The organism is Pseudomonas sp. PH1b (assembly GCF_000633395.1).
In the GTDB taxonomy this organism is placed as follows: Bacteria; Pseudomonadota; Gammaproteobacteria; order Pseudomonadales; family Pseudomonadaceae; genus Aquipseudomonas.
This window is the reverse complement of record NZ_AYMU01000037.1, coordinates 56,816-114,486: the sequence shown is the minus strand read 5'-3', so window position 1 is coordinate 114,486 and position 57,671 is coordinate 56,816. Positions and strand designations below refer to the sequence as shown.

General features: G+C 60.1%; 48 protein-coding genes (1 of these 48 cut by a window edge). 6 read left to right on the top strand and 42 right to left on the bottom strand.

The features are described from left to right. The 41 genes from U873_RS0132790 to U873_RS0132590 all read right to left on the bottom strand — a co-directional run. On the bottom strand, nucleotides 1-1,197 hold the 5' portion of the coding sequence (locus U873_RS0132790; RefSeq protein WP_025132285.1) for a fused response regulator/phosphatase. The gene continues 510 nt to the left of window position 1, outside the view; the window shows 1,197 of its 1,707 coding nt (coding positions 1-1,197); its start codon is at nucleotides 1,195-1,197; its stop codon lies off the left edge, out of view. 5 nt (nucleotides 1,198-1,202) lie between these two features. Continuing rightward, complete coding sequence (locus U873_RS0132785; protein WP_011059979.1) at nucleotides 1,203-1,508, bottom strand: STAS domain-containing protein; 306 nt, start codon at nucleotides 1,506-1,508, stop codon at nucleotides 1,203-1,205. Nucleotides 1,509-1,595: 87 nt separating this feature from the next. Beyond that, nucleotides 1,596-2,045, bottom strand: a complete 450-nt coding sequence (gene fliJ / locus U873_RS0132780) for a flagellar export protein FliJ (RefSeq protein WP_025132284.1) — start codon at nucleotides 2,043-2,045, stop codon at nucleotides 1,596-1,598. A gap of 6 nt (nucleotides 2,046-2,051) precedes the next feature. Then, entirely contained in the window at nucleotides 2,052-3,410 is a 1,359-nt protein-coding gene (gene fliI, locus U873_RS0132775; protein ID WP_025132283.1) for a flagellar protein export ATPase FliI, read from the bottom strand. Further along, nucleotides 3,400-4,242 (bottom strand): flagellar assembly protein FliH, encoded by an 843-nt coding sequence (gene fliH, locus U873_RS0132770; protein WP_025132282.1) that lies wholly within the window; start codon nucleotides 4,240-4,242, stop codon nucleotides 3,400-3,402. The genes fliI and fliH overlap by 11 nt, the downstream gene beginning before the upstream one ends. 9 nt (nucleotides 4,243-4,251) lie before the next feature. Then, the gene (gene fliG, locus U873_RS0132765; protein WP_011059975.1) at nucleotides 4,252-5,271 is read right to left on the bottom strand and encodes a flagellar motor switch protein FliG; all 1,020 of its coding nucleotides are present in this window, start codon (nucleotides 5,269-5,271) and stop codon (nucleotides 4,252-4,254) included. Then, the gene (gene fliF, locus U873_RS0132760) at nucleotides 5,264-7,051 is read right to left on the bottom strand and encodes a flagellar basal-body MS-ring/collar protein FliF (RefSeq protein ID WP_025132281.1); all 1,788 of its coding nucleotides are present in this window, start codon (nucleotides 7,049-7,051) and stop codon (nucleotides 5,264-5,266) included. The genes fliG and fliF overlap by 8 nt, the downstream gene beginning before the upstream one ends. Nucleotides 7,052-7,066: 15 nt before the next feature. Continuing rightward, nucleotides 7,067-7,393 carry a flagellar hook-basal body complex protein FliE gene (fliE, locus tag U873_RS0132755; RefSeq protein WP_025132280.1) on the bottom strand — a complete coding sequence of 109 codons (327 nt, stop codon included), beginning with the start codon at nucleotides 7,391-7,393 and terminating at the stop codon, nucleotides 7,067-7,069. Nucleotides 7,394-7,521: 128 nt separating this feature from the next. Next, nucleotides 7,522-8,931, bottom strand: a complete 1,410-nt coding sequence (locus U873_RS0132750; RefSeq protein ID WP_025132279.1) for a sigma-54 dependent transcriptional regulator — start codon at nucleotides 8,929-8,931, stop codon at nucleotides 7,522-7,524. A gap of 5 nt (nucleotides 8,932-8,936) precedes the next feature. After that, nucleotides 8,937-10,130, bottom strand: coding sequence for a PAS domain-containing sensor histidine kinase (locus tag U873_RS0132745; protein WP_177330341.1), 1,194 nt, complete (start codon nucleotides 10,128-10,130; stop codon nucleotides 8,937-8,939). A gap of 127 nt (nucleotides 10,131-10,257) precedes the next feature. Next, nucleotides 10,258-11,733, bottom strand: coding sequence for a sigma-54 dependent transcriptional regulator (locus U873_RS0132740; RefSeq protein WP_025132277.1), 1,476 nt, complete (start codon nucleotides 11,731-11,733; stop codon nucleotides 10,258-10,260). 170 nt (nucleotides 11,734-11,903) lie between these two features. After that, on the bottom strand, nucleotides 11,904-12,200 hold the full coding sequence (locus tag U873_RS0132735) for a hypothetical protein (protein ID WP_025132276.1): 297 nt from the start codon (nucleotides 12,198-12,200) through the stop codon (nucleotides 11,904-11,906). Nucleotides 12,201-12,211: 11 nt separating this feature from the next. After that, nucleotides 12,212-12,607: a flagellar export chaperone FliS gene (gene fliS / locus U873_RS0132730; protein WP_025132275.1), complete on the bottom strand. Its 396-nt coding sequence runs from the start codon at nucleotides 12,605-12,607 to the stop codon at nucleotides 12,212-12,214. 130 nt (nucleotides 12,608-12,737) lie between these two features. Further along, a complete protein-coding gene (gene fliD, locus U873_RS0132725; protein WP_025132274.1) occupies nucleotides 12,738-14,156 on the bottom strand; it encodes a flagellar filament capping protein FliD in 1,419 nt (472 codons plus the stop codon). Between the two features lie 82 nt (nucleotides 14,157-14,238). Further along, nucleotides 14,239-14,613, bottom strand: coding sequence for a flagellar protein FlaG (locus tag U873_RS0132720; RefSeq protein ID WP_025132273.1), 375 nt, complete (start codon nucleotides 14,611-14,613; stop codon nucleotides 14,239-14,241). Nucleotides 14,614-14,686: 73 nt separating this feature from the next. Beyond that, nucleotides 14,687-15,535: a flagellin domain-containing protein gene (locus U873_RS0132715; protein ID WP_025132272.1), complete on the bottom strand. Its 849-nt coding sequence runs from the start codon at nucleotides 15,533-15,535 to the stop codon at nucleotides 14,687-14,689. A 272-nt stretch (nucleotides 15,536-15,807) separates the two neighbouring features. Continuing rightward, nucleotides 15,808-16,734 (bottom strand): ketoacyl-ACP synthase III, encoded by a 927-nt coding sequence (locus U873_RS0132710; RefSeq protein ID WP_025132271.1) that lies wholly within the window; start codon nucleotides 16,732-16,734, stop codon nucleotides 15,808-15,810. A 225-nt stretch (nucleotides 16,735-16,959) separates the two neighbouring features. After that, complete coding sequence (locus tag U873_RS0132705) at nucleotides 16,960-20,451, bottom strand: glycosyltransferase (RefSeq protein ID WP_157838135.1); 3,492 nt, start codon at nucleotides 20,449-20,451, stop codon at nucleotides 16,960-16,962. Between the two features lie 45 nt (nucleotides 20,452-20,496). Then, nucleotides 20,497-21,552, bottom strand: coding sequence for an NAD(P)-dependent oxidoreductase (locus U873_RS0132700; protein WP_025132269.1), 1,056 nt, complete (start codon nucleotides 21,550-21,552; stop codon nucleotides 20,497-20,499). Beyond that, on the bottom strand, nucleotides 21,549-22,421 hold the full coding sequence (locus U873_RS0132695; protein ID WP_025132268.1) for a class I SAM-dependent methyltransferase: 873 nt from the start codon (nucleotides 22,419-22,421) through the stop codon (nucleotides 21,549-21,551). Before U873_RS0132695 ends, U873_RS0132700 begins: the two co-directional genes overlap by 4 nt. Before the next feature lie 69 nt (nucleotides 22,422-22,490). Next, nucleotides 22,491-23,330 carry an SDR family oxidoreductase gene (locus tag U873_RS0132690; RefSeq protein WP_256245296.1) on the bottom strand — a complete coding sequence of 280 codons (840 nt, stop codon included), beginning with the start codon at nucleotides 23,328-23,330 and terminating at the stop codon, nucleotides 22,491-22,493. Then, on the bottom strand, nucleotides 23,323-24,423 hold the full coding sequence (locus U873_RS0132685; RefSeq protein WP_218188942.1) for a Gfo/Idh/MocA family protein: 1,101 nt from the start codon (nucleotides 24,421-24,423) through the stop codon (nucleotides 23,323-23,325). The genes U873_RS0132690 and U873_RS0132685 overlap by 8 nt, the downstream gene beginning before the upstream one ends. Continuing rightward, nucleotides 24,396-25,265 carry a sugar phosphate isomerase/epimerase gene (locus U873_RS0132680; protein ID WP_029978817.1) on the bottom strand — a complete coding sequence of 290 codons (870 nt, stop codon included), beginning with the start codon at nucleotides 25,263-25,265 and terminating at the stop codon, nucleotides 24,396-24,398. The genes U873_RS0132685 and U873_RS0132680 overlap by 28 nt, the downstream gene beginning before the upstream one ends. Nucleotides 25,266-25,267: 2 nt before the next feature. Next, nucleotides 25,268-27,058 (bottom strand): thiamine pyrophosphate-binding protein, encoded by a 1,791-nt coding sequence (locus tag U873_RS0132675; RefSeq protein WP_025132264.1) that lies wholly within the window; start codon nucleotides 27,056-27,058, stop codon nucleotides 25,268-25,270. Nucleotide 27,059: 1 nt separating this feature from the next. Continuing rightward, nucleotides 27,060-28,268: an FkbM family methyltransferase gene (locus U873_RS0132670; protein ID WP_025132263.1), complete on the bottom strand. Its 1,209-nt coding sequence runs from the start codon at nucleotides 28,266-28,268 to the stop codon at nucleotides 27,060-27,062. Further along, nucleotides 28,261-30,180: an N-acetylneuraminate synthase family protein gene (locus U873_RS0132665; protein ID WP_025132262.1), complete on the bottom strand. Its 1,920-nt coding sequence runs from the start codon at nucleotides 30,178-30,180 to the stop codon at nucleotides 28,261-28,263. Before U873_RS0132665 ends, U873_RS0132670 begins: the two co-directional genes overlap by 8 nt. After that, complete coding sequence (locus tag U873_RS0132660; protein ID WP_025132261.1) at nucleotides 30,177-31,544, bottom strand: CBS domain-containing protein; 1,368 nt, start codon at nucleotides 31,542-31,544, stop codon at nucleotides 30,177-30,179. The genes U873_RS0132665 and U873_RS0132660 overlap by 4 nt, the downstream gene beginning before the upstream one ends. Beyond that, nucleotides 31,541-32,236, bottom strand: coding sequence for a sugar phosphate nucleotidyltransferase (locus U873_RS0132655; RefSeq protein ID WP_025132260.1), 696 nt, complete (start codon nucleotides 32,234-32,236; stop codon nucleotides 31,541-31,543). Before U873_RS0132655 ends, U873_RS0132660 begins: the two co-directional genes overlap by 4 nt. Beyond that, a complete protein-coding gene (gene rfbH, locus U873_RS0132650; protein WP_025132259.1) occupies nucleotides 32,236-33,558 on the bottom strand; it encodes a lipopolysaccharide biosynthesis protein RfbH in 1,323 nt (440 codons plus the stop codon). The genes U873_RS0132655 and rfbH overlap by 1 nt, the downstream gene beginning before the upstream one ends. Then, the gene (gene rfbG / locus U873_RS0132645) at nucleotides 33,551-34,624 is read right to left on the bottom strand and encodes a CDP-glucose 4,6-dehydratase (RefSeq protein ID WP_029978816.1); all 1,074 of its coding nucleotides are present in this window, start codon (nucleotides 34,622-34,624) and stop codon (nucleotides 33,551-33,553) included. The genes rfbH and rfbG overlap by 8 nt, the downstream gene beginning before the upstream one ends. After that, nucleotides 34,606-35,376 (bottom strand): glucose-1-phosphate cytidylyltransferase, encoded by a 771-nt coding sequence (gene rfbF, locus U873_RS0132640; RefSeq protein WP_025132257.1) that lies wholly within the window; start codon nucleotides 35,374-35,376, stop codon nucleotides 34,606-34,608. Before rfbF ends, rfbG begins: the two co-directional genes overlap by 19 nt. Nucleotides 35,377-35,624: 248 nt before the next feature. Continuing rightward, the gene (locus tag U873_RS0132635) at nucleotides 35,625-38,555 is read right to left on the bottom strand and encodes a TIGR00180 family glycosyltransferase (RefSeq protein WP_025132256.1); all 2,931 of its coding nucleotides are present in this window, start codon (nucleotides 38,553-38,555) and stop codon (nucleotides 35,625-35,627) included. A 60-nt stretch (nucleotides 38,556-38,615) separates the two neighbouring features. Continuing rightward, nucleotides 38,616-42,197, bottom strand: coding sequence for a glycosyltransferase (locus U873_RS0132630; RefSeq protein ID WP_025132255.1), 3,582 nt, complete (start codon nucleotides 42,195-42,197; stop codon nucleotides 38,616-38,618). A 109-nt stretch (nucleotides 42,198-42,306) separates the two neighbouring features. Continuing rightward, nucleotides 42,307-43,872 (bottom strand): flagellar hook-associated protein 3, encoded by a 1,566-nt coding sequence (locus tag U873_RS0132625; protein WP_025132254.1) that lies wholly within the window; start codon nucleotides 43,870-43,872, stop codon nucleotides 42,307-42,309. Between the two features lie 13 nt (nucleotides 43,873-43,885). Next, complete coding sequence (gene flgK / locus U873_RS0132620) at nucleotides 43,886-45,937, bottom strand: flagellar hook-associated protein FlgK (protein WP_025132253.1); 2,052 nt, start codon at nucleotides 45,935-45,937, stop codon at nucleotides 43,886-43,888. Nucleotides 45,938-45,947: 10 nt separating this feature from the next. Then, nucleotides 45,948-47,213: a flagellar assembly peptidoglycan hydrolase FlgJ gene (gene flgJ / locus U873_RS0132615; protein ID WP_025132252.1), complete on the bottom strand. Its 1,266-nt coding sequence runs from the start codon at nucleotides 47,211-47,213 to the stop codon at nucleotides 45,948-45,950. Between the two features lie 10 nt (nucleotides 47,214-47,223). Beyond that, entirely contained in the window at nucleotides 47,224-48,333 is a 1,110-nt protein-coding gene (locus U873_RS0132610) for a flagellar basal body P-ring protein FlgI (protein WP_025132251.1), read from the bottom strand. Between the two features lie 15 nt (nucleotides 48,334-48,348). Then, entirely contained in the window at nucleotides 48,349-49,044 is a 696-nt protein-coding gene (flgH, locus tag U873_RS0132605) for a flagellar basal body L-ring protein FlgH (RefSeq protein WP_025132250.1), read from the bottom strand. A 61-nt stretch (nucleotides 49,045-49,105) separates the two neighbouring features. Next, nucleotides 49,106-49,891, bottom strand: a complete 786-nt coding sequence (gene flgG, locus U873_RS0132600) for a flagellar basal-body rod protein FlgG (RefSeq protein ID WP_025132249.1) — start codon at nucleotides 49,889-49,891, stop codon at nucleotides 49,106-49,108. Nucleotides 49,892-49,936: 45 nt separating this feature from the next. Next, nucleotides 49,937-50,677, bottom strand: a complete 741-nt coding sequence (gene flgF, locus U873_RS0132595) for a flagellar basal-body rod protein FlgF (protein WP_025132248.1) — start codon at nucleotides 50,675-50,677, stop codon at nucleotides 49,937-49,939. Between the two features lie 300 nt (nucleotides 50,678-50,977). Further along, on the bottom strand, nucleotides 50,978-52,546 hold the full coding sequence (locus tag U873_RS0132590) for a sigma-54-dependent phenylalanine hydroxylase transcriptional regulator PhhR (RefSeq protein WP_025132247.1): 1,569 nt from the start codon (nucleotides 52,544-52,546) through the stop codon (nucleotides 50,978-50,980). A 306-nt stretch (nucleotides 52,547-52,852) separates the two neighbouring features. Between U873_RS0132590 and phhA the strand changes: the two genes are divergently transcribed. The 6 genes from phhA (at nucleotide 52,853) to U873_RS0132560 (ending at nucleotide 57,181) form a co-directional block, all read left to right on the top strand. Next, complete coding sequence (phhA, locus tag U873_RS0132585; protein ID WP_011059947.1) at nucleotides 52,853-53,644, top strand: phenylalanine 4-monooxygenase; 792 nt, start codon at nucleotides 52,853-52,855, stop codon at nucleotides 53,642-53,644. A 70-nt stretch (nucleotides 53,645-53,714) separates the two neighbouring features. After that, the gene (locus tag U873_RS0132580; RefSeq protein WP_007930096.1) at nucleotides 53,715-54,071 is read left to right on the top strand and encodes a 4a-hydroxytetrahydrobiopterin dehydratase; all 357 of its coding nucleotides are present in this window, start codon (nucleotides 53,715-53,717) and stop codon (nucleotides 54,069-54,071) included. Continuing rightward, nucleotides 54,071-55,261 (top strand): amino acid aminotransferase, encoded by a 1,191-nt coding sequence (locus U873_RS0132575; protein WP_025132246.1) that lies wholly within the window; start codon nucleotides 54,071-54,073, stop codon nucleotides 55,259-55,261. Before U873_RS0132580 ends, U873_RS0132575 begins: the two co-directional genes overlap by 1 nt. 206 nt (nucleotides 55,262-55,467) lie before the next feature. Beyond that, a complete protein-coding gene (locus U873_RS37325; RefSeq protein ID WP_256245280.1) occupies nucleotides 55,468-55,599 on the top strand; it encodes a hypothetical protein in 132 nt (43 codons plus the stop codon). An 84-nt stretch (nucleotides 55,600-55,683) separates the two neighbouring features. Next, on the top strand, nucleotides 55,684-55,866 hold the full coding sequence (locus tag U873_RS0132565; protein WP_025132245.1) for a hypothetical protein: 183 nt from the start codon (nucleotides 55,684-55,686) through the stop codon (nucleotides 55,864-55,866). A 115-nt stretch (nucleotides 55,867-55,981) separates the two neighbouring features. Beyond that, nucleotides 55,982-57,181, top strand: coding sequence for an MFS transporter (locus U873_RS0132560; RefSeq protein WP_025132244.1), 1,200 nt, complete (start codon nucleotides 55,982-55,984; stop codon nucleotides 57,179-57,181). Here U873_RS0132560 and arfB read toward each other — a convergent pair. Continuing rightward, nucleotides 57,178-57,591 (bottom strand): alternative ribosome rescue aminoacyl-tRNA hydrolase ArfB, encoded by a 414-nt coding sequence (gene arfB / locus U873_RS0132555; RefSeq protein WP_025132243.1) that lies wholly within the window; start codon nucleotides 57,589-57,591, stop codon nucleotides 57,178-57,180. The two genes, U873_RS0132560 and arfB, sit on opposite strands and share 4 nt — an antisense overlap. Nucleotides 57,592-57,671 lie beyond the last annotated feature (80 nt).

The following is a 57,671-nucleotide window of genomic DNA, read 5'->3' as shown; positions in this document are numbered from 1 at the left end:
GCTGTCGGAGTACACCAGGGCCGGCGGCGCCAGCCTGGGCAACTCGGGCAGACTGACCTCGACCATGCTCACATCATCCCTGGCGCGCCCGCCAAACGCCTCCAGGGCCTGTTGAACCTCTTCGAACAGCCGGTCTTCCTCGCGGTTGTCGGCAAATACCTGCTGCAAACGCTCGACACCAAACAGCTCCTCCTCGGCATTACAGGTATCGATGACACCGTCCGACAGAAGGAACACTCGATCTCCCGGAGCCATGGGAAACACTTCAGTGCTGTCCTCGAAGGACTCGCCCGTCAACACCCCGAGCGGCAAGTGACGAGCCACCAGGGGTGTTCGCACACCGCTGGCCTGGCGATACAGATAGCCTTCGGGCATGCCACCGTTCCACACCTCTACCGCCCGGCGCTGAAAGCTCAGGCACAGCAGGGTGGCGCAGCAGAACATGTCCACCGGCAGGATGCGCTTGAGCTTGGCATTCATCTCCCGCAGGGTTTCCGGCAGGCCGTAACCCTTGGCGGTCATGCCGTAGAACACCTCCGCCAGGGGCATGGCCCCCACCGCCGCCGGCAGGCCGTGGCCGGTGAAGTCTCCCAGCAGCACATGCATGTCGCCCGCCGGGGTGTAGGCCGCCAGCAACAGATCGCCATTGAACAGCGCATAGGGCGATTGCAGGTAGCGGATATTCGGCGCATCCAGGCAACCGGAGTGGGCGACCTTGTCGAAGACCGCCTTGGCCACCCGCTGCTCGTTGAGCAGGTAATCATGGTGGCGGGTGATCTGGTCACGCTGCTGCAGCACCGTTTCCTGCAGGCGCCGCAAGCGGTCCATGGCATTGATCTTGGCCCCAAGGACCACCGGATTGTAGGGCTTGGCCAAAAAGTCGTCGCCGCCGGCCTCGAGGCAGCGGGCCAGGGCCTCTTCTCCACTCAAGGACGTCAGGAAGATGATCGGCACCAGGGTTTCACCCGCCAGAACCTTGATCTGCCGAGCAGCCTCGAACCCGTCCATCACCGGCATCATCGCGTCCATCAAGACGATATGCGGACGCTGGCTGGCAAACAGCGCCAAGGCCTCGGCCCCATTGCTGGCCACCAGCACCTGATGCCCCTGGCGGCGGATAATGCTGGACAGCAGCAAACGGTCTGCCGCGCCGTCTTCGGCAATCAGCACACACAGGGACTCGGCCATCGAGCGCATACCGCTCAACTGATGTCGAAAAGCTTGTCGAAGTTGGAGATGGCGAGGATCTTGCGCACATCCGAATTGCTGTTGATCACCCGTACGTCGGCATTGTCGCCACCGGCGTGATCCCGCAACAGCAACAGCATGCCCAGGGCCGAGCTATCGAGGTAGGTGGCTTCCTTGAGGTCGACGACGATGGACTCCGGCGTCCGATTGAGCCGCTCATAGGATTCGCGAAACTCCTGGTGGCGCCCGAAATCAAAACGCCCCCTGATGGAAATGGTGAGCTTCTGCCCGTCCGGGGATATTTCTGTTACGACCGACATGAGACTGCTTCCTTGTCATTGGCGACTTCTAGAAGGTTTAGCACCCACTCGCCAGCCGGACAACCTGCACAGGGAAAATGAGCGGGATCAGTAAGGACTCTGACGAGGCAGGCGCTGGGAAAGTTCATCCAGCAGCTTCTGCTCGCGCTTGTCCTCCAGCACCCGGGCCTCGTCGATATAACGCTGGACCAGCTTGCGCAGCCCTTCCACCCGCGCATAGGCCTGCTGCCAGGTTTCCCGCGCACGATCGAGGTTGTTCTGATGCCAGGCCAGGCTTTGCCGTTGCTGGCCTACCGCAGTATCCAGCTGGCTGAGAAAGTACTGATAGTTCAACAGCCAATGGCCGGATACCCCGAGCTTGCCGCGCTCGACCCACTGCTCCTGGTAGTCGCCGCGATAGCGCTCCAGATCCCCCAGCTTGCTCTCGGCCAAACGCACCTGGCCATGGAAGTACTCCAGGCGCTGGGCGGCGGTGCGCTCGGCGCTTTCGGCCATGTCCACCACCGGCGCCAGGCGCGCCGCACGGCTGTCGGCCATGGCCCGTTACCCGCCCGCAGCCGGAGAGAAGAGCATGTCCAGGTGGGTCTGGCTGTGACCGAGGCTGACATTGTCGTTCAGCCCCTGACGCAGGTAGCCCACCATCGCCGGATGCAGGGCAATGGCGGTATCGGTATCCCGGTCGCCGCCGGCGACATAGGCGCCGACGCTGATCAGGTCGCGAGCCTGCTGGTAGCGAGACCAGAGCTGCTTGAAATACTGCGCCCGCGCCATGTCTTCGGGGCTGATCACCGCCGGCATGACCCGGCTGATGGAGGCCTCGATGTCGATCGCCGGGTAATGCCCCTCCTCCGCCAGGCGTCGGGACAGCACGATGTGCCCGTCGAGCACACCCCGCGCCGAGTCGGCGATCGGGTCCTGCTGGTCATCGCCTTCGGACAGCACGGTATAGAACGCCGTGATCGAGCCACCACCGGCCTCGGCATTGCCGGCGCGCTCCACCAGCTTGGGCAGCTTGGCGAACACCGAAGGCGGATAGCCCTTGGTCGCCGGCGGCTCGCCGATGGCCAGGGCGATTTCCCGCTGGGCCTGGGCGAAACGGGTCAGGGAGTCCATCAGCAACAGGACATTCTTGCCCTTGTCGCGAAAGTATTCGGCGATCCGCGTGCAGTACATCGCTGCGCGCAATCGCATCAGCGGTGCATCGTCCGCGGGCGAGGCCACCACCACCGAGCGCTTGAGCCCTTCCTCGCCAAGGATATGCTCGATGAACTCCTTGACCTCACGACCCCGCTCACCGATCAGCCCGACCACAATGATGTCGGCCTCGGTGAAGCGGGTCATCATGCCCAAAAGCACACTTTTGCCCACCCCGGTACCGGCGAACAGGCCGAGTCGCTGGCCGCGCCCCACCGTCAACAAACCGTTGATGCTACGAATCCCCACATCCAGCGGCTGGCTGATGGGATCGCGCTTGAGGGGGTTGATGGTTGGGCCGTCCATCGGCACCCAGTCTTCGGCGCGCATCCCGCCCTTGCCATCCAGCGCCCTTCCCGCGCCGTCGAGCACCCGCCCCAGCATGCCCATGCCCATGGGCAGGCGCCCGGTGTCGGCCAGGGGCACCACGCGAGCCCCGGGAGCGATCCCGGTGACGCTGCCTACGGGCATCAGGAACACCTTGCTCCCGGAAAAGCCCATGACTTCCGCCTCGACCTTGACCGGGTGGTAGCTGTCATCATTGATTACCAGACAGCGGGTGCCCATGGCAGCGCGCAGGCCCTCGGCCTCCAGGGTCAGGCCGACCATGCGCAGCAAGCGGCCTTCCAGGATTGGCTGGCCCGGCAGTTCGATCGCCTCGGCGTAACCGCCCAGGCGCTTGCCGAAGCTGGTGCGGTCAAGGCGCATCGGAATGGTCCGGCTCGGTCGCGGCCTCAGGCTCTGCCGGCGGATCTGCAGCGCCCACATCCGCCACTGGCGGTGTGCGCGGACCGAGGTCCAGGCTCAGGTCGGCCGCAGCCGGGTGCAATGACTGTTCGTGCAATTGATCGAACAGCTGATCCATGGCCTGGGTAATTCGGGTTTCGATGCTGGCATCGATCCGGCTGTGCTCGGTCTCGACCCGGCAGCCGCCCGGCAACAGCGCCTCGTCCTCGACGATGCGCCAGCTTTCCTCGTGCCGTTCGCGCAGGCTCTTGACCTGCTCGAAGTCCTGCGGATTGACGTACAGGCGCACATTGCCGACCCCCAGGGGCAACAGCTTGAGCGCCTCGCGCATGACATGTTCGATCTGGCTGGAATCCATCGCCAGTTCACGCTGAATCACCTGGCCAGTGATGTGTTTCACCAACTCCACCAGGGACTTTTCAATTTGCGTGTCCTGCTCGGCGATGGGCTCGAAGAGGTTGACCATCAACTGCTCGAGCGCCTGCAGTTTGGCGCTCAGGGCCGCTTCGGCTTCCTGGCGGACCTTGAGCGTAGTGCTGTGGAAACCTTCCTTCTCGCCGGTGGCAAAGCCTTCGTTGTAGGCTTCCTGACGAATGCTTTCGAGCTCTTCGAGGGTCAGCGGCTGGACTTCATCCAGCGGCACTTCCTCGATTTCCTCCTGCACCTCTTCAGGCTCGGGTTCAGGCTCAGGTTCCGGCTCGGGGTCAAAACTGGGCAGCGCCCAGACGTCAAAATCCTCGACGTCCCGGGCGCGAATCAGTTCGCTTTGGGATTCATCACTGCTGGACGACATAAAGCGACCTTAGATCATTTCTTCGCCGCCCTTCCCGCCGAGAACGATTTCTCCGGCTTCGGCCATACGGCGGGCAATAGTGAGGATTTCCTTCTGCGCGGTTTCCACGTCGCTGACGCGCACCGGCCCCTTGGCTTCCAGGTCGTCGCGCAGCAGTTCCGCCGCACGCTTGGACATGTTCTTGAAGATCTTCTCCTTGACGCCTTCGTCCGAGCCCTTGAGGGCCAGCACCAGCACATCGGAAGACACTTCGCGCAACAGCGCCTGGATACCGCGGTCGTCGACATCGGCGAGGTTGTTGAAGACGAACATCAGGTCTTCGATCTGACCGGACAGGTCTTCGTCGACTTCGCGGATCGAGTCCATCAGCTGGCCTTCGATCGAGCTGTCGAGGAAGTTCATGATGTCGGCCGCGCGCTTGATACCACCCAGGGTGGTACGGGAAGCGTTGGAGTTGCCGGAGAACTGCTTCTCGAGAATCTGATTCAGCTCCTTCAGCGCCGCCGGCTGCACGGTGTTCAACGAGGACACCCGCAAGATGATGTCCAGGCGCGCCTTGTGGTCGAAGTTGCCGAGCACTTCACCGGCCTGATCCGGGTCCAGGTAAGCCACTACGATGGCCTGGATCTGCGGGTGCTCGTAGCGAATCACGTCGGCCACGGCCCGCGGTTCCATCCACTTCAGGCTGTCCAGGCCACTGGTGTTGCCGCCCAGCAGGATCCGGTCGATCAGGCCGTTGGCCTTGTCTTCGCCCAGGGCCTGGGTGAGCATTTTACGTACATAATCGTCAGAGCCGACGCCGAGGCTGGTCTGGTCGCCGACGATGTCGACGAACTCGCTCATCACCTGCTCGACCTGCTCACGGTGCACGTTGCCCATTTGCGCCATGGCCACACCCACACGCTGGACCTCTTTGGGCCCCATGTGGCGCAGCACTTGCGCGGCATCGGTGGACCCCAGGGACAGCAGCAGAATCGCGGCTTTGTCGACCCGGGTCAGTTTGGCGGTAGCGGCTCGGTTATCACTCATCTGCGTTAATCCACTCTTTCACGACCTGAGCCACACGACCCGGATCTTCAGCCACCAGACTCTTGATTGCGTTCAACTGAGCGTCATAACCCTCGCTCGGGCTCGGCAGCAGGATGCTTTGCGGACCACCGAGGCTGACTCGGTCATTGCCCAGCTCGCCATCCAGGCCACCCATGCCACCCAGTTCGACATCACTGCCAAGACCCGCCAGTTGCTTGCCTTTGCCACCGCCGGTGATGTTGTTGAGCACCGGACGCAGAACGCCGAACACCAGCACCAGGATGAACAGCACGCCCAGGACCTGCTTGACGATGTCCCAGAACCACGGCTGCGAGTAGAACGGGATATCGGCGACCACTTCCCCGCGCTCGGCGGAGAACGGCACGTTGATCACGCTGACGCTGTCGCCACGGCTGGCATCGAAGCCCACCGCGTCCTGCACCAGGCGGGTGAAGCGCGCCAATTCGTCGGCGCTCCAGGGCGCACGGCTGGTTTCGCCGTTGGCCGGATTGACCTTGACCTGATCGTCCACCACCACGGCTACCGACAGACGATTCACCCGTCCCTGCTGCTGCTTGGTATGGCTGATGGAACGGTCGAGCTCGAAGTTCTTGGTGGATTGTTGACGCTTGTCCGCCGGATAGGGCGCAAGCATCGGCTGGCCAGTGGCCGGATCCATGATCTGCTGGCCATTGGCGTCCAGCAGTGGCTGCCCAGGCTGCACCATGCCCGCGGCGGCAGTGGCACCACCGGTGGTCTGGGGGGCCGAGGCCGGTGCTGGCGGCTGATTGCTCAGAGCACCTGGCACACCTTGCGGGCCATTGCTGCTGGAGCGCTGCTCGTTGACCGACTGCTCGCTGCGCAGGGCCGGCTGGTCGGGGTTGAACTGCTCGGAGGTGGACTCCACTGCACTGAAGTCGACATCTGCCGAGACTTCTGCCTTGTAGCGATCGTTACCCAGCACCGGCTGCAGGATGTTGTGCACCCGCTGGGTCAACATGCTTTCCAGGCGGCGGCTGTAATCGAACTGCTTGCCGGCCATGGTCAGTGCGGAGTTTTCCGCCTGGTCGGACAACAGGTTGCCCTTCTGATCCACCACGGTGACCTGGGACTTGGTCAGTTCGGGAACACTGGTGGCCACCAGGTTGATGATGGCCATGACCTGGCCAGGCTCCAGGGAGCGGCCGGAGTACAACTCCACCAGCACCGAGGCGCTAGGCTTGCGCTCATCACGGACAAAGACCGAGCTTTTCGGAATCGCCAGGTGCACCCGGGCACCCTTGACGTTGTTCAGGCTGGAGATGGTGCGCGCCAGCTCGCCCTCCAGGCCGCGACGGTAACGGGTCGCTTCCATGAACTGGCTGGTACCCAGGCCCTGTTCCTTATCGAGAATCTCGAAGCCGACGTTGCCATCACCCGGCGCGACGCCGGCCGCGGCCAGTTTCAAGCGGGCCCGGGACAGGTCATCGGCCTTGACCAGCAAGGCCCCAGAATTGGGTTCGACGGTGTAGGGAATGTCGGCAGAGGCCAGGGTTTCCATCACCTGCTTGGCATCCATTCCCGCCAGACTGCCGTACAGCGGCCGGTAGTCGGGTTGCTGGGACCACAGCACTACGGCAAAACCAATCGCCACACTGGCGGCCAGCCCCACCAACAGGCCGACCTGACGCAGCATGGTCATCTGGGACAGGTTTTCCAGGAAGGACAAACCGAACAGCGGCGGTTTGCCGTCTATCGGGGTGGCCTTGGCCGGTACGTTATCGGCGACTGCTTCTGCCATGACTCAATCTCGTCCTTAAACCGGCATCTGCATGATGTCTTGATACGCTTGAACCAGCTTGTTGCGCACCTGGGTCAAGGCTTGGAAAGACACACTGGCCTTTTGCGAGGCAATCATCACATCCGTCAGGTCGACACCGCTCTTGCCAATTTCGAAGGCGCTGGACAGCTGATTGGATGCCTGCTGAGTGTCACTGACCTTGTTCACCGCCTGGCCAAGCATGTCAGCGAAGCTGCTACCACTGACCTCCGCCACTGCGGCGGATTTAGGCTGCGACATGGCGTCCATCTGCATGGCCCGCATATCCAGCATCAACCGATTAAATTCAACACCTTGGCTCATGGTCTACTCTCTCTGACGACCCGCATTTTTTTGACGCTCACTCCGCGGTTAGTGAGGTGTTAGCAACAAGGGTGCCAGCTCCATGGCCCAAACCGACAAAAGCCCGTCCGGGCCTCAAACAACCCTCATCAGGTCGCAAACAGATAAGCCTCGACGTCCATTCCGGCGTCACGCATCTGCGCCAGCTTGTAGCGCAGGGTGCGCGGACTGATGCCCAGGCGCTCCGCCGCCTCCTTGCGCCGCCCACGTTCGGAACGCAGGGTATCGATGATCATCTGGAACTCCCGACGCCGCAGATCGTCGCCCAGGCCGCCCGACTCCTGGGGAGCCAGGTCAGCCTCCCCTGCCGCGCCACGTGCGGGCAGTTGATGACTGACAGGCGCCAGGGCTGGTAGCGGCGCACAGGCCACCGGTCCGGCAAGGCAGAAATCTTCCGGCTGGATCAGGCCACCCTGCTGCAGGATCAATGCACGCTGCAACGCGTTGTCCAATTCGCGGACATTGCCCGGCCAGGGATAGGCCACCAGGCAGGCCTGGGCCTCGGCCGACAGCCTGGCAGCGGCATGCTTCATTTTATTGACGTGCTTGGCCAGCAAACGCTCAGCCAGCGGCAGAATATCGGCGGTGCGCTCACGCAATGGGCGCCAGGCCAGGGGAAACACTGAAAGACGGTAATACAGGTCCTCACGAAAACGTCCGGCCGCGACCTCGCCAGCCAGGTCGCGGTTGGTGGTGGCCACCACTCGGATATCCAGGGTGATCGGTTTGCGCGCCCCCACTCGCTCGACCTCACGCTCCTGCAACACCCGCAGCAACTTGGCCTGCAGGCCGAGGGGCATTTCCGAAATCTCGTCGAGCAGGATGGTGCCGCCGTCGGCCTGTTCGAACTTGCCGGGCTGAGCGGCAATGGCGCCGGTGAAGGATCCTTTCTCATGCCCGAACAAGGTGGCTTCCAGCATGTTGTCAGGGATCGCCGCACAGTTGATGGCGATGAATGGCTGGCGGGCTCGATGGGAATGCTGGTGGATGTAGCGCGCCAGCACTTCCTTGCCAGTACCGGACTCGCCGGAAATCAGCACCGTGGAATCACTGCGTGCGACCCGTGCCGCCAACTCCAGTAACTGCGCACTGGCTGGCTCGAAGGCCACCGGCCCCTCACCCTCTCCTGCACCAAGGCAACCCAGGGCATGACGCGCCACCAGCTCGAGCAGGGCACGCGGCTCGAAAGGCTTGACCAGGTAATCCGCCGCTCCTTGACGCATGGCCTCCACGGCACGCTCCACCGCACCATGGGCGGTCATCAGCAGCACCGGCAGTTGCGGTTGGCGGGTGCGCAACAGGCCCAGCAGTTGATGCCCATCCATGCCAGGCATGTTCACATCGCTGACCACCAGATTGAAGGACTCCACAGCCACTGCCTCCAGCGCCTCTTCGGCACTGCCGACCGCCTTGTAGTCATGACCGGCCAACAGCAGGGTATCCGCCAGGGCCTCGCGCAATGCACGATCGTCTTCAACCAGTAACACCTTGATTGCCATTACCTTCACTCCACTCCATGAGCGCTGGAGAACAGAGGCAATGTCACCAGCGCACAAGTACCGCGCCCGGGACGCGAGCGCAGCGACAATTCTCCCTGATGAGCACGGGCCACCGCCTTGACCACCGTCAGGCCAAGCCCGGTTCCGTTGGCCTTGGTGGTAAAGAAGGGCTCTCCCAGACGCTCCAGAACCGCAGCATCGATACCACTGCCACTGTCACTGATGCACAGCCGCAAGGTGTCACCGCGGCTGTACAGGTGCACCTTGAGACGCACCGCGCCGGCGCTGGCCTGGATCGCGTTTTCGATCAGGTTGAGCAAGGCTCCCACCAGGGTGTCGCGATTGCACAGCAACTCTCCATGGTGGCTGTCGCACTGCCAGCGCACGGCAGCATCCTGGACATGGGTCAGGGCCGCGGCCTGCAGCGATTGCAGCAGCAACTTGGGAGTCAGGCGATCGGTCAGGGGCAGCTCGCCGCGGGCAAACACCAGCATGTCGCGCACCTGGTGCTCCAGCTCGTGCAGGCGCTCCTTGAGCTTCCCAGCGAAACGTTGTTGAGTGGCCACCGGCAGCTCCTGTTCCGCCAGATGACTGGCATACAGCAGCGCAGCCGACAGCGGCGTGCGAATCTGGTGCGCCAGGGAGGCCACCATCTTGCCCAGGGACGACAGGCGCTCGTGCCGGGCCAGTTGATCCTGCAGGTGACGGGTTTCCGTCAAGTCATTGAGCAGCACCAACTGCCCCGGCTCGGCATCCAGCGAGCGGGTGGAGATCGACAGGCGACGACCGTCGCGTAGAGAGATTTCATGCCCGTCGTCTTCGCGAGGCGCGAAGCTGCGAGCAATGATGCTGCGCCACAGCTGCCCCTCCAAAGGCAACCCCAGCAACTCGCACGCCGCTGGATTGGCCTCAGTGACAATGCCATGGCCATCGATGACGATGACCCCGCCCGGCAACAGGTCGAGAAGGTTCTGCAGACGATTGGCCAGACGCTCCTTTTCCGCCAGCTCCTGCATGCGCTGGGCACTCACCACCGCCAACTCGCCCTTGAGCTCGGTCACCCGGGCCTCGAGCATGCTGTAGGAGTCAGTAAGTTGGCTCGACATCTGGTTGAACAAGGCAAAGGCCTGCTCAAGGCCCAGCCGGCTTGCCTGCTCTACGGACGACGATTGCCCCTGAGCATCAGGGACAGGAGACATCTGGGCGGCTTGGGGCATTGTGCTCTCTCGCGTGGCTGACCGTCAGTTAAACGGAACGTTGCAAGAGGCTTAGCAATACCCGTGCCTAAAAAAAACCGCCCATCTTTCAATGGGTTGAAAACAGGCGTCAATCATCCGCCTGCTCATCACCCTCGCGACGGCTCATGCCGTACTTGCGCATCTTCTCCACCAGCGTGGTACGCCGGATGCGCAGCCGCTCTGCAGCCCGCGCCACGATGCCATTGGCATCGTCCAGCGCCTGCTGGATCAGACCCTGCTCCAGGCTGCCGAGATAATCCTTCAGATCCAGACCTTCGGGCGGCAGCATGGCGGTGGCAGCAAAGTCCGGTGCATGACCATTGATCGCCACCCGCTCTTCCAGATCGCTGCGCAGGCTGTCCACCATCTGCTCGTCTTCATCGTCGACGTAGCGGAACTTCTTCGGCAACTCGACCACACCGATCACCCCATAGGGGTGCATGATCGCCATGCGCTCCACCAGGTTGGCCAGCTCACGAACGTTGCCCGGCCAGCCGTGCCGGCACAGGGACATGATGGCTGCGGAATTGAAGCGGATCGAACCGCGCTTTTCGTGCTCCATGCGCGAAATCAGCTCGTTCATCAGCAGTGGAATGTCTTCCACGCGCTCACGCAACGGTGCCATTTCGATCGGGAACACATTGAGGCGGTAGTACAGGTCCTCACGGAAGCTGCCAACCTCGATCATGCTTTCCAGGTTCTTGTGGGTGGCGGCAATGATTCGCACATCGACACCCTGGGTCTTGTTACTGCCCACGCGCTCGAAGGTACGCTCCTGCAGCACCCGCAGCAGCTTGACCTGCATCGGAAGCGGCATGTCGCCAATTTCATCGAGAAACAGCGTGCCGCCATTGGCCAGCTCAAAGCGTCCAGCGCGACTGGTGATCGCCCCGGTGAACGCCCCCTTCTCGTGACCGAACAGCTCACTTTCCAGCAATTCTGCCGGAATCGCTCCGCAGTTGACCGGGACAAAAGGCGCATCACGGCGCTTGGAGTGGTAGTGCAGGTTACGTGCTACCACTTCCTTGCCGGTGCCGGACTCCCCCAGGATCAGCACGCTGGCGTCGGTATCCGCCACTTGCTGCATCATTTGGCGCACGTGCTGAATCGCACGACTGGTGCCGACCAGGCTACGGAACAGGTTGGGTTCGCGATGACGACCGCGCTCGCGGGCCTGATCGTACATTTCACGATAGACCTGGGCTCGGTGCAGGGAATCCAGCAATTTGCTGTAGCTGGGAGGCATTTCCAGAGTGGAAAGCACACGACGACGCTGATCTTCCGGCAGATCAATGGAAGAATTTTCGCCCATGAGCAAAACCGGAAGGAACTCATCCCAGGTAGAGAGTGTCTTTAACAGGCCCAGAAGTGCACCAGGAGCGTTTACAGTCCCGATGAGGACACAAATCACTTCACGACTTGACGACAAAGAGCCGACAGCCTGCTGCCAGTCATGGCTACCGCAGGGTAAATTTTCCTCGCCGAGAAAATTTAAAATCACCGCCAGGTCGCGGCGGCGCACGCTATCGTCATCGATCAGCAGAATTTTGGTTTCACGCCACATGCAATAGCAACTTCCCTAGTCAACTCAATGCCCAGAATGAGGGGCAAGCTAGACGCCTTGTAGGCATTTTCTACCGTATAGACGCCTGAAATCTGAAAACAGCCACTAGTTAAGTCAAAAATGCGTGCACAGTCAAATTTATGGCGCGCAATGTTCGGATCAACTCGACATTAACCGAACAAATGGTAAACCTTTGCCGCGTTCTTCGCTTGCTGGATCTGCGACATCTCGTCGACTATCGCCTGCCGCTCACCAGTCGCCACCTCAAGCAACTGCCGGTAAACCCCCAGCAGCTCCTCCAGATTGTCGCGCAAGGCAACTTCATCGACCTGAGCCTCGCCGAGTACGTCCTCCATGCATGAACGACAAGCCAAGTCCAGCTCGCCAATGGCTTGCCAGTTGCGCTCGGCCAAGGCACCGACCAATGCCTCACGGGTTTCTTCAATGCGTTGCAGGACAGCACTCATGGCGTTTCTCCTTAAAACTGCGGACCCGGTGCAGCGATGGCATCCCAGCCTTCCTTGACCGTACGCAGTAGGTCAGCGACCTCATCGAGAATCTTCGGATCGGTCTTGATATTGGCCTCGGCCAAACGCTTCATCATGTAGGTGTATAGGTTATCCAGCTCGGTCAGAGACTCTGATGAGTTCTCCAGATCCAGCCCTTCACGCAAGCCGCCGATGATGCCGATGGCCTTGCTGATGAGAATTCCTTTGTTGGCAACGTCCTTGCGGTCGATCGCGCCCTTGGCCTGAGCAATACGATCCAGGCCACCTTCCATCAGCATCTGCACCAGACGATGAGGGCTTGCTTCGGAGGTCTGCGCCTGCGCACCGATTTTCTGGTACTGCCGAAGGGCTAACATCGGATTCATGTAATACCTCTTCAAAACTCAAGGGTTCGTATAAAGAATGTATCGACGCAACGTCAAAAAACTTTAGGTCAAATACAAAAGCCCGGAGCGCTGGATAGACGCTGCCGGGCTTTTGGCACAGGCTTAATTATCAGCCTTTTTTCTGTGCGTTCATTGCTTCAAACATCGAGGTGATATTATTCGCAGTAGCCTTCAATTTACCCACCAGAGTATCCATGTCGTTGTACTTTTTGGTGAGCACAGCGGTCAGAGAATCCACCCGACGATCCAGCGCCAGCTGATCATTGGCCAGCTTGGTCTTGGTACGGGTCAAGGCATCGTTACGAGTATCGAGAATCCCCCCCGTTTGAGTGTAAGGAGTGATCGCCTTGGTCATCCGCTCCAGAAGACCGTTATCACCTGTGAAAAGGTTCTGCACCTCGCCACCCAGCTTCTTGTCGTTCATCGCCTGATCAAACTTGACGGAGTTGAAGTTCAAGTTACCGGTCTTCTGATCCGTCGTAATACCCAATTGCGAGAGAACGGTCAGACGATCACCACCGCCGCTCTCTGCCAATGGGCCACGCATCGCCGCCAGAATCGAGCGCGGCATGGCATCACCGGTCAGAGCAGCAGCAACGGTCGGCTTGCCATCATCATCCAGGGAAGGCTTGGTGTATGAAGTAATGGCTGTGGAGACAGCGTTGTAAGCATCCACGAACTTCTGGATAGACGCCTTCAGACCATCATTGTTCGGAGCCACCAAAACCTGGGATTTACCTGGCGCAATCAAGACCATCGACAGACCAGAGACAGTCTTATCCAACTTGTTGGTGGCGCTGGTGATTGCCATGCCATCCACAGTGAATTTCGCGTCTTGGGCAAAACCACCTACAACTCCAGAAGAATTTGCGGTGATCGGATCATCTACCGTGCCCTTGGGCATCAGTTTCGTACCATCAGCCTCCAGCCCGGGAATACCACTGAGGGTGATATCCGAGCCGGCGCCCGTGTTGGACGAGCTCACCACCAAACGAGAACCAAAGCTATCGGTTATTACGTTGGCACTGAAGCCGCTGAACTGATACTTGTTGTTCAGGGCCTTGGCAACAGAATCCAGAGTCGAACCGGCAGGCACATCAAGATTGTAGCTCTTGGTACCTTGGGCAATATTCAACACCCCTGCTGGAACAGCGGCCGAGGAACCGCCCGCAAACGCTGAAGTGGCAACCTTGGAACCAGTCGCAATTTGCGCGACTTCGATATTATAAACGCCGTTGACCGCCGAGTTATTGGCCGTAACAGCCAAGGTTTTGGGCTCGGACGTAGTGGCAGAAAAGCCGGTAAACTGCGGCTGCTCCGGATCGGCCAGCGTCTTCATGGTCGACTGAAAGGTCGCCAGCAGCGACTTCAGGGAGCCGATAGCAGAGATCGACGCGGTGTTAGCCGTGGTCCCACGATCAATCTGCCCCTGCTTGGCCGCTTTATCAGCGTTGACCAATGCCTTGACGATAGCGCCGGTGTCCAGGCCGGACCCTAGACCTGTACCCGGTAGAATTGGACTCGCCATGTAGAACTCCCTTTAGTGTCTCGCCGGTCTTTTGACCACTACAACGCCCAAAAGAACATAGCAACAAAATTCGTGCCAGCTGTCAGACTTTAGCGCTGAACAGCAGACTGCTTGCATCATTCAAACTATTAGCCAGCTTGAGGACTTCTTCGTTGGGGATTTGACGGATCACCTCACCGGAGTCACTGGCAATGACTTTGACGACTACTTTGCCTGAGGGTTCATCGATCGAGAACTCCAGGTTACGCTTGACCGACTGCACAAACTTTTCAATTTCCTGAACGGCCATCTTCAGTTTGTCCTGCTCGCTGGTCGCGTCTTTAGCTTGTTCATCCTTGTCCGCTGCCGCTACTTTCATCACAGCATCGGTTCGAGGCTTCTCCGCTGCAGGCTCAGCGACTGGCGTCGGTGGCTTGGCAGCTGGATAAGACAAGTTCAGCTTAACGCTCATATCCATGTCCATCACCTCTTGAATGGAAAAAGCGAGAGAGCACGACAAGCGCACTCCCCCGCCAAAAACTCACCAGCTATTACTGAAGCAGCTTCAGTACAGCGGATGGCAGTTGGTTGGCCTGAGCCAGAACTGCGGTGGAAGCTTGTTGCAGAGTCTGCTGCTTGGTCAACTGAGCAGTTTCAGCAGCGAAGTCGGTATCTTGTACACGACCCAGTGCAGCACTGGCGTTTTCGTTGATGTTCTGCAGGTTGGAGATGGTGCTGGTCAGACGGTTTTGTGCAGCACCGAGGTCAGCACGGCTGGCGTTGATGGTCTTCAGAGCGCCGTCGATTGCAGTAACAGCGGCCGAGAAGTTGGTTTCAGCAACGGCGCTGTCGGAACCGGCGATGGTGATTGCCGAACCAACACCCAGGGTGTTGGCGTCGAAGCTGGCGCTCAGGGTCAGAGTGATCTGGTTGGTGCTGCCAGTGTTGGAGCCGACCTGGAAGGTCATGGTGCTGGCGGTACCGTCGAGCAGGTTCTTGCCGTTCAGGTTGGTGCTGCCCGAAATACGGGTCAGTTCAGCACTCATCTGCGAGAACTCTTTGTTCAGAGCGTCACGGTCGTCGGAGCTGTTGCTGTCGTTTCGCGACTGAACGGCCAGTTCACGCATACGCTGCAGAATGTTGGTTTGTTCCTGCATCGCGCCTTCAGCGGTCTGGGCGATGGAGATACCGTCGTTGGCGTTTTTGATCGCCATGGTCTGGCCACGGATCTGCGAAGTCATACGAGTAGCGATTTGCAGGCCGGCGGCGTCGTCTTTGGCGCTGTTGATTTTCAGGCCGGAGGACAGACGAGTCATCGAAGTCGACAGTGCGTCGGAAGCCTTGTTCAGGTTTTTCTGAACGCTCAACGATGTGACGTTAGTATTTACGGTTAAAGCCATGACGAATTCCTCGTTGGTTGGGTACTGCGGCTTCCGGCCCTGGCAACCGCCGGGTGTGGCCTAGAGAACCTTCGTAATAGTTATCGTCGCCGTAGCAGGTTGCTTGAGGCTTTTTTTAAAAATATTTACTAGCAGACGGCCACCCCTAATAAAACAAGGGTTTAAACAACAAAAGGCGATAAAAATGGCGCCAGAAAAACCGCCACCCAAAAACCGGGACAAAAAAAACGCCGCCGGCATGACCGGCAGCGCTTTTACATAAGCCCGAAACGTCAGTCGCGATGGATGATCGCCGAGCCCCAGGACAAACCGACACCAAAGCCGCTAAGGGCCACACGCTTCCAGGTGGAAGGCAGGACATGCCGCTCCAGCAGCAGCGGAATGCTCGAAGACACGGTATTGCCAGTCTCGACCATGTCCTTGATGAACTTCTCAGGCTCGCCCTCGAAGCGCCGGGCCACCGCGTCGACAATCGCCGCGCTGCCCTGGTGGATGCAGAACGCGTCGATCTGGCTTTCCTCCAGCCCCGACTCTTCCAGCAGCTCATGCAGGTGTGCCGGCACCTTCAGCAAAGCGAAGTTGAAAACCTGCCGGCCGTTCATGAAGAACACCCCGTCACTGACCTTCAGGTGCGGCGCCCCGGAACCGTCGGTGCCGAACTTGGCCTTGCCCAATTGCCAGGGTGCGCCGTCGGCCATCCAGGTGACGGTGGCCGCATCGCCGAACAGCATGGTGGTATTGCGGTCTTCGGGATCGACAATCTTAGAGTAAGGGTCGGCGGTCACCAGCAGGCCGTTTTTCAGGCCCGCAGCCTCCATGAAGCCTTTCATGGCGTACAGGCCGTAAACGTACCCGGAACAGCCCAGGGAAATATCGAAAGCAGCCACATGGGTCGGCAGGCCCAGCTTGTCCTGAACAATGGCGGCAGTGTGGGGCAAGCCTTCTTCATCACCGTTCTGAGTCACGACAATCAGCGCGTCAATAGCATCGCGCTGCAGCTCCGGGTTGTTGGCGAACAAGGCATTCACCGCTGCAACGCAAAGATCCGAGGTTTCCTGTGCGGCGTCTTTACGCGGCAGGAACGCCGAACCGATCTTGCCGAGGATGAACTCTTCATCCTTGGCGAACTTGGCACCCTGAGCGTAGTTATCCACGCCAGCGGTCGGCACGTAACTCGCTATGCTTTTTATGCCAATCATCATGGCTTCCCAATCATAAACAGCTACTAGGTTCACCCCAAAACTCTCTGGGGCGCATCAAAAGTGGTTGATCCCCCGGCGCAGACGCCTGGCCAAAAGGCACGAACGCGCTGATCGCCCTTCCATTCCGGGGAACACAATACAGTGAAGATGCACTTTGTGACCTATGCGTCACGCCATTTTGTCCTGGAAGGTGTTTTTTCCCTGCATTGCACAGCTGAAGACTCAATCCGGCAACCAGATACTCCGCCACGCAAGCAGACTCTGGCCAGCCAGCATCCAGTCACGCCGCACCTGATCGCGCAAGGCATCCCCCAGGTTCGCCGCCCTCTTTAAATCACTCAAGTGGCCGCGGATAGACTCAATCCAATCAGCATGGCGATTGCTCACTCGAGTCACCGCCAATGAGCCAGCATACGCAGGCACATCACTGCAGATCACCGGATAACCACAAATGCCGTACTCCAGAAGACGCAGAGGGCTCTTACAGCTATTGGCCGGTGTATCACTCAATGGCGCCAAGGCAAGATCAAGGTTCAGAGACGCTAGTAACGCAGCGTACTCCGTACGCTCGACCGGCTCATGTCGCTGAGCGATAAACGGCCGGAGAAACTCAGGGCATGGACCGAAAACCACCCACTCGACCTCATCAGCCAACTCTTGGATCACAGTGGCTATTTCCTCCAGCTCCCCCATGTCAGCCAGCCCCCCAACCCAACCGACACGCGGTCTCTCGGCGCTGCCACGCAGGCTGCTCAGCCCGTCCCACTCCGCGGGGAACAAGCGACTCTCAACCACTCGTACATCGCCATTGAAAGCACCAAAGGCGCGTGCCATGACCGGGTTGGACACCAGTACCCGATCCATGCAAGCCAATCCCTGACGCAAACACTCCAGCGCCTCCTCGGTGGCGGGCAACCGCTCTCCCAGGTCAAAAACCTTGAATGCACCGGAAAATGCCTTCATCCGCCGCAATGCCTCCAACTGCCCGGCATCGGGCAACGCATTGAGGACAATCGCATCGGGTTCATAACGCTGCAGGTCCACTACCGACAGCAAATGTGGCAAGCCCCCCCCCTCAATCAACCCTGCCGCACACATCGCATTGAAGGGTTGAATGACCCGCTGTTTTGCGGTGTCGGACAGGCTATCCGGATGCACCAGCACCCTTGGCAAGAGCTTGTAGTTGGACAATGGATGCCAGGAGCGTGACGAGTCCGCGAGCTTGAATGCTTCGCCCCGGCCCAGAGAAAAGTTCACGTTGTAGGATGGATCTCGAGCCATTTGCGCCAGCCAGCGCTCATACCATTGATTCTCCTGATCAACCGTAGCCGTCGGAACAGGTCTATCGCTGAGCAGCAGTTGCGCCCGAGCGGCCCACACGTTCAGATAACCGGCCTGCTGCACACGCAGGCAAAGATCGACATCAGCCCATGGCTGCAAGCTGTCATCGAACCCGCCCAGTGCATTGAACAGCTCTCGACGCAACAGCAAGCAGTGCCCACTCAAGGCGCTGTAGTTTTGATCCACCTGCAAGCGCTGCATGTAACCCGCAGCGTCCACTGGCATACCTTCGAAGACATTGTTCATCGTGCCGGCAAAACCACTCAAAATGCCGGCATGACGGAGTTTCCCATCTCCTCCCACCAGCTTCGCCCCGACACAACCCACCTCGCCACGCTGACCATGGTTAAGTAACTGCTCCAACCAATCCCGCTCCACGATCCCCGCCGCCGAGTCGAGGAACAGCAAGTATTCCCCCATCGCCTCGGTAGCAGCATGATTGCGTATCGCTTCGGCACTGGCGTCACCTGGGTAGTGCAACACCTGAATGTGCCCGACCCCCATCTGCTCGATACCACTCAGCCAGTCGCGCATCGCCGGCTCCTGATTGCCACGATCGAGCAGCAGTAGTTCGAAGGAGTTGTAGGCCGTATTTTCCAGCAAGCTTTCCAGGCAACGCTGGGCATGGGCTAGCTGACCATCCAGCACGATCAGGATGCTAACCAAAGGATTGCCCTGGTGGCCGTAGTCGAGCTCATAACATCCCGCAATCCGACTCCCGACCTGCCCCTGAGCGAAACCTCGGCGCTGCAGATGCCGCTCAATCACGGCCTGCTCTTGCACATTTTCTACCAGGGACAGCACGTCGCTGATCACCAGCGGCTCACTGATATGGCCAAGCCCCACCAGCCCACCGCCCTCTATCAGGCGCAGGATGTACTCCAATTCGAAGGCATCAGGGCAATCCGTGGCAAACCCACCCATCTCCTGCCAGACGTCCCGGTTGAAAAGCCAGTGTCTGGCCATGGTCACTGGGGTACTGAGCAATAGATCCAGGTTGAAATCCGGCCTCAACATCAAATCTAGTCGCCCGTCAGCATGACGCATAACCTCGTCGGCATACACTCCTCGCACCCTATCGGAGTCAGCCAGATCGAGGGCGGCAGTCAGAAATCCGCTGGAAGTCAACTCGTCACCGGCCTGTAGAAGCATGAACCACTGTGCGGCGCTATCACTGAGATGCTGATTCAACAAGTCCAATCGGCCTGGCTCCGGGAGCGTCAGCAAGTCCAGATTTGCTTGTGGTGTAACCCGCGGAGCAGAGACTGTCACCAGCGTGACGCGGATCGAAGCGTACAGGCCGTCCAGGGCATTTATGCTTTTCAGGGTCCGCGCCAGCTTCTCCGGTTGCTGCTTGAAGTCCACCACCAACACCTCAAATGCTGGCACTCCCCGATCATGCAGGTAGCCCTCGAGGACGCTGCGCTGAACCTCACTCAACACCCGTGACGCAAGCCATCGCGCGCCCTCTCCACCTCGGTTCTGTTCCTGGCAGACCTGCGCCGTGGCCTGAGTCAGTGCGATGAACTGATCCAGGGCCGGCCAGAACTCCTGCTCTTGCTGCACCATACGTTCGCAGAGCAACGGCAGGGTGCGGCGCGCCTCCTCGATCAATGCAGGCTCGTTGCCCCAAGCCACCCCATACCCTTGGGTCTCACTCTGTCCAATCGCATGATTTGCCCACGGATTGACCAACACCACGCTGATGCATCCACAGAGTGCCGCCTCCCCAGCCAGCGCCGAAGACTCCGTACAGTAGAAGTACTCACATTGCTGAAACACATCCGCCAACTCCTCCCAGGAAGCCGGAAAATGCGGGGTGATTTCTATCGGGTCCACACCCAGAATTGCCGGATCGATGGCGGTCTGGGCACTTCGCCCACGGTAAAAGCAGGCCTTCCCGGGAATACGCTTCGCGGGATCATCCGGCAGTCGGAAGATCCTCCGATCGAAGGGCGGCATGAACATCACCCGACCAGCCGGCCGGTCGGGTAGCTGCAGGTCCTCGGTATAGGCGAATACCAAGTCATCCTTACCATAGCTTTCAGCTCCCACCCCGGTAAGGAATCCCGGTCGATTAAGCAGGTACCGGACCACCACGTTGCCAGCCAATGGATTGCCCGCCACCACTTCCGGGTATACGACCACCGGCTCGATTCCCTGGGACTTGTGCAGCGCGATCACATCATTGGTCAAGCGTGGCGTCATCAACTGCGCGTTCACCACATCGGCCATGACATAGGCTTCATATCCGGAGCGAATCAACGCGTCACAGAGCATGTGCATGACCCGAATACCAGCTGAGCTGCGCCGATAGTTGGTGGCAACAAGATAATAAGGACTAGGCCGTTTGGAAAATAATGAACGTGCCACTGCTGCACTCCTGACAAGAAAGGGAAGATACCGGCCTTTAAAGGACTAATCTGAAGAGCGTGACTCACGGACCCAGCGCGCCATGCTGTCGATGGAGTGGTCCAGGTCCGTCCAGTCATCGAGCCCAAGAGCGCGGGCCTTGCTGATATCGGGCACATAGTAGGATTGGCTACCCGGCTCACCGTCCTGCCCAAGCACCAACACAGCCTTTTCAGGCGCAATGCGGGACACGACCCGACGGGCCAGATCCGCGATGCTTATGGCCTGATCGGAGCCTAGGTTGTAAACTTGGCCAGCCTCGCCTCGCAGCAGAACGCTCAACAACCACACCGCCAGGTCACTGCCGTGCAAATAGCTGCGCACCGCCTGCCCGCTGGACTGCAGTACCAACTGCTCTCTCCACAAGGCATCACGAACAAAATTGCCGATGGCAAAATGTGCATCCAGAGCAATACCCGGACCAGAAAACGCAAAACACCTGGTCAACAACACCTCGAGCCCGTGCTCCCGGGCGTATAGCGCCGCCAAGGTCTCCTGGGCTCGCTTGGCCTCGCCATAGGCACTACTGGCCAGGCTGCTGTTGCAGGCCAGCGGACTGCTTTCAAGCACCGGCCGGCCAAAGGGCAAGGTACCGTACTGTGCACCGCTGCCAGTGAACAGGACTCGCCTGGCGCCTGTGGCAACGGCCAGTTCCAACACATTGCGCGCGCCGCCCAGGATCGTGTCGTAGATGCGTAATGGGCTGGAATGAGCCGCTGCCAGCGTATCGGTGGCAGCATGCAGGATCAGATCCAGAGGGCGCCCCACCGGCCAGTCGATGGGCTCCTGCACATCCCCTCGCACCCAGTGGAGCCAGGCTGCCTGGCGATACTCTGGGTAGTCCTTGAGAAAACGCTCCGGCGCACGGGAAACGGCAGTTACCGTGATTCCCGCTCCGTCGCGATTCAACAGTGCCAGCAAAGCCAGCAACCACTTACCGAAAAAACCCGTGCTGCCGGTAATTAGCAGGTGCTTGCCCTGTAACTCATCATGCCCCCGCAGATGACCCAAGACCCGCTGCAAGTCCTCGACCACCACCCTTGAGACCAGGCTGACCTTCATGCTCGTGCCCGTTTGGCAGTCAGCCCGAAGACACAGCTTTTACGCCAGCCTAGATCGATATCCAGAACCATGCTGTCCTGAACTTGCAAGCCGGCTCTAGCAACCAGTGCCCGTAGCGACTGCTCGGTAAAGAAATTGATGTGCTCATGCCAGTGGCGCTTGAGCCCCGCCAGTTTGTGACTGTCCGAGTGCTGGCGCATCAACGCCTCGCGCGGGACCTCAAGGTAAAGCAGCGTGTCGTCACCCAGGCATGGCGCCAGTTGTTCGAGCAACGCCAAGGGGTCGGGCACATGTTCCAGTACCTGGCTGCACACCACCAAGTCGTAGCGATGCTCACGCAGCTCTTCCAGACTTACCGCCACCACACCAGCCACCGGTTCGACGGCAGAGATGTCGTACACGTGAGTCAAGCGGCTACGCTCCAGCAAGGGCGTATTGATCCCACTGTCGCCTCCCCAGTCCAGCACTGCCGGGTTCGCCACAATCCGGGGAACAAGCCAGGCCTCAACATCTCGCAGGTAGTCGGCGCGCCCTTGGTAATGCTGATTGGCCTGGTTGTAGCCAGGCTCGAAGCGCTCGCGATCACGGGTGTATTCGACGTTACGATAGCCCTGGTAGAGCTGCTGCATCTCTCGTTCGCAAAAGCGGTAGTCGAGAAACAGTACGCCACATTCCTGGCACTGCAGCGAATTGCAAAGGGTATAGGCCATGCCTGGGCGCAAATCCCGCAACCCCCACTCAGCCGTGATCTCCACCGGCTCATGACCAAATACTCGACTGGCAACAAAGGGCATCAGTACCGCCGGCGACTTATCCAGTCGAGTACTGTTGCAACAGATGCAGCGCTGGGCGATCCGGTCATTCATCATCAATACAACCTCAAAACACAAAAAATCTAAAATGCGCCCACAGCCAGCCCGTTCGTCATGGTGGCTGTTTCACCAGACGCTGCGCCCACCATCCATCACCAGATTGCAACCGTTCATATAGAGCGAAGCATCAGCACAGAGAAAGGCAATCGCCCCTCGATACTCATCGGCCTTGGCCATACGCCCAAAGGGAATAAGTTGGGTCAGCTTGCTGACGAACACATCGTCCTGACCGGCATACACTCCCCCCGGCGACAGAGCGTTGCAACGCACCCCCTGCTCGCACCAGTAGGTTGCCAAGTACTTGGTCAGGCCGATCAGCCCATGCTTGACCACCGAATAGGTCACAGGTTTGACCGGCTGTTGATCCAACTCACGTCCTTCGACCCGGTAAAGGCGCTGATCTGGGGCAATCACACCCAGGTCCGAGGCAATATTGACGATCACCCCCCGGTTCTGCCGGACCATCTGCTGGCCAAAGACCTTGGCGCAGTTGAAAGCGCCTCCCAAACCCACATCCAGGTCCTGCTGCCACTGCTCCCAGGGGAACTCTTCAAGGCGCGAGAAGTTCTTGCCATCAGCGTCCTCGACTTTGGGGTTGCGCGCCGCGTTGTTGATCAGGATGTCGATTCGGCCATGGGCTGCAATTACCTGCTCGCGCACCGCCTGCAGCGACTCCAGGCATGTGATGTCGGCTACATGCACCTGGGCATCGACGCCGGTCTCTTCCAGCAGCCGACGCTGGCTTTCCTCTAACCCAGCCTCGCTGACATCCAGCAGAATCGGCAACGCCCCGAGCCCAGCCAGTGCTGCGGCATGCTGGTACCCCAGCAAGCCAGCCCCCCCCGTGATGATCGCCACCCTGCCACTGAGGTTGAACAACTGCTGCATCGAGTTGCACTCAAGCATTGGCCATCACCTCATCCAGTTCTACTCGTACGCCCTGATGCAGGGACTGCCGAGCCGCCAGGGCCAGACGCAGGCTTTGCAGACCATCGAACAGCGTGACCTGAGCCTGATCTCGCCCCTGCAGGCAGTCGAGGAAGTGCCGTGCCTGATTCAAGAACATATCGTTGCGCACAAAGCCGTCGAAAGCCTCGCTCTCGACTACCTCTCCGAGAGCGTCATAGATCGTCAGTCGGGTATTGACCAGATCCATCACCGCACTGCCGCCGTCGCCGATGATCTTGAAAGTACGCACCGGCGGGCGCTGGATGAAGTCCTGGTGCAGGTGGATCGGGAAGCTGCCACGCTCACCGCGATACTGCATCAGAGAGGTCGCGGTATCCTCGACGTCCACCTCCAGATTGCTTAATTGGCCACCCACGCAGAGGATGTTCTGCGGCAGTCCAAAGAACCAGTAGATCAAGTCCATTTCGTGGATCTGCGACAGGATCACACCGCCGCCCTGATCGGCGCGTGCCGCGTACATCTGCCGATAATCCTCATACTTGTGCCAGTTGGGCAGGTACTCGCCGATTTCCGCACTGACACGAATGATATTGCCAAAAAAACCATCATCCAGCAGCGCCTTGACACGCTGCAGGCCTGGATGGAAACGGAAGTTGTATCCGACGTAGAACAGCAACTGTTTCTCTTCTACTAGAGCCTGCAGCTCGTCCATGCCCTGCAGATCGCTGGCCAGCGGCTTCTCCATGAACACTGCGACCCCGGCCTTGGCACAGGCAAGGGCGATGGGTACGTGCAAGGCATTGGGGTTGCAGATGTACACAGCATCGGGTTGTTGAGCCAGGGCACTGTCCAGGTCGTGATGCACGATCACGCCGTAATCAGCCTCCAGATCCGCGCCTTGCTCCACGCTTAAGTTGTCCTGCAACTTGATCCGCTGCCGGCGTACTCGATATGCATGTACTTCCAGTTCGTCACCGAGCAGGGTGCGCAAGTTGCGCAAATGCCGTTGCCCGATACCGCCCAACCCACAAAATAAAATCCGCACCATGACCTCGAACTCTCTTAAACCAGACGGTTGCCACGCAGCCATTCGGCCGCCAGCTCACTCATTTCCCGCAACCAGGCCGTCTCTTCGCCCGGCACACCACGAGCCACCTGCAACACGAAGTCTCCCTGATAGTCAAAGCGGATCAGCTGTTCACGCAGGCTGGCAAAATCGGCATCCCCTTGGCCTAGGGGCACTGTGGAGCTGCCCAAGCGGCGATCCTTGATATGAAAGCTGCCGACGCGCTCACCATAAGCCTCGAACTCATCAACCGGCGCATAGCCCAGAGAGGCGCTGTTGCCAGCGTCGTAGTTGACCTTGATCAGTGGATGATCGAGAACCTGCAGCAAACGCCGAAACGGCTCAGGGGCCAGGTCGGTTTCCAGGTGCAGCTCCACCGCCGCCGCTTGCGCAGCCGGCAACAATCGACGCAGGTAATCGATGACCAGGAGTTGCTCCCCATCACTGCTAATGCGCGAATGATCAACAAAAGGCAGAACTACCCGACCGATGCCCATTTCAGGGCAAATGCCGATCAACCACTGCAACCGTTCCAGACGTGCCTTCAACTCACTCTCGGTGCAACGCAACAACGGACAGTCCATGAAGTAGTCGGCACAGATTGACACCACCGAGACACCTTGCTCAGCCAGACAAGCCTTGAGCTCGATTCGTCCTTGCGGGGTTTCCAGCGGGTTGGCGCCCTCGCCATACAAATCGTAGATCCATTCGATTCCACGCAGGCCGGCCGCGGCTGCCAACTCGACTTCCTCACGCCACTGACCACGGGGGAATGACTGGAAACGTCCGTCCTGGGGCGACACCAGCCGGCCCTGCATGGTGTAGAGACCGGCTTCGGCGTAGTGCTTCAGATAATCGTCGAACACGCTCACTCCCCCACCAGCGGAATCAGCATATTGGCCTTGAGTTCCTCACGATCGAGAAATGGAAACAGGTCCTCCAGAGGGCTGGAGACCATCTTGCCGTTCTCGCCGATGCGTGAGGTGATCCGTGGCCCGATGGCCTGGTCGGGTTCAACCATGACTTCGCATAGCACCGGGCCGGGCATGGCCAGCGCCTGCTGGATGACCTGCGCCAGGCCAGCCTGTTCGCTGACGCGCAGCACCGGCAAGCCGAATGCTTCGCCCAGGGCGCCGATGTCTGGCAAGGTCAGGCCGGATATCGGATCGCAGCCGATAGTTTGCTTGAAGTAACCGGACTGCGAAGCCCGGATCGACGCATATCCATTGTTGTTGAGAACAAAATACTTGATCGGCAACTGTAAGCGGCGCACCACTTCCAGTTCCTGAATGTTCATCACGAACCCGCCATCACCATCCACCGAGATGGTGCGCCGCCCGCCGCTGCCAATGCAGCCACCGATCGAGGCAGGCAGGCCATAGCCCATGGAGCCCAGCCCGCCAGTGGCGACGGCCCGCTGGCCACGTTTGAGCTTCGCGGAAATCCAGAAGGTATCGATCGAGGCGCCGGAGCTGCCCGGGATGATCATGTCGCCTTCTGCCAGTGCGTCGCAGAGCATTTCAGTGAATACATAGCTGTTCACGAAACCTTGCTTGTCGCGGTATTCATCCAGCACTACGGGGTAGCGGTTCTTCCAATCGGTGCAACGCTCACGCCACGGGCCGTAATCAAAGCTGCGCTGCTCAAGACTGTCCAGCAGGCCGGCGATGAACAGCCCGGCATCGCACACGAATGCCTGATCCGGCATATCGCCAAGCTTGGCAATTTCCGCGGCATCGATATCCACCACCACCACTTCAGCGGCACGAGCAAACTGGCTTCGGTCGAATCCAGTGATGGAGAAGTCCATACGACAGCCGATAGCGATCACCAGATCAGCGTTCTGCACCGTGAAGTTGGCGCCACGAGACGCCACGGTGCCGCAACGTCCGAAATACAAGGGATGGTCATATTCCAGCAGGTCGGCGCCAATCCAGGTGGTCATGGTCGGAATATCTAGACGCTCCACCAGTTCGCGCATCGGCGCCTGGGCATCAGCGCCGTGCACACCATTGCCCACCAGGAGCACCGGGCGCTGAGCGCTCTGCAGACGTGCTGCCAAGTCACGCAGGGCTGCACTGTCCGGGAGGGCCGGCCGCAATCCTTCGTCCGGGCTATAACCGGGCAGCTGTGCCGGATCGATTTCTGTCGCTTGAACATCCAGAGGAATATCGATCCACACCGGCCCCTTTCGGCCGTGAAGCATCAAGTACAGCGCTTTTTCCAGTTCATAACGGACCTGTTGCGGCTCCAGCAGACACACCGCATACTTGCTGATCGAGGAGACCATGCTCACGATGTCCAGCTCTTGGGTACCCAACTGCCGCAAGCCGCTATCACCCTTGAGGTCGGCTCGCTTGACCTGCCCCGAGATCACCATTACCGGCGTCGACTCGAACCAGGCACCGGCCAGACCGGTTATGGCGTTGGTGGCACCGGGACCCGATGTCACCAGACAGGCACCAAAGCGCCCGCTGGTGCGCGCATAACCCTCGGCGGCGATTGCTGCACCCTGTTCATGGAGCATGCTCACCGCCTGCAGATCCTGCTGGCGCAACAAGGCATTGTTCAGATGCATGGCCCCACCGCCAGGCAGGAAGAACACATGCCCGACGCCTTGACGGGCGATAAAGTCGAAAACGTAATCGGCAACGCGCATGTTAAACCGCCTGAACATTCAAAGAAGGGAGAGCGACGCGCTCGGCTGGAACGGCGTAAAGCACCAGGTCCCAGCCCTCCGCCAGGTGCGGGCACAGGCTGAAGCGATAGCCGTCGTAGTAGCCGTGCAACTGCAGGAGGATGCTCCACAGATGAGCCTGCTCGTGATAGACGCACACGGCCAACACGGGATGCTGCTGGGAAATCAACTGGCGCCCACCTTCCAGGCACTGGGGCTCGAACCCTTCGATATCGATTTTGATGAAGGTCGCCGCAGAGATCTGTTTGCCCAGCTCGTCCAGGGTGCTCATACGCACCGTCTCACTACCCGATCCCACCCGTGATGCTGGGCCGTTTTCCGCCTCGATCAGAATTTCTCCGACACTGTCGCCCACCGCCAGGGCATGGGCGTACAACCCGCGCGACTCACCTCCCAGTTGAGCCACAGTATCCTGCAGATCGGCAAAGTTTTTCGCTGAGGGCTCAAAGGAGTGGATCTGCGAGTGCTTGCGACCACTCTGGATGTAGCCGTGAATCGAGTCGCCGTTGAACGCCCCGATGTCATACAGCACTTCGTCTTCCCTGGCAGTCACGAAGTGATCATTGAAGTAGATCTCGCGAGGGGATGCCGGCGGCAGCAAGTCGTAATCGAGAAACAGACGCCACTGGACGTGATCGACGAACAGTTGCTTGGACTCTTCATCCGCCAGCAGGTTGAAGGCTCGGCGAATGTTCGCGGCTTCGCCAATGACCTTTTCCGGCAGATCAAGGCTGTAATGCGGCAGGAACCTCTCGGGCATGTACCAGGCCAGGTGACCGAAAAGTGCAATGCGCTCGAAACCCAGCTCGCGCAGAGGCGCCAGGCGCTCAACCATGCGGTCGCTGGCCTCGCCACACCAGATTGTCGTGATGATTGCAGGCAATTGGTCGGCTTCACGGGAGGCCAGCTGGCCGGGGCTCAACACCTCGATACCCTGTACATGAGTGCCCCAGAGTGCCGGGTTATTGTCGATAAAGGCCTGGGGCACCAGCCCCAGTTCCAGCAGGGCACGAGCCGCTTTGCGCCCAAGATGGCCGGCACCGAACAGCACGAACGGCTGGTCGAAATCCCCCAGGACCTGCAACAGGGTCTGCCTTTGACGAAGGCGTATGGACTCCAGAGGCTCGCTCAACAAACGATCCAGGCGCGCGGCAAGAATATGATCAGTCATGGGACGAACCTTCGGTCAATGAATTGAGAAACTCCAGCGCCGACCAGAAACCGGCGCCATGATCCTTATGCCCCTGCCAGACCTCAGGGATGAAACTCACGGTTGGATAGCCCTTGAGCTGGGCCCAGGTCGCCGGCCAGTCCACATCGCCGGTGCCCATGATTACGCCTTCACCATTGGCACCCTTGGCATCAGCCACGTGCAGGTGCGCCGAATGCGGCAGCAACAGCGCCAGCGCGGCCTGGAAGTCCAGGCCGAAGTGGAAGCAGGCCATCTGCAAATGCGACAGGTCGAGGCACAGGCGCAGGCCAAGGGCCTTGGCCTGCTCCGCCAGCTCGTCGGGCATCATGAAAATATTCTGGTGACGCTGCCCGCCAAAGTGCCAAGGGAACGGCGCCATGTTCTGCGGAATCAGTTCGGTGCGACCGAAGTCCACCTGAGCACAGGATTCCTGGAAACGCCGGTACAGTTCGGCCCGATGAGCGATGGGAAACGGTTCGTCTGCGGAGAACCCGCCGATGTTGGCAACGATCAGCAGCGAGTCGGCATTGGGGAAGTACTCGGCAATCTGCAAGGTGGCATCCACTACCCGCTGCAGGTTGACGATCGAACGCTGGCGGTACTCCAGGTCATCGGCCACCAGGTCCAGCAGTTCACTGTTCTCGAACAGTTCCGGAGCATGTACCACCAGGCGCGAGCACTGCACCTGACGCAAGTACGCCTGGGGCGCCACGCTCAAGTCGCGGTAGGACAGGTGGAACTCGAACAGGTCCGGCTTGATCCACTGCTCATACTGCAGGAAGTCGTGATAACGAACCGGCACGCCCCAGAGGATCGGCATGGCGAACTCCCGGCGTACTTCGGCCTGCTCGCTGAGATCGCTGTCGAATAGAAAATCGCCCTGGGCAATACTCCGCCCGGCCGGCCTGCCCAGCAGGTCGTTCAACCGGTATGGCGCCAGACCCTGACCCGGGCTGGCTACCCGCAACATGTCTTGGGTGAAGGTTTCCCCGGGAGCGATGGCCCGTGCGGCGATCACGCTCTTGCCGAGGTTCTCGCGATTGAGCAACTCGCCCTGGCTGGCATGACGGCCTGGGCCGGTCCACGGCAACGCCTTCTCCAACTGCCGGATCCCCTCCACCAATTGGCGGAACTCCTGGGGTTCAAGGCTGGCCAGATGATCCGGGCCTTCCATGCCACGATCAAGGGTGATGTGGCGCTCGATCAGTTTGGCCCCCAGGGCAACCGCGGCGATGCTGATGGCCGTGCCGCGCTCATGGCCGGAATAGCCGATCAACCCGTGCAGTTCGCGCAGGCGCGCCAGGTAGCCGAGCTGGATATCGCTCTCGGGCGCCGGATAGGTGCTGTTGCAATGCAGCAAGGCGAAGGGCACGCCCAAGCCCCGTAACTGCACGATGGCGCGCTCGATCTCATGCTCCAGCGACATTCCGGTGGAGAGAATCAGCGGCTTGCCCAGGGTCGCGGCCTTGGCGATCAGGTAAGGGTTACACAGATCGGCAGAGGCGATTTTCAACGCCGGAACATCGAAACCGGCCAACACATCGACACTGGGTTCGTCCCAGGGAGTGCAGATGTAACTGATGCCCTTTTCCGCGCAGTAGGCGCGGATCTGCCGATGCTCGTCGACATTCAGCTCGACCTTGTCCAGCAAGTCCTGGATGTACTCCACCCCCAGATCCTCGGCTCTCGAACCGTCAGCCTTGCTCCGGTACAACGCCTCGCGATTGCGCAGCTGGAACTTCACACAATCGGCGCCGGCCTCGATCGAGGCATCCACCAGTTGTTTGGCCAATGCCAGGGAGCCGTTGTGGTTATTGCCGACTTCGGCAATCACAAAGGTCCGGTCGCCACCGAGGACCACGCCATCGATGCTGAAAACTTGCTCATTCATTGAATTTTGGTCCGCCAGGAAGTGACACCGTTGGATTCGAATCGGAAATCAGTGGTGCGACAGCCCAGCTCGCGGACCTTTTCGGTCACCGCATGCCGATGCTGGGGCTGTACATAGAACAGGAAGAACCCGCCGCCTCCGGCCCCCAGCAGTTTCCCACCCAAGGCACCGGCGCTCAGAGCGCATTCATAGATCTGATCGAGGACGCCATCACTGACGGCCCGGGAAAACTGTCGTTTGAGCATCCAGCCCTGGTGCAGGCTGCGGCCGAACTCCAGCAACTCCCCGCGAATCAGGTGGTGATGCATTTGCCGGCACAGCGATACGCTCTCGGTCAGCAACAACCCTTGTGCCTGTTTGCTTTCCATTTCTTCACGCTGCTGTACATGCAGCTTGCCGGAGTCGTGGGAAATCCGCGTATCACAGAGTACCAGGCACTCTTCAAGCTCGTTGCAGATCGAATCGTCGAGGCGAATCGGGTGCACCAGGTTACGCCCTTCCTTGAACTCGATCAGGTTGAAACCGCCAAAGGCTGAGGCGTACTGATCCTGCCAGCCACCGGCGATACCAAAGCACAGGCGCTCGGACTGGAAGGCCAGTTCGGCAACTTCATAGGTGCTCCAGCGATCGCGGCGCAGCTCGTTGAAGGCAGCGATCACCGCCGTCGCCACAGCCGAAGAGCCCCCCAGGCCCGAGCCCACTGGAAAGTCGGAGCGCACATGCAAGTCCAAGCCATAGCTGGGCTTGATCACCGACACAATGGTTGCCAGCAACCCCTTGCCGGTATGGGCCAGCAACGCGTCCACCGACTCGTATTGCTCTTCGGTATCCAGATCTTCGGAGAAAATCCGGATGACCTCATCCGTACGCGGAATCAGGGTAGCGTGGGAGTAAAGTCCCACTGTGCAACTGAGCACCGCCGCCGGGTTTTCCACAAAGTAGTAAGTGAGGTCCGAGCCGCCACCACTGAAGCTCATACGCACCGGGGCTCGTGCCCTGGCCAGCACCGGTACCTCCTGGTTGGCGGCCAGCAACGACGGAGTGACCACATCCACCAGCAGGCCCTGGGCATCCACCACCGGGATTGCGTTGTAGCTGAGGTCGAAGATCTTGAGCATTTCCTCCCGGGCAGCACCCACCTTTACCGAACGGTATTGAGTGTTCATGCACTCGGTGACCGGCACGGTGGTGGCGCCTCCCTGCAACAGATAGCGGCGCAAATCACCGTTTGTCAGCACGCCAACCAGGCGGTAGCCGTTATCGACCACAAAGACGATCTGCAAGTCCCCCGACTCGATGCACTCGACTGCCTCGAGGATGGTCTGGTGGGTATAGATCGTCTGGTTTTTGACCAATTGGCTCATGGTTTCCCGACCTCTTGCACACTGGACTTGAAAGCACTCAATGCGTCGGGTGTTCCAATATCGATGAACGGTCCGCTGTACTGGACCACTTGCAAGCGTTGCCGCTCAATCAGGTGCGGCAAGATCCATTGCTCCATGGAGCAGGCCTGCCGTTCGAACTCATTCAGGGCCTCGGCGGAAAAACTGTACACCCCGGCGTTGACCAGGCCCGGCCCGGACGCGCCCTTCTCATTCAGGGCCAGCAGGCGCAGATCCTGCGAGCAGGCGAGGCTGCCATAGCGCGAGCGGTCCTCGACCATCACCCCAAGCACGCAATCCGCTGCCGAACCAAGGGCCAAGCGGTAAGCCTGCTGATCAAGGTACGTATCGGCGTTGAGCACCAGATAGCGCCCCTCAGCCCGCACCTCGTGCAGCGCATGCAATATTGCGCCCCCCGTACCCATGGGTTGCTCTTCGACCACCAACCGCAACTTCAGACCACTCTGCGCGGCGAGAGCAGGCAACAGCTGGTCCAACTGATCGGCGCGGTAATGGGCGCACAACACGGCTTCGCTGAGCCCGGCCAGCTTCAACTGTTGCAGTACCAGCTCCAGGAATGGCCGGCCGTGCACATCGACCACGGCCTTTTGCGAACCTTGCAGTACGCTGCTCAGGCGTGTACCAAAGCCGCCACAGAGGATATAAGCACGCATCAGCGATCCAGCCCGAAGAAGTGTTCGAGGCAGCGAGCCACATGGGCCAGATGCTCCTCGCCCAGGCCCGGCCACACACCGATCCAGAAAGTGTCGTTCATGATCTTGTCGGTCACGGTCAGCTCGCCGCTGACGCGAAAGTTGCGTCCGAGCATGTAGGGCTGGCGCACCAGGTTACCGGCGAACAGCAATCGTGTGCCGACGTTCTGGCTATCCAGATATTGCAACAGCTCGACCCGCTTGATCCCGCAGCCATCGCGTAAGGTCAGTGGAAAGCCGAACCAGGACGGATCGCTCTCGGCGGTGGCCTCGGGCAGGATCAGGAAGTCGGTGCAGTTGGCCAGACGTTCGCGCAGCCACTGGAAATTGCGTTTGCGCGCCAGGGTGAAATCATCCACTCGATCCATCTGTGCTAGCGCGCAGGCAGCCTGCATATCAGTGATCTTGAGGTTGTAGCCCAGGTGCGAATAGGTGTACTTGTGATCGTAACCCTCTGGCAACTCCCCCATCTGCTTGCAGAAGCGCTGCTTGCAGGTGTTGTCCTGGCCAGGCGCGCAATAGCAATCACGCCCCCAATCGCGGAAAGACTCCATGATCCGCTTGAGCAATGGGTTGTTGGTGAACACCGCCCCGCCCTCGCCCATGGTGATGTGGTGCGCCGGGTAGAAGCTCAGGGTGCCGATATCACCAAAGGTGCCCACCAACTGCCCTTTGTAGGTCGAGCCCAGGGCATCGCAGCAGTCTTCGATCAACCACAATTTGTACTTGTCACACAGGGCCCGGACCACACTCAGGTCATAGGGGTTGCCCAAGGTGTGGGCGAGCATGATGGCCTTGGTCTTGGGGCCGATGGCCGCTTCGATCTTGGCCGGGTCGATGTTGTAGGTCGCCAACTCGACATCGACGAACACCGGTACCGCGCCAAACTGCAGGATCGGGTTGACCGTCGTCGGGAAGCCCGCCGCGACCCCAATCACTTCGTCGCCCGGCTTAATCGCACGGTCGCCCAGGCGCGGCGAGGTCAGCGCCGAAAAGGCCAGCAGGTTCGCTGACGAACCCGAGTTGGTGGTCAGTACGCAACGCCGGCCAAGGTACTTGGCCAAGCGTTTTTCAAAAGCATCGTTGAAGCGCCCGGTGGTCAGCCAGCCATCCAGAACCGCTTCGGTCATCGACTGCAACTCACCGGCACCGATCACCTTGCCCGCAGGCGGCACGGCACTCTGGCCTGCCACGAACACTTGTGGCGCCATCTGCAACTGCGCATAACGCCCAACCAACTCGACAATTTGTTGGCGTAACTGCTGCGAAGTACTTTCACTCATGGGTATCGCCTTGATAGTCCGCGATCTGCTTGCGGGTAAAGGTGTACATGTCTTCGCCGTGTTGCCAGGCGAGGTTCCAGGCCAGGGTGCGCTCCAGTGTGGTTGCCAGAGACCAGCGCGGAGTCCAGCCCAGCTCCGTCTGCGCCTTGTTTGAGTCCAGTGCCAGCAGACTGGCTTCATGGGGCTGGACTCCCGGCTCGACAGCCCAGCGCACAGGCGTAGGCCACAATTCGGCAAGCTGGCTGACGATGCTCTGCACCGTGGCCACGTTGCTGCTGTCGGGACCAAAATTCCAGGCACCGGCATACTGCACGCCGTCTTCGAACAAGGCCTTGGCCAGCATCAAGTAACCCATCAATGGCTCGAGGGCGTGCTGCCAGGGACGCGTAGCCTGCGGATAACGCAGGATCACCTCTTCATTGCGTTGCCAGGCACGGAAAATATCCGGTACCAGGCGTTCCGGCGACCAGTCGCCCCCACCCACGACATTGCCCGCACGGGCTGTGGCCAGGGCCGTGCCCGAGGCGTGCAGGAAGGAGTTGCGATAGGAGGCACAGAGCAGCTCTACGCAGGCCTTGCTATTGCTGTAGGGATCGAAGCCGCCAAGGGCGTCGTATTCGCGATAGGGCAATACCCACTCGCGATTCTCATAGCACTTGTCAGTGGTGATCACCACCACCGCCCCCACGCCAGGGCACTGGCGTACCGCCTCCAGCAGGTTGACCGTGCCCATGACGTTGGTAGCGTAGGTCTCCACCGGCGTGCGATAGGCCTCGCGGACCAGGGGCTGTGCAGCCAGGTGAAATACCACGTCCGGAGCAAAAGCCTGTACCGCTCGCGTGATGGCAGCCAGATCGCGGATATCCGCCAGGTCGCCAGTGATCAGGCGATCCAGCCCCGCTTCCTGCCACAGCGATGGCGTAGTCGCGGCAGGCAAGGCATAACCCTGTACCTCTGCACCCAGCTCACGCAGCCAAAGCGCCAGCCAGCCGCCCTTGAAACCTGTGTGCCCGGTAAGGAAAACCTTCTTGCCCGACCAGAATCCGTTCAACTCCAGAGCTTCCATTCAGCCTGTCCGCTGCTCCAGCGCTCTTCGAGCAAAACACGATCACGCAGGGTGTCCATCGGCTGCCAGAAACCGCGATGCAGATGGCTCATCAACTGCCCTTCGCGAGCCAGGTTGCGCATGGGTTCGTACTCCCAGGTAGTGGAGTGGTCCGCGATGTAATCAAGTGCGCCGGGCTCCAGTACAAAGAATCCGCCGTTGATCCAGCCACCATCGCCTTGGGGCTTTTCCTGAAAGCCGCGCACGCAGGCGCCCTCCAACTCCATGGCGCCGAAGCGGCCCGGGGGCTGAACCGTAGTCACCGTGGCGAGCTTGCCATGCTGGCGATGGAAGGCGATCAACTCGGGAATGTTCACGTTCGAGACGCCGTCACCATAGGTGAAGCAGAAGGTCTCATCGCCCAGGTAATCGCGTACGTGCTTCAAGCGGCCGCCGGTACCGGTAGCCTCTCCAGTGTCCACCAAGGTCACACGCCAGGGTTCGGCATGACGCTGGTGGATATGCATACGGTTTTCCGCCATGTCGAAGGTTACATCCGACATATGCAGGAAGTAGTTGGCGAAGTATTCCTTGATGATGTAACCCTTGTAGCCCAGGCAGACCACAAAGTCGTTGATGCCGTAGTGAGAGTAGATTTTCATGATGTGCCAGATGATTGGCTTGCCACCAATCTCGATCATCGGCTTGGGCTTGAGGTGTGATTCCTCACTGATGCGAGTACCTAACCCCCCCGCCAGAATTACTGCCTTCATGTGCGTCTCTCAAATGTGAACAGCATCGTCTTCAATGGCCTGCTACCCCCTCAGCCTGTACGCCAATAATTCGGCACCTGTGCGATTTACCGGGGGCGCAGGCACTGGAAAGCAATATTGGTGCCATCGAAAAAACACCTGAAAAACCCCACCCTTCGGCACTTCCATCGGTATTGCGAAGCTATAAAAAAGCCCACCGAAAGTGGGCTTTTTATCTGCAGCATGTGGCGGGAGAAGATTGAAGATTCTTAGCCGCCGGGCTGATCCAGCAGCTCCATCCAAGGAACCGCAGCCACAGGACCCAGGCCATAGCCACGCCCATGCAAGGTCAAGTTCTTGTTGTAGAAGCGGTCATGCCCCAGAACCTGCGACCACTTCTCCTGAAGGACCTGCAATGCAACAGGCGACGACTCAAGCAACCCCGACTGAATGACTTGGACATGGGGCGTCCAGACCGTCAGGTAACCGCCCTGGCCAATCCGCAGGCACAGGTCAACATCACCCAACCCTTCGGCAAACAAACTGTCGTCGATGCCATCGGCGGCGTCGAACAACTGCTTGGCAATCATCAAGCAGGCAAAAGACACCGCCGAACAGTTCTGCTCTACCACCAATCGATTGAGATAGCCCACGGACGTCTTGGGCTCACCAACAAAAGCCGAACCGACACTGCCATTGAAGCCCATGATCAGCCCCGCCTGGGTCACCCGCGCCTGCCGATCCACCAACTTGGCTCCCACCACGCCGACTTCAGGACGCAGGACCTGGTTAAGCAGTGACTCAATCCAGTTGACGTTGAGTACTTCGCTGTCAGCCGCCAGGGTCACCAGGTATTCACCCTTGGCTTGCTGGCTGAGGGTATTGATCAATGTCGCAGCCGACAAACCGGGTTGAATGCCGAACTGGCGCAGACGGTTGGCTTGCTGCCCCTGAGCGGCCAGCCACTGATTCAATGGCGCCGAGTAGGCCGGATCTTCAGCCAGCAGGATCTCGTAACGCTGGTAGCGGGTTCGCTGCAGTATGCTGAGCAGGCAGCGCTGCAAGGCCGGCAGATCCTTAACACTGTGAAGGATGATCGATACCAGCGGACGCTCAGTGAAGCGGTAGTCGATCTTATGGGTCCCTGGCACCGGCGCGCTGATATCGGCCTGGTAGCCTCGGGTAGCCAGATGCCGCAACAGCGCCTCGCGCTCGTCAGCATTGTTCTGTGCCATGGGCGCCTGGCAAACCAGCAACGGCTCGGCCAGGTGGGCAAGCCCCTCCAGGCCACCCTGCTCGATCAGGCGCAACAGCAGATCAAATTCCAGGGTCCCCTTGAACTCGCGGGAATAACCCCCTGCCTGCACCAGAGCATCGCGGCGTACCAGCCAATGCTGTGCCAGCAGGGCAGGACAGTTCTGCAACAGGTCCAGGTTGAAACCCGGACGGAACACATCACGCAAGGTGCCATCCGGTAGGCGCTGGATCTCGTCCATGGCCACCGCACGGCATTGCGGCGCCGCCAACAGCTCAAGGCTTGCCTGATACAAACCACTGGGCGTGAGTTCGTCTCCGGCCTGCGCCATGACCAGCCAATCGCAGTCGCTTTGTCGCACTGACTGGTTGATCTTGTCGACGTAGTTGTTCTCGTCGACCTTGACGAAATGCAAGGTGTTTTGCGCAGTGGTGACCGAAGGCAGATCACCACTGGTGAAGACAATGATCTTGAAGTTGCGACAGTAGCTGTTGATCACGCTATCGAAGGTCGCTTGCAACTTGAGGATGTCGGCCTGCAGGTCCAGCAGCAATATCCCGAAAGAAGGCCCACCGGAGTGGCGCGCCAAGTGCCGGCCGATCTTCTCTACCTGACCGGTATCTGGCTCACGTGCTTCGAGCCACTGCAGAAGGCGTCCGGAGCGGGTTGTATCAAACCACTCAGCGCATTGCGCCAGTGTCGCTGCCTGCAATCGAGCCTCCCAGGCCTGAACTGCCTGCGCACGCTGCTCCTCACCTCGGGCCTGCAGCGACCGGATCATCTGCTGCACCACTGGCAAGTTGAAGGCGTAGAGTTCGAAGGCTTTCTGCAGCCGATCATCGAGAGGCTCGGCACTAGCATTACGCTGGACCCGCAACAGCTCTTTCTGCTGGAGCATGACGCCTTCGAGCTCCTCCAACTGTCGACGACCGCTCGGTACCGCATGAAGGAGAAATTCCAGGGCGCTCAATTGTTCGAAAAACGCCTGGTTGTAGAAGGGCAACTCTACGTACTGGGTCGGTTCGAAACGCCGGACCGGCTGCTCCAACAGCGAGTCCCACGTCGATTCGATCAGCTTTTCCGTTTCAAGCCCTGGCAAGGTTGCGAGGTACTTGCCAACGGCCAGCAGGTTGTCCCGGGTACGCTGGCGAATGCTCTCGCCGTCGATGGCGTCGAAAGCCACGGCCAGAGCCAGGGCGAAACGCTCGTGTTCAACCAAGGCCTGCGCATCGCGGTAGCTCAATTGCGCTGCAATCTGCAGGTTTTGCAGCCTTGAAGCGCAATGCTGCTCATGCAGTCCGTAGGGGATTGGCAGCAGACGCACCTTGGCGGCGACCGTCAGGCCATAGGAATGCCCGATCTCCTGCAGGGCCGGATTGAAATCCGCCGGCATCGAAACATACCACCGACGCAGCAGCTCGGTTCGGGTCACTGCACTGATCAACGATGGGCAATGGCGGGTGAATACTTCCAACCGGGCCTCGGCAGACTCCGCGCAATAGTCCTCTTCCCCCTTGCGATCAAGACGCAGGTAATCGACTCCCTGAGCATGCGCCTCAAAAGCCAGGCTGTACCCCTGGCAAGCACCGTATTCACTATGGGCCTCAAGAAAGTCCAGAGACTGCTCGACCCCTTCACGCAGAAGGAAATCCTCGACATCGGCCATGGCCATGTAAGGAGTCTTCAGCATTGCGATGGACTGACGCAATTTGCCGCTGAAATGTTCGGCACGGTCGGCCGGTACATGCTGATAAAGCACATCGGCAAACTCGGCGCCAACCCCGCTATCGCTCTGGCTCGACGAGTCGACCACCAGCACCGTGCAAGGCCATCCACTGTAGTAGCGCAGCGCTCGACGCAAAGCCCGAGGCTGCTCATGCGCCAGCAAAACCAAGGTGAAATGCTCACTCAAGGGGGATGCGCCGTTGGGAAAATTGCTTTGCATATGAATTCCTGTCCGCTCAATCGGAGGCATTAGGTTGTTGGCTGATGTCGCTCACACCCGTCAGTCGGCGAGCCAACCATCGGCCCAGTACTGCAGGTTGTCACCACGCAACATGAAGTCGCGCAGTACTACCTCGCGCAACTCATCGCCCATCTGGTAGCTGGCTTGCGGATCGGCCAGGTGCATACGGATAGCCTGCAGCCACTCCTGCGCCGAGTTGCTGATGACTCGGGTACAAGGTAGATGACCACGATAGGCCTCGGTATCCGAACAGATCACCGGATAACCGCAGGCGCCGTACTCAAGCAAGCGCAGATTGCTCTTGCAGTCGTTGAAAATATGAAACTCCAGTGGCGCCAGCGCCAGGTCGAGGTTCAGGCTTGCCAGCTTGGCCGGGTAGTTCGCCAGACTCACCCCCGGGTGGTACTCGTGCACATAAGGTTCGAGCACTTCAGGACACATGCCGAAGAACACCCATTCCACCTCATTGGCCAGTTCCTTCACCACATCGGCAATCAACTCCAGGTCACCACGGTGGCTGGTGCCGCCGCCCCAGCCAATACGTGGCTTGAGTGAGGTACGGCGCTGGCTGCGAATCTGGCTCCACAAATGCGGCGCCAGCATGTTCGGCACCACCCGGATATCCTGATGCATGCTGGACAGGGTGTTGGCCAGGGCATGGGTCGAAACCACCACCCGGTCACACTGGGCTATTCCACGGCGCAACAGATCCTCGATGTTGTCGGGCATATTACGAGCGTGCTCATTGCGCTCGGGAATATGCGCAACATAGTCATCCAGCTCATAGATCCTGCGGGCCTGGGAGTAATTGCGAACCTGGCTGATGTCGTTGAACTTGGATGTGTTGTAGCGCCCCTGAAAAACCACCACGTCCGGTTGCAGGCGTTCAACCTCGATGATCGAAGGCATGTGGTAAGACACGCTACCAATTATCCTCTGAGCCGCCTGCAACTCGATCAGTGGCTGGCTGACACGATAGTGGCCGATGGCAGAGTTATTCAGCGCCAGGCCGAGAATCGAGGGCACGGATCGACTGCAAAGTGGATTCCATCCCGTACGCGAACCGGGCATCAAGCCGAAACTGTTGCCCATCAGGTTGAGATTGTGGTTGTAGGCAGGATCCCGGGCCACCTTCGGCAGCCAGCGCTTGTAGAACGCTTCCTGCTCACGCTCGAGGCGCAGCTCCCAGCCCTCCTCTCGTCGAGCTTCTTGGGAAGCTACCAACACAACTGCCGCATGGGGCGTAGTCACGATCAGGTAACCGTCCTTGCCCACACGCAGGCACAACTCCAGTGAGTTGATGCCCTGAGTGCCGACCTCCCCGTCAAAACCACCTGCGTCGGCGAAGACCTGAGCCCGAACCAACAGGCAATGGCCGCTGACAGCGCTCCAGTTCTGCACCACCTGCATACGCTGCATATAGCCGCCCGAGGACACCGGCTCGTTGACAAAGGCTCGACCGGCCAGGCCTTCCATGCCAAGCACCAAGCCGGCATCGATGACATTACCCTGCAGATTCAAGGTACGCGGCCCGACTATCCCCACCTCCGGCCGCTGCCCGTGATTGAGCAGCTCTTGCAACCAATCCTTGTCGCGGACGACACAGTAGGCACTGAACATCAACAGATAGTCGCCCCGCGCCTGGCGCGCCGCAAAATTCATCAACTGCGCTTCATTGCCACCCTGCTCATGGAAGAAGATCCGCAACGCGTCACTGCCCAGGTCAGCCATGGAGCGCAACCAATGACCCAATTCGGGTTGGGTGCTGGCGTTATCCACAATGATGATTTCATAACGGGTATTGGCAGTATGAGTAATCAGGCTATTGATGCACCGCTCCAGCGCCACCAGATCGTCCTTGACCGAGAGGAGGATCGACACCAGCGGCTCAGAGTCATGCACATACTCAATCCGCGGAATCAATTGCAAGCCAGCTCCCTCATGCAATCGATATTCGACACCGATGCGCTGCAAATGGGCTGCTAGCAGGCGCGGGTTCTGTTCCACGACCTGCGGCAATGACAGCCATTGAGCAAAGGAAAACTGCGACTCGACCTGAACCTCGGCAATGTGCACGATGACCTGTGAACCCTGGCCCTCCACCAGTCGCCAGATAAGGTCATGAGGCGCCAGTTCACCGAGGCTCACATCGAAACAGCCCAGGCTCAGCACAGCCTGGCGATCGAATGCCAATGTACGCCCCACATAGGGGTATGAACGCAACAGATCGAGATTGAAGTCCGGCTTGAAGATCGGCTCCGCCGGTTTTCCATCGACCAGGGCACCTTCGTCGCTGTATATGCAGAAGACTCCTTGGCTGCAGACAATCCGTTCGGCCAGAATCTGTAGCGCTGTCTCCCGCAAACAGTCACCCGCACGCAGCAGGTAAAACCAGTCCACACCTTCTTGCTGGACCAATAACTCGTTGACCCGAATCAGCCAATCGCCGCCCAGAGCGAGCCGCCGAACCTTATGATCCAGGGCACACTGGCCGTCAGACAAGAGCAACACCTGCGATTCATAGCCCTGAGTGGCAATGCTGGCCAGCGTCAGGTCCACGGCGCTGTCATCCCCATCGGTGTCGATGACCAAAAGCATGATCTGCGGACGCTTTGTCCAGAAGCTCATCTGTCGGGATAACAACTGCTGCTGAGCCGGGCTAAAGCGACGATATCGCAACCATTGGCCATAGAGATCGCCATAGCTTTCGCTATCGGTACCGACATGGCTCTGAATAATGCCCTGGCGCCCCGCCATCAGTGCATAGAGGTTGATTTCCTCCCAGTCACGCTGTGACTGTCCTTGCGCCTCATCCAGCGAAAGGTAACGCACCCAGCCCCGAGCAGGAGCCTGATCACCGCTGCGCTGATTGAGCATCTGCTCCAGCCAGCCCCACTCGACGATTGCAGCGCTGACTATTTCCGGGCGGTGCGAAAGGCGCTCCGGATACAGACGCTCGAAACAGCCTAGAGCGCTGAGTTCCACCAGGTTGCCGCGCCGTAACAAACAGACGAACAAGGCAAAGTCGAGCACCGCGACGAACCCACCTTGCTCCTGTGCCAGGGCCGGCAACAGAGACTCGATGTCCGACCGGCGCATCAATGCACAACTGAACCGCCCGATAATATTGCGCGGGACCTTTTCAAAGTAGGCCAGCAGGTCCTGCCCGTTGAACAGCGCATCGAACTGAGTAAGGCCCACATTCTCCATGCGGATTGGCAGCACGTAGCTGTCGGCATCGAAGAAGTGATGCTTGCTCACCACCAACTGGACGTCGTCCTGGGTGTCGAGAATCTGTGCCTGGCGCTCGATGCAATCGGCCACCAGTTGGTCATCGTCACAGAGGAACTTGATGTATTCGCCAGTCGCCTCTTCCAGGCAACGCAGGATATTGCGCTGAAACCCCAGACGTTGGGAGTTGCGCACATAACGCAGATTGGCGGCAGGATGCGAGCTACGCGCCTCGCTTACGATCTGTTCGATTTCATCCGTGCGGCAGTCATCGCACACGACAATTTCAAGGTTGGAGTAGGTCTGATCGAGCGCGCTGCACAGTGCAGCACTGAAAAAGCGAGGGTTGAATGCCGCAATGGCGATGCTGACAAGAGGGGCTGGTTTCACGCACGTAACTCTCGACCGGTATGCGCCGGCTCACGTGAGAGCGGAACGCCCCGATCCGTAAAAGAATGAGAACGGGGATCGTACAAGCTGCCACGATCCCCGCACTGAATCAGACCTTGTTGAACAGGCCCAGCTGAGCGATCTTACTGAATGCCAGTTGCGAAGCCTGCAGCATGGTTTGTTGCAGGGTCAGACGAGTCATCACTTCGGCAGGATCGGAATCGCTGATCGCAGAACGGGTCTTGACGTTGGCCGCAGACAGGCTCTCATTGATTTCTGTCTGGGTATCCAGGGCCTGACCGCGACCACCAATCGAACTGATACCGATGGCCAACTGATCAACACCACTGGTCAGGTTGGCAATACCCGAGGCGAGGTCGGCCAACTGCTTCTGGGTAGCGATGGTGTTGCCGGTCACCGGGGTGTTGAGGGCGTTTTTCAACTGGCTCACGGTGTCCAGGATGTTCTGCGTTTCATGAGTATTGACCGCAACGCTGAACTGATCATTGGCCGCAGGAGCGGTACCGTTCAACTGGAAACTCACACCCGCCGCGGTAGCTACGTTGCCCGCAGTCAGGGTTCCCGAAGACACCGGTTTACTGTTGGCAGTCACCGGAGCAGCATACAGATCGAAATCCGTGGCGCTGGTGAACTTGAGCACCGCAGAACCACTAGGGAAAGCCGCTTTGTAGGCCGCCTGATCGGTCACAGTGGTGCTGCTGACCTGGGCCATGCTCGGGTTACCCGGGCTGCGAGCGACATTGAAGGTATCGGGTTTGGCCGCCAAGTTGAATTGGTGCCCCGGCAACAATGCCGCCGGGTCTTCACCCGCCTTCAAATTGACGTTCAGGGTCAGGTCGACCCCACGAAAGCTCACGGTCTGGTTGGGACTGCCATCGAACGCGCCACCCTTGCTCGCTTCGGATGTGACATCGACACCATTGGTGTCAGTGATCTTCAGCTGAGTGCCAGTGACGAACTCAACTTTGTAGGGCTCGCCGCTGCGAAAGCTGCTGTTGTAATTGACGCTATTGGTCACCTGCCCATTGGACAGGCTCACACGGCCATCATCCACCGCCGGCAAGACACGAGTAACCTCGCTACGACTGGTGTTGAGCGCCTGCTGGAAAACATCCCAGCCAGTGCTGTTGGCGGCCATTGTCATGGTATCGCCCACCGGCAGCTTGAGGCTGGTCTGGTCACCGTTGTAACTGTAGGTGCCGTCGGAGTTGCGGGAGAATGGCGGCACATCATCCTTGGAACCACCAAAGATGTACTTACCGTTTTCATCCTGAGTGTTCATCAGGCTCAGCAACTGCTCTTCGATCTGCCCCAGTTCAGAGGCATTGGCCTGACGGTCGGCATCGGTGTAGCCAGCGTTGCCAGCACCCAGCGCCAGTTCCTTGGCTCGCGCCAGCACGTTGTTGATACTGGTCATCACCGACTCGGCCTGACCGAGCGAGGCCTTGATCGAATTGGTATTGCTCTTGTACTGATCAAGCAGAGAAGCCTGCTGGCCCAATTGCAGCAAACGCGAAGCGCCCACCGGATCGTCTGCGGCGGTATTGACGCGAACCAGGCTGCTGGCCTCTTCGCTGCTCTTGACTACGTTGGCGAAGTTCTTCTGGTAGTTGGCAGCCGAAGACTCGTAAAACTGGGCGGTGGAAATGCGCATGGGCTACGGCTCCTTAAAGGCTGTTGATCAGCGTGCTGAAGGTTTCCTGCGCAGCCTTGATGATCTGCGAAGACGCTGTGTAGTACTGCTGGAACTTGACCAGGTTGCCGGTCTCTTCATCCAGGTCAACCCCGGACAACGAGTCCCGGGCCCCCTTGGCGTTGGCCAGAATGGTGCCGTTGGCGGCGGTGTCGAGCTTGGCCTGACTGGCCTTGGCACCGACGTTCTCGATCAGCTTGCCGTAGGCATCCACCAGGGTGATGCCTTTGCTGGCGGAACCGGTATCGACAGTCTGCTTGGTCTGCAAGCCGGCCAGAGCCAAGCCATTGCGGTTATCGGACGAGCCGGCACCGTTCACCGAAATGCTCATGCTGTCGCCGGAGTTGGGCGCGCCGGCAATGGTCATCTGCACGGTAAATGTCTTGTTCACGGGAGGCGTGCCGCCGTCTGTGACGGGGTTGCCGCTGGCATCCAGCATGTTGACTTGCAAATTCAAGGTATTGCTCTGCCCCGGCACGATGGAACCGCTGCCCATCTTGTTGCCCTTGGCATCGAAATAGTCGTAGCTCTGACTGCCACCGGACACGGCGTTGAACACCACCTTCACCGGACCCGAATTCTTGATAGCAGTCTGCATCTCCAGCCTGGCAGCGGCATCATAGTTGTCGATCGGCACTGCCAGCGAAGGTTGTGCGGAAATGCTCAGCGAACTCTTGATCCCGGCACCGAGCTCGGCCTTCAACGGCGCTGCAAGGGCCAAGCGCTTGGCATCGGTCATCTCGGTCTGGATGGTGGTTGCCGCATTGCGTGTAGGGGTGATTTTAAAACTGTCACCAGCTCCCGCCGTACCGTTGAGATTCAGCGAAAAACCATCAATCACCGGAGCCGGTGATGCCGTGGTGCTGAAGCTGCCCATGTCGGTACCGTCAGAGCGCTTTACACTGTAGTCGGTGGCACTGCTGAAGGTCACGGTGTAATCACTTGTGCTCAGCTTGCCAGTGTCCTTGATGGTCACATCGAAATTGCCCGAACCTGCACTGTTGCTGGTGCTGGCAATGCTGCGCTGGCTGACCATCTGAGCACTGTTGATGTCGTTGAACAGGTTGCCGCCGAAGTTACCGTTCTTGTCGATGCCCTGAGCCATCTGGCTGTTCATCTGATCCGCGATCACCAGGGCCACGCGCCCCAGTTCATTCATCGCCGGATCCAGCACCTCACTGCGATAACGCAGCAGACCACCGATCTCGCCACCGGTGGTGACGTTTGTGATATCGACAGTGCTGGTACCTCGGTTGAGCTGCAGCGCGGAGCGGGTCGGATCGTTCTTGCCCTGCACCACTTCCAAGGTGTTGGCAGTGTTGCCCATGACCAGCGGCTGGCCGCTGCCCAGGTACAGATCGACGCTGGAGCCACGCTCCGAGACCTGCACGCCGATGAAGGTCGAAAGCTGGCGCACGGTTTCATTACGCGCATCGAGCAGGTCGTTGGGCATGCCATTGCCGTTCGTCGACAGCTCGGAAATCTTCTGGTTGAGCTGGGCCACGGTGTTGGCCAGCTTGTTGACCTGGTCCGCCATGTTCGCCAGGTTGCCGTTGATATTGGTGTTCTGCTGATTGAGCTGGCTGGATACCGAGTTGAAACGGTTGCTCAGGGCTTGGGTATCGCTGAGCAGCAACTGCCGGGAAGCCTCGTCGGTGGGCTTGGCATTGAGATTCTGTACCGAAGCGAAGAACTTGGTCAGGGCGCCGGTCATGCCGGTGCCGCTGTCCGATAGCAACTGGTCGACCGGGCTGATCTGCCCCTGATAGGCCGCCACGTCACTGTTGAGCGAAGTAGCCGTACGCAGCTGGGCGTCCAGGAAGCTGTTATACACCCGGCGCACATCCGCCAGGGTGGTGCCAGTGCCGATGAAGACATTGCCGAACTGATTCGCAGCCTTGGTGCCCTGCACGGTCTGCTGACGCGAATACCCGGCGGTGTCGGCGTTGGCAATGTTGTTACCCGTGGTCATCAACGACGTTTGGCTGGCAGACAGCCCGGACATCCCGATATTGAGCAAACTCATGATTCAGACCTTATAAATTCGTGGAAACGCCCGCCGCAGCGTAGTTCTGATAACTCTTCATCTGCTTGGCTATCTGCGAAATCTTGCTTGCGTAATCCGGGTCCGTTGCGTACCCGGCTTTTTGCAACTCGCGAACAAACTGTTCTGGTTTATCGGCAACCTTCAGCACTTCTTGATAGCGATTATTGCTCTGCAGCAAGGTCACCAGGTCATGGAAGCTGTCCTGGTAGGAATCGTAGGAACGGAACGCTGCCGTCTCCTTGACCATCTGCCCATTGCGGAACTCGCTGGTAATCGCACGAGCCTGGGCTCCCTGCCAACTGCTGCCAGCCTTGATGCCGAACAGGTTGTGGCTGCTGCTGCCATCTTGCTGGCGCATCACCGACTTGCCCCAGCCGGTTTCCAGTGCAGCCTGGGCCACCAGGTAGCGTGGGTCGATACCGATGCGCTTCGCCGCCTGCTGCGCCATCGGCAGCATGGTGGCCACGAAGTCATCCGAAGAATCGAATGCGCGCTTGGCCGGCGCCAGCGGCGGCTGGGCCATGGCCCGGCCATACACGCGCATCTTGCCCTGGGAGGCGGCGTATCCCTGATTGACCTTCCACTCCCCCCGAAGCACGGCATCGGCTGCGGCCGTATTGCGGCCCGGCGCCTGATTCTGCACGGAGGCATCGGCAACCCCGCCGGCCGAAGGCACGATACCGGTCAACAGGCGGTCGGTGAGCTTGCTCGGCAACGACAGGCGCCGCTGATTGAGCAAGACCATGTCGTTATGCGCCACGGAGGTCCGCAGTGGATCATGGGCACGGGAGGCCCACAACGGTCGCTGGCCATTGAGGCGGCTCAAGGGGCCGTCCTCGGCCGTGGTACCGGCAGCAATCGGCGTCGGCACCGCCACCGGCGCGGCTGGCGCTAGCGCTGGCGGCGTCGCTCCTGGATGGGTGGGCTGATTCTTCATCATCTGGCGCATCAGCACGTTGGCCAGGCCAATGCCACCGCCTTCGCGCGACAGGGAAACCGCCAGCTGCTGGTCGTACATTTCCTGATACTGCTTGGCCGCCGGCGTATTGAGCGGGTTGTCCTTGCCCAGGGCTTCGGTGGCCGAACGCATGGACTTGAGCATTTCACCGAGGAACAGCGACTCGAACTCCTGCGCCACCTTGCGCATGTTGCCTTCGCTGTTCTTGTCACCGACCTTGAGTTGCTGCAGGCGATTGAGGTCGGAGTAGGACCCGGAGTCGCCACTGCCAATCAATCCGCTCTTACGTATATCCATGGCCGTCACCTCAAATCACGATCAGGTCGGCTTGCAGGGCGCCGGCCTGTTTCAAGGCTTCGAGGATCGCCATCAGGTCGCCTGGGGCGGCACCCACCTGGTTCACCGCACGGACAATCTCGTCCAGGGTGGTACCCGGGCCGAACTTGAACATCGGCTTGGCTTCCTGCTGGGCATTGACCCGCGAACGGGGCACCACAGCGGTCTGGCCGTTGGACAGCGGGCCGGGCTGGCTGACGATCGGGTCTTCGGTAATGGTCACGGTCAGGCTGCCGTGGGTCACCGCAGCCGGCGACACCTTGACGTTCTGGCCAATCACGATAGTGCCGGTACGGGAGTTGATGATGACCTTGGCCACGGCCTGGCCCGGATCGATCTCCAGGTTCTCCAGGATCGACAGGTAGTCCACGCGCTGGCTTGGATCCAGCGGCGCGGTCACCCGGATCGAGCCGCCATCGATGGCCTGGGCCACGCCCGGGCCGAGCATGTCGTTGATCTTGTCGACAATGCGCTTGGCGGTGGTGAAGTCCGAACGGTTGAGGTTCAGGGTCAGGCTGTTGCCCTGGTTGAATCCGCTGGGCACGGCACGCTCTACCGAGGCACCGCCCGGAATGCGCCCGGCCGAGGGCACGTTCACGGTGATCTTCGAACCGTCCCGCCCTTCAGCATCGAAACCACCCACCACCAGGTTGCCCTGGGCAATGGCGTAGACGTTGCCGTCGATACCCTTGAGCGGTGTCAGCAGCAAGGTGCCGCCGCGCAGGCTCTTGGAGTTGCCGATGGAGGACACGGTGATATCCACCACCTGCCCCGGCTTGGCGAACGCCGGCAGATCGGCACTCACCGACACCGCCGCGACGTTCTTCAACTGCACGTTGCCGGAACCGGCCGGCACCTTGATGCCGAACTGCGACAGCATGTTGTTGAAGGTCTGCAGGGTGAAGGGCGTCTGAGTGGTCTGGTCGCCGGTGCCGTTAAGCCCCACCACCAGGCCATAGCCGATCAACTGGTTGGAACGCACGCCGGAAATACTGGCGATGTCCTTCAACCGCTCGGCCTGGACGCCGAGGGAAGTGGACAGCAACAAGACGGCCGCCATCAGGTGCTTGAAATTCAGCATGGGACTTTTCATCACCTAGAAAGGGAACAGCGGGCTGAGGAAGAAACGGTCAAACCAGCCAGGCTGGTTGGCATCGGCAAACGAGCCGGTGCCCGAATAGGTGATGCGTGCATCTGCCACCCGGGTCGAGGACACGGTGTTGTCAGTGGCGATGTCGTCCGCCCGCACCAGACCGGCAATACGCACCAGTTCGTCGCCGGTGTTGAGGGTCATCCACTTCTCGCCGCGCACCGCGATGATGCCGTTGGGCAGCACATCGGCCACGGTCACGGTGATCGAGCCGGTCAGACTGTTGCTCTGGGCAGCCTTGCTGTCACCCTTGGTGGCGCGGTTGCCGTTGTAGCCGGCATTCAGCGTCAGGTCACCATCGCCCAACGGGTTGTTGGTATTGGGCACGGCGCCAAACAGCGAGGTCAGGCCGATGCTGTTGGAACTGGTCTTGGTCAACGCCGAGTTGGCGCCTTTGCTGGCAGCGGTCTTCTCGTTCAAGGTGATGGTGATGATGTCACCGACCCGGAACGCCTTGCGGTCGCTGTACAGGTTCTGCTCGAAGCCGGCCTGGTAGATCGAGCCGTTATTGGACGCTGAAGGCAGCGGTGTGCGCGGCAACACCGGCGCGTAGTAAGGGTCATTGGGCTTGGGCGGCGGGGAGACACAGCCCGCGAGCACCGCACTCCCCATCAGCGCTAGAACACAAATAAACCGATTCATGACCCTTCCTCACGATGTTGCCGGTACGCCACTTCAGACCCGTGGCGACCTCAAGACTTGATTACAGCTTCTGCGTTATGAACGAGAGCATCTGGTCGGCGGTGGAGATCACCTTGGAGTTCATCTCGTAGGCACGCTGAGTGGTGATCATGTTGACCATCTCTTCAACGGTGCTGACGTTGGACGCTTCCAGAGTGTTCTGCAGCGTGATGCCGAAACCGTTGAGGCCCGGGGTGCCGATCTGCGGCGCGCCACTGGAGGCGGTTTCCAGGAACAGGTTGTTGCCCTGGGCCTGCAGGCCGGCCGGGTTGATGAAGTCGGCGGTCTGCAGGTTGCCGATCACCTGGGACGCCGGGTTGCCGGCGATGGTGATCGAGACGGTGCCGTCCTGCCCCACGGTGAAGGTCTGCGCATCGTTGGGCACGACGATCGCCGGCTCCAGGGCAAAGCCGCTGGCCGTGACGATCTGGCCATCGGAGTTGAGGTGGAAGGTACCGTCACGGGTATAGGCGGTGGTGCCATCAGGCTGCAGGATCTGGAAGAAGCCGCGACCGTTGACGGCCAGGTCCAGGGGCTGCTCGGTGGTCTGCAGGCTGCCAGCGCCGAAGTTCTTCTGGGTCCCGACAATGCGCACACCGGTACCGACCTGCAGGCCGGTAGGCAATTCGCTGTCCTGGGTCGACTGGGCACCTGGCTGGCGCTTGATCTGGTACAGCAGGTCCTGGAACTCGGCGCGATCACGCTTGAAACCCGTGGTCGAGACGTTCGCCAGGTTGTTGGAAATAACACTCAGGTTAGTGTCCTGGGCGGACAGGCCGGTTTTGGCAACCCATAGAGCCGGAAGCATTCGAATCTCCTCTCGCGCCTGTTTTACGGCGCTAGGTACTGGTAATTAGCTGATCTGCAAGACCCGAGCCATGGCCTGGTCGTCTTCTTTGGCGCTGTTCATCATCTTGATGTGCAATTCGAACTGCCGGGACAGGGCCAGCATCGAGGTCATCTCATCCACGGCATTGACGTTGCTCGACTCAAGGAAGCCCGACACCACCTGCACATTGGCATCCACCGGTGCCGGCTGGCCGTCCTTGGTCCTGATCGAACCGTCCAGGCCCTTGGTCAGGTTCTTGATGTCCGGGTTGACCAGCTTGATGCGGTCGACCTCCGCCATCACCCGCGGCCCTTCACCCATGGCACGGATGCTGATGGTGCCGTCCTGGCCGATTTCGATCTTCTGCTCCGGCGGCACCGCGATCGGCCCGCCATTGCCCATGACCGGCATGCCGTTGCCGGCACGCAGCACACCCAGAGCATCGACGTTCAGGCTGCCAGTACGCACATAGCTTTCACTGCCATCGGGGCTCTGCACCGCAAGCCAGCCGTTGCCGCTGACGGCCACGTCCAGGTCGCGACCGGTTTCCACCATCGAGCCCGGGGAGAAGTCGGTTGCCGGGCGCTCGCCCATGGCAAAGGCTCGCGCCGGAAAACTGTCACCAAACACCGGCATCGCACGGGCCTGCTCCAGGTCGCGCTGAAAACCATTGGTGGAGATGTTCGCCAGATTGTTGGCATGGGCCTTTTGCGCCAGGGCATTCTGGCTGGCGCCGGTCATTGCCAAATAAAGGTACTTGTCCACAATCGTTCCTCATCTGCCGGACGTTTGCCGTCCACCGCTGTACTGCGATGCCACAAGCAATAAGCGCACCAACTTTTCGCAGCGGCATTAATCCCCAGTCAGCACAGGGCTTTGCCTTGCCAGCGGAGAAACTGCAAACCGGGTGAGAGACGGAAAAACGGCGGCCTTATGCCGCTTACGGCAAGCAACGGCCAACCCGCTCACGGCCATTCCCCAAAACGACGCCGGGCCCTCCCACCGCGAGGACCGAGACACCATGAGCGACGAGAGGGGCCTCACAGCGCACCAGCAGAGTCTTGGCTACTGGCTTTCAACGGCGGCTTTACCGACCTCGTATTCGCGCAGCTTGTTGGCGATGGTGGTATGGGACACACCCAGGCGCTTGCCCAGCTGGCGACTGCTGGGGTGTTCGGCATAGAGGCATTCGAGCACGGCCTTTTCAAAACGTCCGACAATCTGCTCCAGCCCCCCCTCCAGGGAGAAGTCGCCCAAGGGCTGGCGCGCCCCGTAGTCCGGCAAGCGAATGTGCTCGAGCTTGACCGTCCCGCCCTCACACAGCGAGACCGCCTGGAACAGTACGTTTTCCAACTGCCGGACGTTGCCCGGCCAATGGTAATGACTGAGGCGCTCCATGGCCGCCGGGGCCAGCTTCGGCAGCGGGCAGCCGATTTGCCGGCTGGCCTGGTCGAGGAAATGCTCAACCAGCGGTGTCAGGCCATCGAGGCATTCGCGCAACGGGGGAATATGCAGGGACAGCACGTTCAGCCGGTGATACAGGTCCTGACGGAACTCGCCCCGGGCACAGAGCTCCGAGAGGTCGACCTGGGTCGCACAGATCACCCGCACATCCAGGTACACCTCTTCATCACTGCCGACCCGGCGGAAACAGCCATCCTGCAGGAAGCGCAACAACTTCACCTGCAGGCGCGGGCTCATTTCCCCCACCCCGTCAAGAAACAGCGTACCGCCGGCAGTCAATTCCAGCAGGCCAAGCTTGCCTTCCGCTCGCGCGCCCTCGAACGCCCCGGGGCCGTAGCCGAACAGCTCGGTCTCGGCCATGGATTCCGGCAGCCCGGCGCAGTTCAAGGCCATCAGCGGCGACTGGCCACGCGGGCTGGCCAGGTGACAGGCACGGGCCAGCAACTCCTTGCCGGTGCCGGTCTCGCCCTCGATCAGCAGCGGTGCATCCAGCGGTGCCATGCGCCGCGCCTCACGCACCACCGCCGCCATGACCCTGGAACTCTGGAAGATGCTGTCGAACCCCCGCAGCTCCTGCTTGCGCACGTTATAGATACGCTCGCCAACCCGATCCGCGCGGTGCAGGGTCAATACCGCGCCGGCCATGGCCTCGCTGTCGTCGTGTTCCGATTGCAGCGGCGCGATATCCGCCAGGAACACATCCCCCCTGACCTTGACCCGCAACCCGTTGATCCGCGACTGGTTGGCCCGCACCAGCTCCGGCAGATCGAAATCCTCGGCATAACGCGACAAGGGAATCCCTGGCACCTCATCCACTCGCACCCCGAGCAATTGCGCCGCGGCGCGGTTGGCGGCAACGATGGAGCCCCCCATGTCGATGGACAGCACGGGAAACTCCAGAGCCCCCAACAGCGCATTGAGCTCCATGTGCCGGCGCTCGCTGGGCATCAGCCCGACCCGCTTCACCCCAAACACCCCAGCGATGGACTCGAACTTCGGCCGCAGTGCCTGGAACTGCAGATTGATCAGGTTCGGACAGTGCAGGTAGATGGCGTTGCCATGCTCCCCTCCCACCTCGCCACGGGCGACGTTGATCCCGTACTCCACCAGCAGGTTGAGAATGTCCCGCAGGATGCCGATGCGGTTCTGGCAATGAACTTTGATGCGCATGAGAAAAAGGCCCGATACGGATTTGAGAGGGCATAAGCGCCGCAAATCGACGCTTTTGACATCGATACCTGCGAACTTTTTGCAGGGTGGCGCAGATAATCGTCAAGATTATGTGACAGCACAGGGCTTTTTCAAACCAGCAAACCCAGAACAACCCAGCAACCCACGGCAAAACGTAACGATAAGTTTACGAAACGGCGCCCCTCGGGCACTCTCCCACCCCATTCACCTGCTGCAAAGCGTCGCACCCTGGGGTATCACTGGGGTCACACATAACAAGAACGCATCCCCTGGCAGGAGAGCAGCATGAAGCAGACGCAGTACGTGGCCCGCGAGCCCGACGCGCAAGGTTTTATCGACTATCCACCCGAAGAACACGCGGTGTGGAACACCCTGATCACACGCCAGCTGAAAGTGATCGAGGGCCGGGCGTGCCAGGAGTACCTGGACGGCATCGACAAGCTCGGACTGCCCCACGACCGCATTCCCCAATTGGGTGAAATCAACAAGGTGCTGGGCGAGACCACCGGCTGGCAAGTAGCCCGGGTTCCGGCACTGATTCCCTTCCAGACCTTTTTCGAACTGCTGGCCAGCAAACGCTTTCCGGTGGCCACCTTCATCCGTACCCGCGAAGAGCTGGACTACCTGCAGGAACCGGACATCTTTCACGAGATCTTTGGTCACTGCCCGCTGCTGACCAACCCCTGGTTCGCCGAATTCACCCACACCTACGGCAAGCTCGGCCTGCAAGCCACCAAGGAAGAACGGGTGTACCTGGCGCGCCTGTACTGGATGACCATCGAGTTCGGCCTGGTGGACACCCCGGCCGGGCGGCGCATCTATGGCGGCGGCATCCTGTCCTCGCCCAAGGAGACGGTGTACAGCCTGTCCGAAGAGCCGGAGCACCAGGCCTTCGACCCGCTGGAAGCCATGCGCACGCCGTATCGCATCGACATCCTGCAGCCGATCTATTTCACCCTGCCCAATCTCAAGCGCCTGTTCGATCTGGCCCATGAAGACATCATGGCCCTGGTCCACCAGGGCATGCAGCTGGGCCTGCACGCTCCCAAGTTTCCGCCAAAACCCAAGGCGGCCTGAGCGGCTCGCACTCGCGAGCCGCCGCGAAAAATAGTAACGTCCAACAAGAATTGAATCCTGGGAATACACCATGACCGCTCTGAACCAAGCCCATTGCGAAGCCTGCCGCGCCGATGCCCCTCAAGTCAGCGACGAAGAACTGCCGGTACTGATCAAGCAGATCCCCGACTGGAACATCGAAGTGCGCGACGGCGTGATGCAGCTGGAGAAAGTCTTCCTGTTCAAGAACTTCAAGTTCGCTCTGGCCTTCACCAATGCCATGGGCGAGATTTCCGAAGCCGAAGGCCATCACCCAGGCCTGCTCACCGAATGGGGCAAGGTCACCGTGACCTGGTGGAGCCACTCGATCAAGGGCCTGCACCGCAACGACTTCATCATGGCCGCGCGCACCGACGAAGTGGCCAAGACCGCAGAAGGACGCAAGTAATGCATTTCGATGCCATCGGCCGTGTTCCCGGCGACCCGATTCTCGGGCTGATGGGGGCCTACGCCAGCGATCCCAACCCGAACAAGTTCGACCTCGGCGTAGGGGTCTACAAGGATTCCCAGGGACTGACGCCGATTCCGCACTCGGTGAAGCTGGCCGAGCAGCGCCTGGTGGATCGCCAGACCACCAAGATCTACATCGGTGGCCACGGCGACGCGGCCTTCGGCAAGGTGATCAATGAGCTGGTGCTGGGCAGCGATTCAAAGCTGATCGCCGAGCAGCGCGCCGGCGCCACCCAGACCCCGGGCGGTACCGGCGCCCTGCGCCTGAGCGCCGAGTTCATCGCCCAGTGCCTGCCGGGCCGGGGCATCTGGCTGAGCGACCCGACCTGGCCGATCCACGAAACCATCTTTGCCGCCGCCGGGATCAAGGTCAGCCACTACCCCTACGTGGGCAGCGACAACCGCCTGGATGTCGAGGCGATGCTGGCGACCCTGAACCAGGTGCCACAGGGTGACGTGGTCCTGCTGCACGCCTGCTGCCACAACCCCACCGGCTTCGACCTGAGCCAGGCCGACTGGCAACGGGTGCTGGAAGTGGTACGCAAGCGCAACCTGCTGCCGCTGATCGACTTCGCCTACCAGGGCTTTGGCGACGGCCTGGAACAGGATGCCTGGGCGGTGCGACTGTTCGCCGAGCAACTGCCGGAACTGCTGATCACCAGCTCCTGCTCGAAGAACTTCGGCCTGTATCGCGACCGTACCGGTGCGCTGATCGTCTGCGCCCGAGACGCCGAGAAGCTGACCGATGTGCGCAGCCAGCTGGCCCACATCGCTCGCAACCTCTGGTCGACACCACCGGATCACGGCGCTGCGGTCGTTGCCACCATCCTGGGCGACACCGAGCTCAAGCGCCTCTGGGCCGAGGAAGTGGAAGCCATGCGCCAGCGCATTGCGCAACTGCGGGCCGGCCTCGTGGAAGCCTTGCAGCCCCACGGCCTGGCCGAGCGCTTCGCCCATATCGGGGTGCAGCGCGGGATGTTCTCCTACACCGGCCTGAGCCCGGCTCAGGTGCAGGCGCTGCGTGATCACCACAGTGTGTACATGGTCAGTTCCGGCCGCGCCAACGTGGCCGGGATCGACGAGACCCGCCTGGCCCTGCTGGCCGAGGCCATCGCCAAGGTCGTGTAACAAGGCTCTGCTTGCCGACAATGGCCACCTGCTGGTGGTCATTGCCGGCACATTCAGCCCTTTTGACCGCTTGATGAAATCCCTTTCATCTCAAAAACCGCGAGAAAAATCTTTTTGTCATTTCCAGTGCTGTATCCTTCCCAGGCTTTTTAAAAGCGCGGATCTACCCAGCGATTTAAAAAACAGACTTTGCGAGGAGCAACGACATGCATGAGATCCCGAATCTCCCCTTCCCAAGCCTGCACGAAACTGAGCAGACAACCCCGCCACAAGCCAGTGCCGAAAAGCCTGTAGTGCAAGAAGCCGCCGACAGCCGCAAGGCCGACAGCGAAGACTGAAAGAGCTGTAACCAGACCGTGTGGAAAGCGCTACTCAAGCGCTTTCCACACCGCCTGAAACCCTCCCCCGAGCCCCGCCGAACCATGACCGACTCCTTCAGCGAAACCCAGGCCAGCGTGCTGATCGGCACCGCGGAAAAAATGATCGAGGTGTGGAATCGCCTCAGCGCCGACAAACAGGCCGCCCTGCTCGCCCGTTTCGGCACCCAGGAAAACGCCCTCGCGGCCCTGGTCACCACCCAGTTGCTGACGCCCAAGGACGCTTGATTCCAGGCCGATATCGGTAAAGATCCGAACATCGCGTCGATTTCTCCCCCTGCTACCTGGTTCACATCGGTATCATAAGCAGCCTATCTATTCAGCTGTCGCCGTGGACCCTCCCATGCCAGATACCCAGCGCCCCTTGGCGGTCACGCTGCAAGTCGTTTCCATCGTCCTGTTCACTTTTATCGGCTACCTGAATATCGGCATTCCCCTGGCGGTGCTGCCGGGCTATGTCCACAGCAACCTGGGCTTCGGTGCGGTGATCGCCGGCCTGGTGATCAGTGTGCAGTACCTGGCCACCCTGCTCAGCCGCCCCTACGCCGGGCGCATCATCGACAACCTGGGCTGCAAGCTCGCGGTGATGTACGGCCTGGCCGGCTGCGGCCTGAGCGGCGTGTTCATGCTGCTCTCGGCCTGGCTGCACGACCTTCCCGGCTTGAGCCTGGCCAGCCTGCTGGTGGGCCGCCTGGTGCTGGGCAGCGCAGAAAGCCTGGTGGGGTCGGGCGCCATTGGCTGGGGTATCGGCCGGGTCGGCGCGCAGAACACTGCCAAGGTGATCTCCTGGAACGGCATCGCCAGCTACGGCGCCCTGGCCATCGGCGCGCCCTTGGGGGCGATGCTGGTCGATCACCTGGGGCTGTGGAGCATGGGCGTGAGCATCATCCTGCTGGCCCTGGTGGGGCTCCTGCTGGCCTGGCCGAAGCTGGCCGCGCCGATCGTCATCGGTGAGCGCCTGCCATTCATCCATGTGCTGGGCAAGGTCTTCCCCCACGGTTGCGGACTGGCCCTGGGCTCCATCGGCTTTGGCACCATCGCCACCTTCATCACCCTCTACTACGCCAGCCAGCAGTGGTCCAACGGCGTGCTGTGCCTGAGCCTGTTCGGCGCCAGCTTCATCGGTGCGCGGCTGTTGTTCGGCAACCTGATCAACCGCCTTGGCGGCTTTCGCGTGGCAATTGCCTGCCTGTCGGTGGAAACCCTCGGCCTGTTGCTGCTGTGGCAAGCCCCCGATGCTCATTGGGCACTGGCCGGCGCGGCCTTGAGCGGTTTTGGCTTCTCCCTGGTGTTCCCGGCCCTCGGGGTGGAAGCGGTGAACCTGGTGCCGGCCTCCAGCCGTGGCGCGGCTGTCGGCGCCTACTCGCTGTTCATCGACCTGTCGCTGGGGATCACCGGGCCACTGGCCGGGGCGATTGCCGCCGGCTTCGGCTTTGCCTCGATCTTTCTGTTCGCCGCGATTGCCGCCTGCTGCGGCCTGGCCCTGAGCCTGTACCTGTATCGCCAGGCACCCAGGCAGCGCCAGGCCCGCCCTGCGCCCTAGAAATCCACTTTGCCGCGGCCGGCCTTGATATTGCCGCGCTTGGCCTTGGATTCCAGGCGACGTTTTTTCGACCCCAGGGTCGGCTTGGTCGGACGGCGTTTCTTCTCGACCTTGATGGCCCCCAGGATCAGCTCGGTGAGGCGCTCCAGAGCATCGGCACGGTTCTGTTCCTGGGTGCGGTATTGCTGGGCCTTGATGACGATCACCCCGTCGCTGGTGATCCGGCTGTCACTCAGGGCCAGCAGGCGCTCCTTGTAGAACGGCGGCAGCGACGAGGCCGGAATGTCGAAGCGCAGGTGCACGGCGCTGGAGACCTTGTTGACGTTCTGCCCGCCCGCACCCTGCGCGCGAATGGCAGTCAACTCGATCTCGGCATCCGGCAGGTGCACGTTGTTGGAAATCACCAGCATGGAACAGGTATCCGTTTTCAGGGGCCACAGGATACCCCCATTCCCCGGCTTCGTAGGCACCGGCTTGCCGGCTTGCCCTC

Bases quoted from the DNA above. Each gene is read 5' to 3' on its own strand.
- U873_RS0132785 (WP_011059979.1), bottom strand. From the start codon at position 1,508: ATGTCGGTCGTAACAGAAATATCCCCGGACGGGCAGAAGCTCACCATT.
- fliJ (WP_025132284.1), bottom strand. From the start codon at position 2,045: ATGGCCGACAGCCGTGCGGCGCGCCTGGCGCCGGTGGTGGACATGGCC.
- fliI (WP_025132283.1), bottom strand. From the start codon at position 3,410: ATGCGCCTTGACCGCACCAGCTTCGGCAAGCGCCTGGGCGGTTACGCC.
- fliH (WP_025132282.1), bottom strand. From the start codon at position 4,242: ATGTCGTCCAGCAGTGATGAATCCCAAAGCGAACTGATTCGCGCCCGG.
- fliG (WP_011059975.1), bottom strand. From the start codon at position 5,271: ATGAGTGATAACCGAGCCGCTACCGCCAAACTGACCCGGGTCGACAAA.
- fliF (WP_025132281.1), bottom strand. From the start codon at position 7,051: ATGGCAGAAGCAGTCGCCGATAACGTACCGGCCAAGGCCACCCCGATA.
- fliE (WP_025132280.1), bottom strand. From the start codon at position 7,393: ATGAGCCAAGGTGTTGAATTTAATCGGTTGATGCTGGATATGCGGGCC.
- U873_RS0132750 (WP_025132279.1), bottom strand. From the start codon at position 8,931: ATGGCAATCAAGGTGTTACTGGTTGAAGACGATCGTGCATTGCGCGAG.
- U873_RS0132745 (WP_177330341.1), bottom strand. From the start codon at position 10,130: ATGTCTCCTGTCCCTGATGCTCAGGGGCAATCGTCGTCCGTAGAGCAG.
- U873_RS0132740 (WP_025132277.1), bottom strand. From the start codon at position 11,733: ATGTGGCGTGAAACCAAAATTCTGCTGATCGATGACGATAGCGTGCGC.
- U873_RS0132735 (WP_025132276.1), bottom strand. From the start codon at position 12,200: ATGAGTGCTGTCCTGCAACGCATTGAAGAAACCCGTGAGGCATTGGTC.
- fliS (WP_025132275.1), bottom strand. From the start codon at position 12,607: ATGAATCCGATGTTAGCCCTTCGGCAGTACCAGAAAATCGGTGCGCAG.
- fliD (WP_025132274.1), bottom strand. From the start codon at position 14,156: ATGGCGAGTCCAATTCTACCGGGTACAGGTCTAGGGTCCGGCCTGGAC.
- U873_RS0132720 (WP_025132273.1), bottom strand. From the start codon at position 14,613: ATGGATATGAGCGTTAAGCTGAACTTGTCTTATCCAGCTGCCAAGCCA.
- U873_RS0132715 (WP_025132272.1), bottom strand. From the start codon at position 15,535: ATGGCTTTAACCGTAAATACTAACGTCACATCGTTGAGCGTTCAGAAA.
- U873_RS0132710 (WP_025132271.1), bottom strand. From the start codon at position 16,734: ATGATTGGCATAAAAAGCATAGCGAGTTACGTGCCGACCGCTGGCGTG.
- U873_RS0132700 (WP_025132269.1), bottom strand. From the start codon at position 21,552: ATGAAGGTCAGCCTGGTCTCAAGGGTGGTGGTCGAGGACTTGCAGCGG.
- U873_RS0132695 (WP_025132268.1), bottom strand. From the start codon at position 22,421: ATGATGAATGACCGGATCGCCCAGCGCTGCATCTGTTGCAACAGTACT.
- U873_RS0132690 (WP_256245296.1), bottom strand. From the start codon at position 23,330: ATGCTTGAGTGCAACTCGATGCAGCAGTTGTTCAACCTCAGTGGCAGG.
- U873_RS0132685 (WP_218188942.1), bottom strand. From the start codon at position 24,423: ATGGCTGCGTGGCAACCGTCTGGTTTAAGAGAGTTCGAGGTCATGGTG.
- U873_RS0132675 (WP_025132264.1), bottom strand. From the start codon at position 27,058: ATGCGCGTTGCCGATTACGTTTTCGACTTTATCGCCCGTCAAGGCGTC.
- U873_RS0132670 (WP_025132263.1), bottom strand. From the start codon at position 28,268: ATGACTGATCATATTCTTGCCGCGCGCCTGGATCGTTTGTTGAGCGAG.
- U873_RS0132665 (WP_025132262.1), bottom strand. From the start codon at position 30,180: ATGAATGAGCAAGTTTTCAGCATCGATGGCGTGGTCCTCGGTGGCGAC.
- U873_RS0132660 (WP_025132261.1), bottom strand. From the start codon at position 31,544: ATGAGCCAATTGGTCAAAAACCAGACGATCTATACCCACCAGACCATC.
- U873_RS0132655 (WP_025132260.1), bottom strand. From the start codon at position 32,236: ATGCGTGCTTATATCCTCTGTGGCGGCTTTGGTACACGCCTGAGCAGC.
- rfbH (WP_025132259.1), bottom strand. From the start codon at position 33,558: ATGAGTGAAAGTACTTCGCAGCAGTTACGCCAACAAATTGTCGAGTTG.
- rfbG (WP_029978816.1), bottom strand. From the start codon at position 34,624: ATGGAAGCTCTGGAGTTGAACGGATTCTGGTCGGGCAAGAAGGTTTTC.
- rfbF (WP_025132257.1), bottom strand. From the start codon at position 35,376: ATGAAGGCAGTAATTCTGGCGGGGGGGTTAGGTACTCGCATCAGTGAG.
- U873_RS0132635 (WP_025132256.1), bottom strand. From the start codon at position 38,555: ATGCAAAGCAATTTTCCCAACGGCGCATCCCCCTTGAGTGAGCATTTC.
- U873_RS0132625 (WP_025132254.1), bottom strand. From the start codon at position 43,872: ATGCGCATTTCCACCGCCCAGTTTTACGAGTCTTCGGCTGCCAACTAC.
- flgK (WP_025132253.1), bottom strand. From the start codon at position 45,937: ATGAGTTTGCTCAATATCGGGATGTCCGGGCTGTCTGCCAGCCAAACG.
- flgJ (WP_025132252.1), bottom strand. From the start codon at position 47,213: ATGGATATACGTAAGAGCGGATTGATTGGCAGTGGCGACTCCGGGTCC.
- U873_RS0132610 (WP_025132251.1), bottom strand. From the start codon at position 48,333: ATGCTGAATTTCAAGCACCTGATGGCGGCCGTCTTGTTGCTGTCCACT.
- flgH (WP_025132250.1), bottom strand. From the start codon at position 49,044: ATGAATCGGTTTATTTGTGTTCTAGCGCTGATGGGGAGTGCGGTGCTC.
- flgG (WP_025132249.1), bottom strand. From the start codon at position 49,891: ATGCTTCCGGCTCTATGGGTTGCCAAAACCGGCCTGTCCGCCCAGGAC.
- U873_RS0132590 (WP_025132247.1), bottom strand. From the start codon at position 52,546: ATGCGCATCAAAGTTCATTGCCAGAACCGCATCGGCATCCTGCGGGAC.
- phhA (WP_011059947.1), top strand. From the start codon at position 52,853: ATGAAGCAGACGCAGTACGTGGCCCGCGAGCCCGACGCGCAAGGTTTT.
- U873_RS0132580 (WP_007930096.1), top strand. From the start codon at position 53,715: ATGACCGCTCTGAACCAAGCCCATTGCGAAGCCTGCCGCGCCGATGCC.
- U873_RS0132575 (WP_025132246.1), top strand. From the start codon at position 54,071: ATGCATTTCGATGCCATCGGCCGTGTTCCCGGCGACCCGATTCTCGGG.
- U873_RS37325 (WP_256245280.1), top strand. From the start codon at position 55,468: ATGCATGAGATCCCGAATCTCCCCTTCCCAAGCCTGCACGAAACTGAG.
- U873_RS0132565 (WP_025132245.1), top strand. From the start codon at position 55,684: ATGACCGACTCCTTCAGCGAAACCCAGGCCAGCGTGCTGATCGGCACC.
- U873_RS0132560 (WP_025132244.1), top strand. From the start codon at position 55,982: ATGCCAGATACCCAGCGCCCCTTGGCGGTCACGCTGCAAGTCGTTTCC.
- arfB (WP_025132243.1), bottom strand. From the start codon at position 57,591: ATGCTGGTGATTTCCAACAACGTGCACCTGCCGGATGCCGAGATCGAG.